Source organism: Streptomyces sp. RG80, assembly GCF_040446465.1.
GTDB lineage: Bacteria > Actinomycetota > Actinomycetes > Streptomycetales > Streptomycetaceae > Streptomyces.
Genome location: NZ_JBEAAJ010000005.1, coordinates 558,535 through 616,205 on the forward strand (window position 1 = coordinate 558,535; position 57,671 = coordinate 616,205).

Sequence of the window (57,671 nt, forward strand, 5' to 3'; positions counted from 1 at the left end):
TTCTCCGCTCGGAAGGCCGAGTCACCCTTCAAGCACCTCAACTACACGACCGTACCCAGCCGTTGACCCATCCCCTCGGCGACAGCAGAATGGGCGCGCGCTGTTGAGAGCGCTCTCAGATTTCTGTGTCGGACTTCGAGGAGACCCATGACCGGCAGCCAGGGCGGCCCCGCGTTCAATCGCCGTGCACTCATCGGGACCGGGCTCGGTGCCGCGGTTCTCATCGCGGCGGGTTCGGGGACCGCCCGGGCGGCGGAGCGGGCGCCGGCCTCCGCGCGGAGCAGGGCGCAGGGCTTTCTCGCCGCGGCCATGGACGCCTATCCGGACCAGGGCCCGACGCGACTCGCGCAGAGCTACACCGACCAGGCCGGACTGTTCAGCACCGCGTTCACCTACGACAACGCCCTCGCGATCCTGGCGAGTCTGGCGTGTGGCGGCGGGGACGGCAGAGCGCGTGCGGTGGCGCTCGGTGACGCGCTGCTGTTCGCGCAGGCCAACGACCCCGGCTACGACGACGGCAGGCTCCGGCAGGCGTACAACGTGGGGCCGTACACCTTCTACGACGGCACCCCTCAGCCGGACGGTCTCGTGCGGGCGGACGGGAAGGCCAACATCGGCCGGCAGTTCGGGTTCACGGGGACCGCCGTGGGTGACATGGCCTGGGCCGGTATCGCGCTGGCCGCGCTCGCCCGGCGGACCGGGGAGCGCCGGTTCCTCTCCGGTGCCGTGCGGATCGGTGAGTGGATCGACCGTACCGGCCGCACCGACGAGCCGCTCGGCGGCTTCAAGTTCGGGGTGAACGGGGCGAACGAGAAGCTGCCGTTCACCTCGACCGAGCACAACACCGACCTGATCGGGCTGTTCGGGCAGCTGGCCCGGCTCACCGGGGACCGGGTGTGGCTGGAACGCCGGTCCGTCGCCGCGGAGTTCGTCAAGAAGATGTGGGAGCCGAGCGCGGGCTTCTTCTACACCGGGACCAACGACGGCGTGACCATCAACAAGGCACCCGTCCCCGAGGACACCCAGACCTGGACGCATCTCGCCCTCAACTCCCGTGCGTACGGCCGCTCGTTGGACTGGGCCGCCACCGAACTGGCCGTCCTGGACACCCCGGACCGCCCCAACAGCACCGTCCCAGAAGGCCAGTCGTACGAGGGCGTCACCTTCAGCTCGGCCAGCCTCCTGGCCAACGAGGGCGCCCCGATCGCCGACGGCCAGCCCAGGCCGGACCGCAACGGGGTGTGGTTCGAGGGCACGGCCCATCTCGCGCTCGCCCTGCGCCACCGGCAGGCCGCGGGGGACGAGAAGCGCGCCCGGCGCCTGATCGCCTCGATCGAGCGGGCCCAGGACCTGCTCGGCGCGAACCAGACCTTCGGCGGCAAGGCCGTGGCCGCCCGGTCCGGGGTCGTCTCGGCGAGCAGCCCGCTGGACACCGGTTTCGGGTTCGGCTACTACCCCTACCGGCACACCGGCGCCACCGCCTGGTACCTGCTCTCGGCGGCGAGGTCCAACCCCCTCAAGGCCTAGGGTCGCGCCGTCACCAGCCCCGCGATGTGGGCGGTGACGGTGTCGAGGATGTCTGTCCAGGCCTCCTCGTCGCCGAGGACCAGGTAGTTGAGGGTCAGTCCGTCGGTCATGGCGGCGAGGTAGCGGGCCAACGCGGGGACGGGGACCCGGAGTTCGAGGTCGATGTCCTGGCGCAGCCGGTCGATGAGCTCGGCGTAGAGCTCGCCGTACAGCTCGTACTGGCGGCGGGCCAGATGCTCGAACCCGGGTTCCCGCAGGGCGTACTGGGTGAGTTCGTAGGTGAGCATGTGCTCGTCGGGGTGTGCGCACACGTGGTCCCAGTACGCCTGGAACCCGGCCCGGACGGTCTCCTCCAGGGTGTCCCGGGGTTTGAGCGCCTCCTGTACGACGGTGACGTAGTGGTCGGTGATGGTGGTGATGACGGACTCGACCAGTTCCTGCTTGGAGTCGAAGCAGTAGTGGAAGACGCTCAGGGAGACGCCCGCCTCGGCGGCGATGGACCGGGTCGTGGTCTTCGCCACGCCGTCCCGGGCCATCGCCCTGATCGCCGCTTCCGTCAGTTGCCGACGCCGTTCGGCCGACGGCATCCGTGCCATAGGTGAGTCCCTCGTGCTTGTCAGGCGCTGTTCACGCCGACCTCGTGGAGCGAGTATCCCCAGTCGGTGCCGCGGTCGAGGCCGTGGACACGGACGTAACGGGCCGGTGTGCCGGTGAACTTTGCGGTGTCGAGGCCGCCGTCACCGGCCGTGGTGGACCAGGCGGTCTGCCAGTTGCTGCCGTCCGTGGAGAGTTCGACGCGATACGACTTGCCGTACGCGCGCTCCCAGTCGAGCGTCACCCGCGACACCAGGTGGGTGGAGCCCAGGTCGACCTGCCACCACTGGTCGTCGCTCCAGTCGCTGGCCCAGCGGGTGCCGTCGTCGCCGTCCACGGCCCGCCCCGGCTGGTAGCTGGTGAAGGGGTTGGACTCGGACGAACTGGCCGTGGCCGTGCGGTTCTTGGCCAGGTTGACACCGGCCTGGTGCTGCTCGGAGGCGCCCCAGGTGTCGAGGTAGGACTCGGCGCCGCGGAGGAGGTCGTCCACCACGCCCTGGCCGCCGACGAGCCGGATGTCCTCGATCCAGTCGGGGATCATGCCCACGTGCGCGGCGCCGTCGGTGTTGAAGTCGAAGGTGCGCTGACCGCTGGTCTGCCTGTCGATGACCGAGCCGCCGTCGGCGCTCTTGAACGGGTATTTCACCGGGTTGGAGGTGTTCGCGCCGCGCGGGGCGGGGTGGTCGCCGATGCCGTTGAAGTCGGTGCCGTAGCCGTAGCCCACGTCGTACTTGGCGCGCAGGGCATCGGTCCGCTTCGCCTCGGCGCTGAAGCCCTCGGAGCCGTGCATGTACTGGGCGACGAAACCGCCGAGGGAGTAGACCCGCTCGGTCCAGTTCAGGTCCATCCAGCTGTGCGAGGAGAGCACGCCCGGGTAGTCGGCGGCCTCGAACATGTCGAGGACCTGGCCGGTGGCCTTGACGCTCATGTGGTCGATCTCGAGCATCATCTTGCGTTTCATCATGCCCTGGACGGCGTACTCGCCGAGGTCGGTGAGCCCGCGGACGTTGCACTGGGCGTTCTCGTCGTACTCCGGGACCTCGGTGCCCGCCGGCAGGTCCGACTCCGCCTCGGACGCGGCCGTGCCGATGGGGTTGTCGTGCTGCGGGCCGGTGCACTTCTCGGTCTTCCAGAAGGTGCCGGTGGACAGGAACTGCCCGACGTTGATGGCCGTTCCGAGCCCGCCCTCGTCGAAGCGGACGCCGCACAGGGCGTTGTCGAACTTGTGGCACAGGAACATGCTGCGCACGCCGAGGTCGTACAGCTCGTCGAGGCCCTTGTCGATGTCCGCCTTGCTGCACTGCGCGATGTCGAGGATCTGCTTGCAGCCGAAGGGCTCGGAGGTCTCGACGCCGAGGATGACCGCGAGCTTGCCCTGCTTGATGACCTCGCGGGCCTGGGCGCTGTCGGTGACGATCCGGAACCAGCCCTTGCCGGCGCCGCCGTACTGGGCGTCGATGAAGTCCTGGAGCTGGTACGTCAGTTTGGCCTGGAGGCGGATCGAGGTCATCTCGTCACAGCTGCGGTCCTTGAACGGGTAGACCGAGCAGATCATGCCGTTGGTGACGAGGTCGTTGACGAGCACCCGCTGGCCGCCGCGCCAGGCGCGCTCGATCCAGGCGTAGTAATTGGCCTGATGGGTCATCGAGTCGTACGCCGGCCAGTCCTTGAAGGTCGGCCAGCCCACCGGGTCGTGCTTGCCGTCGCCGCCGTGGGTGATGTAGTCGAAGATCGCGAGGGTGCCGTCGGGGTAGTGCTCGGGGCAGTCCTTGAGCGCGTCGGCGACGCCCGCGGTCGAGAACACCTTGCCGCAGATCAGTCGGCCGCCGAAGGCCTCGTTGGAGAACAGGTGGTTGTGCGCGTCGACGAACCCGCGTACCTCGCCTGCGGAGTTGGTGCCGGTGAAGGGCTCTCCGGTGACGTTGATCTGGGCGTCCGGCGTCGGGCGCGCGGTGGGGTTCCACCAGTCGCTCGCGGCCGCCGAGCTCGGGGTCGGGCCGAGCGCGATGGCCAGGACGAAGAGGAGCAGCGATACCACGGTGATGTCTTTGCGTCTGCGATGCGTACATCGAGTCATGGTCGGTACCACGCCCCTCGGTCGGTGGCCATGGGGTTTGTCATGACCGGCGCAATCTGTGCGACGAGAATGGCTACTGGCGGGTTATGAGTCAAGGGTCCGGGACGCTTGACCTGATAGGGATCCACGATGCGCGCTGTCTTGACGTGTTCATTTACGTCGATGAGCATGCCTTGAGCCTGATCGCTTCTGGTTGATTCTGTGACTCTCCTACTCCGCAAGGGAGTTCCGTGTCCCACCGACGTCGCCTAGTCCGGGCCCTCACGCCCACCGTCCCCCTCGTGCTCGCCGCAGGACTCGTCACCGCAGCCCCCGCCACCCCCGCCGCCGCGGAGACGGCGGCCCCCGGTTCGGTCACGGTGCGCGTCGACCCCTCCTACCAGCAGCAGGAGTTCGAGGGATGGGGTACCAGCCTCGTCTGGTTCGCCAACGCCACCGGCGGCTATCCGGAGCCGATCCGAAGACAGCTCGTCGACATGCTGTTCGGCGAGGACGGTCTGGCCCTGAACATCGCGCGCTACAACATCGGCGGCGGCAACGCCCCGGACGTCCGCAAGAACTACATGAAGACCGGCGCGACGATGGAGGGCTTCTGGAAGGCGCCCGAGGGCACCACCCAGAAGGACATGGACTGGTGGGACCCGGACAACCCCGAGCACTGGGACTGGGACGCCGACGCGGGCCAGCGGTGGTGGGTGGACCAGGTCAAGGACAAGGTCAGCAAGTGGGAGGCGTTCAGCAACTCGCCGCCCTGGTTCCAGACCGTGAGCGGCTATGTGTCGGGCGGGTTCGACGCCAGTGCGGACCAGATCCGCGCCGACCGTGTCGACGACTTCGCGACCTACCTGGTGCGGGTGTCCGAGCGGATGGAGCAGGAGCACGGCATCACCTTCGACACCATCGACCCGCTCAACGAGCCCAACACCCCGTATTGGGGCACCCAGTTGGGCGCCGACGGGCAGCCCACCGGCGGCCGTCAGGAGGGCGCCCACGCCGGACCCGCCCTCCAGCAGAAAGTGATCCTCGCCCTCGACAAGGCACTCCAGGGCGCGACGACCAAGGCGCGGGTCTCCGCGATGGACGAGACCAACCCCGGCATCTTCACCACGAACTGGAACGCCTACGCCGACGACGCCCGGTCGGCCGTCGACCAGCTCAACGTGCACACCTACGGCACCAGCCAGCGCACCAGCGCCCGCGACATCGCCAAGGGCGCCGACAAGCCGCTGTGGATGAGCGAGGTCGAGGGCACCTGGGGCACCGGCACCGACTTCACCAGCATGGAGCCGGGCCTCGGCATGGCCACCCGCATGGTCGACGACATGCGTGAACTGGAGCCCTCCGCCTGGGTGTTCTGGCAGCCGATCGAGGACGCCGCTCCGCAGGCCGCCGCCGGCAAGAACTGGGGCAGCATCCACGTACCGTTCGACTGCACGGCCGAGGACACCCTGGAGACCTGCCCGATCCGGGCCAACTCCAAGTTCCACACCATTCGCAACTTCACGCACTACATCCGCCCCGGCGACCACTTCGTGAAGGTCGACGACACCTCCAGCGTCGCCGCCGTCGCCAGGTCGGGCCGCTCCGCGACCGTGGTGCACGTCAACGGCGGCACGTCCGCCCGCTCGGTCACCCTCGACCTCTCCCGCTTCGGCAAGGTCACCCGCGGCGCCACCGTCACCCCCGTGGTGACCAGCGCGGACGGCGCCCTCGTCGAGGGCGACCCGGTCCGGGTCACCGACCGGTCGGCCACCCTGACCGTCCCCGCGAAGTCGGTCACCAGCTTCCTCGTCAAGGGCGTCAGCGGTGTCGCGAAGGACGCCGCCCTCGTACAGCGCGGCCATGTCTACCGCCTCCAGGGCACCCAGAGCGGCAAGTCGCTCGCCCCGACGGACGACGGCACCGGGGTCGTGATCCGCACGACCGACACCGGCAGCGCCCGACAGCTGTGGTCCGTACGGCAGTTGACGCCGGGCACCGACCACCGCGAGCGGTACGCCCTCACCAACGCCGCCACCGGCAAGCGGCTCGCCGTACGCGACAACCAGGCCGTCCTCGAGGACCCCTCGGACAGCGCCGCCGCGCAGTGGATCATGTCGACCACCGGCGACGGCACCTGGACCTTCGTCAACGCCGACACCGGTCGGCTGCTCGACGTCGCCGGACAGTCCTCGGCGGACGGCGCCAAGGTCTCCACGTACACGCCGACCTCGGCGGCGAACCAGCGCTGGACGGTGCGCGACGAGACCGTGCTGCGCACCGAGAAGGCCGAGGTGTTCACGGTGCCCGGGCTGGCGCCGGAGCTCCCCGACGCGGTGGCGCCGGTCTACCGGGACGGCGCCCGGGGCGCGCTGCCGGTGGTGTGGGACGTGCCCTCGGACGACGCGTGGGCCGACCACGGAACCGTACGGGTCAAGGGCCGGGCGACCGATCCGCTGGGCCGGGAGATCCGCGCGAAGGCGGTCGTCACCGTCGACACGATCGCCTCGACCCTGCCCGGTCGCGCCAAGACCTATGTGGGCGGACGTCCCGAACTGCCGGACACGGTCGTCGGCGTCGGCGCGCACGGCGGCCGGACCGACCTCCCGGTGACCTGGGACGCGGCCCCCGACGGGGCGTACGACGAGACCGGTGTGGTGACCCTGCGCGGTACCGCGCGGATCGTGGGCGGCGACACCGCCGACGCGACCGTTCGCGTGCAGGTCACCGAGCCGACACGGACCAACATCGCGGCCGACGCCGAGGTCTCGGCCACCTACACCGAGAGCGGCTACTCCGCCGAGCGGCTGCGCAACGGCGACACCGCCGACAAGGCCTGGTCCAACTGGCGGTCGGGCACCAAGAACCCGTCCGACACGATCACCTTCAGCCTGCCGAAGGCCCGCGACCTCGACCGGGTCGTGGCGCACTTCTACCGGGACGGAAGCAACCTCTCCTTCCCGACCGGCCTCAAGGCACAGGTGCGCGGCGCCGACGGCGCCTGGGCCGACGCGAGCGACGAGATCACGGTCGGCACCGAGGGCACACCGGTGGTCGACGTACCGCTGCGCACGGCGGGCCCGGCGACCGGGGTGCGGATCGTGATGACCGCCCGGCCCGGCGGGTACATCACGATGAGCGAGGTCGAGGTGTACGCCGACGCCCCCGGTGTCTCCTCGGACGCGTCCGCCGCGTCGATCGAGGTGGCCGGCGTGCCGGTCGCGGGCTTCGCTCCGGACACGACCGACTACCGGGTCCGCACCGGCGATCCGGCCCGGGCCGTGGTCACCGCGACGGCCCGCGACCCGTACGCGTCCGTCGCCGTCGAGCGCACCCACGGCCGCGCCGTCGTCACCGTGACCAGCGAGGACGGGTCACGGACGACGACGTACCGGCTGACGCTGCTACGGCGCTGACCCCGACCGGACGCCGCTACGGCGTCGGCTCCACGGTCGGCAGCCACACGCGCATCGTCGAGGGTCCCCGGTTCGCCCAGGAGTGGTAGGGGACCAGGACGATGTCCGTGCGGTCGCCGGCCGTCGGCGGGGCGGCGGACGGCCGGTAGGGCCAGGGGTCGTCGCCCTCGGCGCCGATCTCCCCCGCGACGACCACGGACCCGTCCGCCCTCCCCTCCGGTGGGGCGGACGGGTCCACGCGTATCGCGTCGACATCGCGGTCGTCCGGCAGGTCCACGGACTCGGCGCAGTACACCAGCGGTCCTCGCTGGACGGCCGCCGTGCCGCGGATCGCGTCGATGCGCGGATCGGGTCGCAACCAGCGTGGTTCCACGGGCAGTTCGAGCCGTATCTCGTCGCCGGGCCGGAAGACCCGGGTGAGTTCGGCCGCGCCCGGGGCGACGGGTCGGCGGCGCCCTTCCGGGTCCACCAGCCACGCGGGAGTGCCCTCCGCCCAGGCGGGGACGCGCAGCGACAGGGTCCACGGGCGGTCGGGGGCCCGGTCGACCGTCACGGTCACGCGTCCGTCCGAGGGGTAGTCGGTACGGATCCGCAGGGCGATCCCTCCTGTGGTGATCTCCGCGTCGGCGTACTGGTGGATCTGGACGCCGCCCGCGTCCGTCGTCGCCAGGTAACCGGGCAGCAGGGCCAGGGTGCGGGCCACGTTGGGCGGGCAGCAGGACACCGCGAACCAGGGGGCGCGCAGGCTCGACTCGGCGCGCGGGACCTGGACGTCCGCCTCGGGCACGGTGCCGCGGCGGCGCCGGTGCAGGGTGTTGGAGTAGAAGAAGGAACGGCCGTCCTCGGCCGGGGAGGTGGCGATCACGTTGAACAGGGTGCGTTCGGCGAGGTCGGCGAAGCGTGGCTCGCCGGTGGCGAGGAGCAGCCGCCAGCTGAGCATGACCGAGGCGACTCCGGCGCAGGTCTCGGAGTAGGCCCGGTCGGGCGGGAGGACGAAGTCGTCGCCGAAGGCCTCGTCGCGGTGGTGGGAGCCCATGCCGCCGGTCAGATAGGTGCGCCGGGCGACCGCGCCCTCCCACTGGCGTACGACCGCCGCGAGCAGTTCCTCGTCGCCGGTCTCCACCGCCACGTCGACGGCGCCGGACGCGAGGTAGAGGGCACGGACGGCGTGGCCGCGCAGAACGGTCGCCTGTCGTACCGGCATGTCGTCCTGGTGGTAGGCGCGGCCGAACTCGCCGTCGGCGAGCGTGCCGTGGCCTCGGCGCTCCACGAACAGGGTGGCCTGGTCCAGGTAGCGCTGTTCGCCGGTCGCGCGGGCGAGTTCGGCCAGGGCGGTCTCGATCTCCGCGTGCCCGCAGACGCCTGCCACCCCATCGGGGCCGAAGGTGGCGCACACGTGGTCGGCGGCCCGCAGTGCGATCTTGGCGAGCTCTCCCCCGCCCCGGGTGCGGAGCTCGGCGACGCCCGCCTGGATCAAGTGCCCGTAGCAGTACAGCTCGTGGCCCCATTCGAGGTCGCTGTAGCGGGGCTGCTGGCCGGGGCGGCCGAAGTTGGTGTTGAGGTAGCCGTCGGGTTCCTGGGCGGAGGCGATCGCCTCGGTGATCGTGTCGGTCTCGACGCCCGCCCAGGTCATCGCCTCGAGCAGCTTGTAGACGTCGGAGTCGGCGAACTCCCGTCCGCGCCGCTCCGCCACCGGGGCCCGGAAGTTGCCGATCCAGCCGACGCGTTCCATCCACTCACGGCAGTGGTCGAGGATGGCGTTGGTGTTGACCTCCCGGCGCCGGGCCCAGAAACCGCCGGTGATCCGGACCTCGTCGAGGCCGAGAGGCCGTAGCCGACCACGGCTCGGGGCCACGGGTACGACCAGGCTGTTCCCCTGCGACTTCAGCTTGGACTTCAACGCATCATCCCTTCAGGGCGCCTGACATGAATCCGCGCACGTAATGCCGTTGCAGGAGCAGGAAGACGAGAAGACAGGGCACGGCGAGCACCACCACGCCCGCCTCGGTGGCGCCGTAGTCGACCGCGCCCATGCTCTGCTGGCGCAGGTTGGCGACGGCCAGCGGCAGCGGCGCCTTCGCACTGTCGGAGATGAGGATCAGGGGGGCAATGAAGTCGTTCCAGGCGGCGAGGAAGGCGAACAGCCCCACGGTGATCAGCCCCGGCCGCACCGCCGGGAGCAGGACCCGGCGCAGGGCGCCCGCGGTCCCGCAGCCGTCGACGAGCGCCGACTCCTCCAGTTCGCGCGGCACGGCCTCGAAGGAGATCCGCATCATGAAGGTGGCGAACGGCAGTTGGAACATGGCGAGGACCAGGCTCAGCCCGACCAGCGAGTTCTGCAGCTCCAGCCTGCCGAGCAGCACGTAGAGCGGGATGAGGAGGGTGGCGTACGGGACCATGAGGATGGCCAGGGTCAGCAGGAACAGCAGGTTCTTGCCGGGGAACTCGAAGCGGGCGAAGGCGTAGCCGCCCAGCAGGGACACCCCGAGGGTCAGGGCGACGGTGAGCGCCGAGACGAGCGTGCTGTTGAGGAGGTACTGCCACAGTCCGGCGTCGTAGTCCAGCAGGGTGCGGTAGTTGCCGAAGCCGTAGCCCGACTCCTGGGCGGTGCCGGGCTGTTCGCTGACCGAGGCCCAGGCGTTCCACACCAGGGGGAACAGGAAGATGACGGCCAGTCCTCCGGCGACGACGTAGTGCGGTGTCCGGCCGAGGGCTCGGTTGAGCACGGTGAGGTCTCCCCTCATGACTCGTCGGCGCGGCGCAGGCCGCGGAACTGAACGGCGTTGAGCAGCAGCAGGGCTCCGAGCACGAGGATCGACAGGGCCGCCGCGGTGCCGAGGTTGAGCCGCTGGAAGGCCTCCCGGTAGATCAACTGCACGATGGTGACGGTGCTGTTGTCCGGGCCGCCCTTGGTGAGGACGAAGAACTGGTCGAAGGCGAGCAGCGATCCGGTCACGCAGAGCAGAAGGGAGAGGGCGAGTGAGGGGCGCAGCAGCGGCAGGGTGATGCGTCGGAAGATCTGGCCGCGGCTCGCGCCGTCCATCCGGGCCGCCTCGTACAGCTCGTGCGGGATGCGTTGCAGGCCCACGAGCAGGATCAGCATGTAGAAGCCGGCGAACTTCCAGACGACCAGGAACACCGTCGAGAGCAGGGCGTTGGTCGAGGTGCCGAGGAACGACACCGGTTCGTCGACGAGTCCGAGGTGTTCCAGGGTGCGGCTGATGGGTCCGGTGGTGGGGCTGTACAGGCCCCAGAACAGCAGGGAGGCGGACGCCAGTCCGAGGGCGCCGGGCAGGAAGTAGACCGTGCGGAAGAAGCCCGCGCCGGGTCGGGACTCCTGGACCAGCAGGGCGAGGAGGAGCGCGAGGGCGAGGAGGACGACCGTGACGATCACGGTGTAGAGGAGCGTGAAGCGGACGGCGGGCCAGAACAGCGGGCTGTCGGTGAGGTCGGTGTAGTTCTCGGGGGCGTTGCGGCCCCGGTCGCCGGCGAGCAGCGGCCAGTCGTTGAGGGACATCTGCCCCACCAGCAGCAGGGGCCACACGAAGAAGACGGCGACGAACACGGCGGTGGGCGCCGCGTATCCGAGTCCCTGGACCTTGCGGGAGCGCCACAGGGACTTGGTCGTACGGGGTCGGCGGGGCAGGTGCGGCGGCCGTACCCGGTGTTCGGCCGCCGCCCGGTCGAGCGCCTTCACCTGCATGACTCTCCTAGGGCCTGTCGTTTGGATCAGCTCGGCGTCGCGGGGTCTGGCACGCCCATCTGCCGCGTTGTCGTCACTCGCCGACGCTCCGCGTCGACTCCCTCCTCCGCCTTGCAGCTGCACGCTCCCCCACGCTCGGCTTCGCTCGGGCGGGAGGGGCCCCCATCGCCCCCGCTCGGGTCGGCCCGGAAGCACTGTTTCTCAAGGCCGACCTGATCCAAACGACAGGCCCTAGTCGGCCAGTGAGGCGCTGACCGCGTCGTTGTCCTTGTCGACCGAACTCCCGTCGCCGAACACGGCGTTGCGCATCATGGTCAGCCAGGGACCGTTGGGGTCGTTGAAGGTCTGGCCGAACTTCAGGGCGTACGGCGTGTGTCCGTCGGCCACGAGCTCGTTGATGGCGACCAGGCGCGGGTCCGCGTCCGAGAACTTGTTGGAGGCGAGGTCCGTGCGCGCCACCACGTCCTTGTGAGCGGCGACCACGTCGACCTGTGCCTTGTCGCCCACGGACCAGGCGAGGAAGTTCCAGGCCTGGTCGGCCGACTTGCTGGTGGCGGAGATACCGATGGAGTCGCCGCCGACGAAGGTGGCCTTGCCACCGTCGGGGCCGGGGATGGGCGCGACGCCGAGGTCGAGGTTCTTGGGCATCAGACCGAGGGTGGTCGACGGCATCGGCATCACACCGATCTGCCCCTTCGGGAACAGGCCGGTCCAGGTGGCGCCGGTCTCGTCGCGGGCGCCGGGGGCCACGATGTCGTCGTCGACCCAGCCGCGGTAGGTGTCGTAGACCTTCTTAGCGGTGACGGAGTCGAGGGTGGCCGCGGTGCCGTCCTTGTTCAGCACCTCGTCCCCGGCGGCCCAGATGGACGGCCACCAGGTGAAGACTCCGCAGCCGCCGCAGTTGCCGCCGAAGAACGTGCCGTTGACACCGCCGCCGAGCTTGTCCACGGCGCGGGCCTGCTCGTCCCATTCCGCCAGCGTGGTGGGCGGCTTCTCGGGGTCGAGCTTCGCCTTGCGGTAGAGGTCCTTGTTGTAGAAGAGCACCGAGAGGTCGAGCGTGTGCGGGACGACGTACTTCTTGTCCTCGTACGTACCGGCCTTGATGTGCGACTGGGCCAGGTCGTCGGCGAAGGGCAGGGCGTCGATACGGTCGGTGAGGTCGGCGAAGAGGCCACTGCTGGTGTAGTTGGGCACGAACACGACGTCCGAGGCGAACAGGTCGGGCAGGTCGCGGGAGCCGGCGGCGGCCCCGACCTTGGCCTGGTAATCGTCGGTGGGGATGACGGTGAGTTCGACCTGGTTCTTGTGGCTGGCGTTGTACGCCTTGACGAGGGCCTCGCTCTGCGGCCGGGTGGCCGCGCGGGTCCACATCGTCAGTTTGGCGCCGTCGTCGACGCCGGTGGCGTTCGCCGCCGAGCCGCCCCCTCCTCCTTTGTCGTCCTTGCCGTCGTCCCCCGATCCGCACGCCGTGCCCAGTCCCACGGTGGCCAGCAGCACCACTGCGGTGACGAGGCGGCGGCCGGGTCCATACGATCCGGTGGGGCTCCCCATGACGATCTCCCTCCGCGACGAGCACCGGGAAGAAACGGGCCGAAAAGGCTTTCGCAAAGCTAGAACGCAGCTGAAAGCCCGTCAATCCCCCGTGCATGAACAGAGTTTCAGGTGCATACCGAAAGTTCTCGCGTACGGTTTACGCACGTGCTGCGAGACCCACATGCCGTGAGACCCACGTGTTGCGAGACCCTCGTGTTGCGAGACCCCCACGTGTTGCGAGACAGGAGACACGCATGACACCAGCCACCGGCCCCGCTCGTTCGCACACCGCGACCCTCAGCGACGTCGCCCGACTGGCCGGGGTGTCCGTCGCCACCGCGTCCAAGGCGCTCAACGGCCGCAGCCAGGTGCGCGCCGAGACCCGGCAGCGGGTGATCGAGGCGGCCGAGCGGCTGTCGTTCCGGCCCAACCAGCTGGCCCGGGGCCTGCTCGCCGGACGGACCGGCACGGTGGGGCTGCTGACCAGCGACCTGGAGGGCCGGTTCAGCATCCCGATACTGATGGGCGCCGAGGACGCGTTCGGGGCGGGCGAGGTGGCGGTGTTCCTGTGCGACGCGCGGGGGGACTCGATCCGCGAGCAGCACCACGTCCGCGCGCTGCTCGGACGCCGGGTGGACGGTCTGATCGTGGTGGGCAGCCGCACCGATCCGAGGCCCTCGCTCGGCCGTCAGCCGGCCGTCCCCGTGGTCTACGCGTACGCGCCCTCGGACGATCCGGACGACCTGTCCATCGTCCCCGACAATGTCGACGCCGGCCGGATCGCGGTGCAGCATCTGCTGGCCTGCGGCCGTACCAGGATCGCCCACATCACCGGCGACCCCGGATACGCCGCCGCGCACGACCGGGTCGCGGGGTCGCTGGCCGCGCTCGCCGACGCTGGCGTCGCCCCGATCGGCGAACCGCGGTTCGGGGCCTGGTCGGAGGGGTGGGGACGGGCGGCCACGGCGCTGCTGCTCGACCGGCACCCGGACGTGGACGCGGTGCTGTGCGGGAGCGACCAGATCGCCCGGGGCGTCATGGACGTGCTGCGCGAGCGCGGTCATCGGGTCCCCGAGGACGTGGCGGTCATGGGCTTCGACAACTGGCAGGTCATGACGTCCGGTTCACGCCCGTTGCTGACCAGCGTCGACATGAACCTGGAACAGGTCGGCCGGGCGGCGGCGCAGGCACTGTTCGGCGCGATAGGCGGTGCGACCCGCTCGGGGATCGAGGCGCTGCCCTGCCGGGTGGTGATCCGGGGATCCACCGCTCCCCTGTCCTGATCCGAGCGGTCGGCGAACTCAGGCCCCTACGGCCTCTCTTGACACTGCATCAGCTCGCTCCTACGTTGCGAAAACCTTTTAGGTCGTTTCGGCAAAGGGGAGATCCGATGCGAAGACGAACCGAGCCCCTCATCCAGCGCCTCCTGATCGTCCTGGCGCTCCTCGCCTGTTCCGTGGCCACCGCCACCCCCGCGCGCGCCGCGCAGACCATCGGTTTCCCCACCTTCAGCGGCCCCGCGATCCCGGCCCCGCCGGTCGCCCACACGCCCGGCGACATGATGAAGGCCATCTACGACGCGGAGAGTTCGGGCACCGACTTCTGGATGGACCGGCTGCTGGGCCGCTCCGGCGACGACCCGGCCGGTCCCTGGCTGATGAGCCGCGGACGAGCCCTGTTCATGAAGACCCACAACCCCGCGGTGCTCGGCTTCGGCGGCAACGTCGCCTACTGGGAGAGCGTCAACGACCAGAACGCCTACAGCGTCGCGATCAGCCCGGGCACCTTCACCGAACAGGTCTCCCAGCGGTGGCAGGCGCCCAGCCACTGGAAGAGCGTGCATGTCAGCGGCTCGATCGCGGTCACGCAGACCAAGTTCATCACCGACAACAACGTCGCGGTGACGAACCTGTCGATCAAGAACAACGGCAGCGGCTCCACCACCCTCCAGCTGCGGGCGACCTCGCCGTACGCCACCTCGGGCAGCGGCAGTGAGCTGACCGGCCAGGTCAACGCGTACAACAACCTGACCACGCTGCGCCCCCGGCTCACCGGCGACGGCTTCAGCGTCTCCAGCGGCGGCCTCAACCGCTCGGTGACCATCGCGGCCGGGGCGACGGCGACCGCCAAGGTCGTCATGGGCTTCGTGACCGACGAGATCCCCGCCTCGCTCACCGAGTACAACGCCTACGCCGGCTACTCCAACGCCACCGCCTTCGCGACCCACGTCCGGGCCTACAACCAGTGGTGGGCGCAGAAGGTGCCGTACATCGACGTGCCCGAGCCGGCGATCAAGAAGAACATCTACTACCGCTGGTGGCTGATGCGCTTCAACAACCTCGACGCCGACATCCCCGGGCAGACCTTCCAGTTCCCGACCTCCACCGAGGGCGTCCTCGGCTACAACAACGCGATCGCGCTGACCCAGCCGATGCACATCGACGATCTCAAGTACCTCCGTGATCCGTCCTACGCCTACGGGGACTGGCTGAGCGTCGGCCAGGTCTCCAAGAACGGCCGGTTCCTCGACAACCCGGGCGACCCGGAGAACTGGTCCAACAGCTACACCCAGTACATCGCCGAAGCGGCCTGGAAGAGCTACCAGATCCACGGCGGCCAGCCCGGCATCGCCGCCAACCTGGCCCGCTACGCCGAGGGCGACGTCAAGGGACAGCTCGCGTTCTACGACCACGACAACAACAAGCTCATCGAGTACGACTGGGGCGCCCTGACCGGCAACGACGCCGACGCCGTCTCCTTCCACTGGAAGCCCGGCAACATGGACCGCGCCGAGTCCGCCTACCAGTACAGCGGCGCACTCGCCGCCGCGCAGGCCTACGAGGCGATCGGCAACACGGCGAAGGCCACCGAGATGCGCACGCTCGCGACGCAGATCAAGGACGCGATCGTCAACGTGCTGTGGAACCCGGGCCGGCAGTTGTTCGAGCACCGGCTCAAGTCGACGAACGAGTGGGTGCCCTGGAAGGAGATCAACAACTACTACCCGTTCTCGGTCGGCGCCGTCCCCAACACGGCCACGTACAAGCAGGCGTTGCGCCTGTACGACGACCCGGCCCAGTACCCGATCTTCCCCTTCTACACGGCCAACCAGGTCGACAAGAAGGCGGCGGCCGACGCGGGCAACCCGGGCTCCAACAACTTCTCCACCATCAACTCCACCGTCCAGTTCCGGCTCTACTCCTCGGTGCTGCGCAACTACCCCAACTCCTGGATGAACGCCACCGACTACAAGAAGCTCCTGTACTGGAACACCTGGGCGCAGTACATCGGCGGCAACACCCAGTGGCCGGACGCCAACGAGTTCTGGGCGGACTGGAACGGCAGCTCGATCAACTACCGCTCCTGGATCCACCACAACATCCTCGGCAGCGGCAACTGGACCGTGATCGAGGACGTCGCGGGGCTGCGGCCGCGCAACGACGCCAAGGTCGAGCTCTCCCCCATCGACATCGGCTGGAGCCACTTCACCGTCAACAACCTCCGCTACCGGGGCGCCGACCTGTCGATCGTCTGGGACGACCCGGCCGACGGCGTGGTCCGCTACCCGGGCATCCCGGAGGGCTACTCGATCTACGTCAACGGCAGCCGCGCCGCGACCGTCAGCACCCTGGTGCCCTTCACCTGGGACCCGGCGACCGGTGACGTGACGACGAACGGCACGGTCACCCACCACACGGCGATCTCCGGGCTCAAGGCACCCACCCAGGTCGTGCAGGACAGCCCCCGCATGGTCGACATGCTCGCCAAGGCCGGCGTGGACCTCACCGCCGACCTGACCAACCTTGCCTCCGGAGCGACGGTGTCCGCCTCCCACACCGGCTCCGGCAGCACCACCGCCGGCGCGGTCGACGGCTACCCCGTCAACGAGCCCTTCTGGGGCGCCGGCGGCTCGCCCAACAGCCAGGACTGGTACGAACTCAACTTCGGCACCGCGCGCACGCTCAACGAGGTACGGCTGTACTTCAAGGACAGCCGCCCGGCCAGCGGCACCTACCGGGCCCCGTCCGCGTACAACATCCAGTACTACAACGGCAGTTCATGGGTGAATGTGCCGAGCCAGACCAAGAGTCCGGCGGCACCGCGCGCCAACTACAACCTGGTCACCTTCCCGGCGGTCAGCGCCCAGCGCGTCCGCGTCCTGGCCACCAACGCCTCCGGCGCCAAGACGGGCCTCACCGAGGTCAAGGTGTTCAACCGGGGCGGGGCCCAGCCACCGGCGAACCAGGCCGGGTCGGCCACCGCGTCCGCGTCGTACACCTCCCCGTGGGAGGCCGTCACGGCGGTCAACGACGGCATCGACCCGCCCTCGTCCAACGACACCGTCAACCCCCGCTGGGGAACCTGGCCGGAGACCGGCCAGCAGTGGGCCGAGCTGACCTGGCCGTCGGCCAGGAACCTCAACAAGGCGGAGATCTACTTCTTCGACGACGACCAGGGCATCGACATGCCGTCCGCCTGGAAACTCCAGTACTGGAACGGCAGTTCCTACGTCGATGTGCCCGGCGCGAGCGCCTACACGCTGACCAAGAACGCGTACAACAGCGTCACGTTCACCGCCACGAGCACCACACGGCTCCGGGTGCTGCTCACGAGCAACGGCACCAACTCCGTCGGCCTCCTCGAAGCAAAGGTGTACGGCCCGTGACCAGACCCAGACTCCTCCTGGCCCTGCTCGCCCTGCTCACCCTGGCAGCCGCCTTCCTCGTCGCACCGCCCGCCTCCGCCGCCGTCACCTTCACCTCGACGGCCGTGAACCAGACCGGCGGCAACTGCATCGACCTGCCGGGGAGTTCGACGACGGCGGGAACCCAACTGCGCGCGTTCACCTGCTCCTCCGGCGCCAACCAGAACCTCGTCTACACACCCGTCTCCGGGACCAGCGACACATACACCATCACCACCCAGTCCGGTCAGTGCGTGGACGTCTACGGCGCCTCGACCGCGGACAACGCCGCGATCATCCAGTGGCCCTGCCACAACGGCACCAACCAGCGGTGGCGGCTCGTCCCGGTGACGGTCTCGGGCACCGACAAGACGTTCAACCTGGTCTCCGTCAGTTCCGGCAAGTGCGTTGCCCCGAGCGGTGGTTCGTCGGCGTCCAACACCAACCTCGTGCAGCTGCCGTGCTCCGCCGCGAACGGCAGGGTCTGGCGGGTGCCCGGCTTCACCGGCGGCGGCACCACGCCCGGCACCTTCACCAACCCGCTCTCCCAGCACGGGCCCGACCCCTGGCTGACGTACTACGACGGGTACTACTACCTCGCCACGACCACCTGGAACTCGACGATCACCATGCGCAAGGCCGACACGCTCGCCGGTCTCGCCACCGCCACCGACCAGGTGATCTTCAACCTGACCCGGCCCAACGGGGCGGGCACCATGTGGGCGCCGGAGTTCCATCTGCTGGACGGGCCCAACGGCAAGCGCTGGTACTTCTACTACACGGCCGGACGGGAGCCGTACGACCTGGGCACGCAGCGCATCCACGTCCTGGAGAGCGCGGGCCTGGACCCGATGGGGCCGTACAGCTTCAAGGCCGATCTGCTCGACCCGACCCAGGACAACACCTGGGAGCTTGACCCGGGCATCCTCCAACTCAACGGTCAGCTCTATCTGTTGGGCACCTTCTACAACGGCTCGCAGCCCATGTTCATCCGCCCGCTGTCGAACCCGTGGACCGCGAGCGGTACGCGCCGCGTGCTCTCCACGCCGACCTACAGCTGGGAGACGGTGGGCGGGGCGGTCAACGAGGGCGCGGAGGTCCTCCAGCGGGGCGGCAAGACCTTCATCGTCTACTCCGCCAGCCACTGCTCCACACCCGACTACAAGCTCGGCATGCTCACCTACAACGGCGGTGACCCGCTGAACTCCTCCTCCTGGGTCAAGTCCCCCAACCCGGTCTTCCAGCGGTCCAACGCCAACGGCGTGTACGGGCCCGGCCACAACGGCTTCTTCAAGTCGCCCGACGGCACCGAGGACTGGATCGTCTACCACGCCAACAACTCCACGGGCGGCGGCTGCGACATGAACCGCACCACCCGGGCGCAGAAGTTCACCTGGAACGCGGACGGCACACCCAATTTCGGCACCCCGGTCGCCCTGGGTGTCCCGCTGACCGCACCCTCCGGGGAGTAGATTGTCGGATTCTGACCATCGGGAGTCGTCATCCGGCTCCATCCCGTGCGCTTCCTCCTCCTACGTTGGGATTCAGCCAAGAACACCCAGCCGGAGGAGGAGGCCATGGAGACGGGGACGGAGGCGACGGACACCGTCCGTACCTGGCTCGACGAGGCCGACCGGGTGCTCGTCGCGGCCGGCGCCGGTCTGAGCGCGGCGGCCGGTTACGACTACGGCGACACCGAGCGGTTCGAGCAGCTGTTCCCGGCGCTGTACCGGCTCGGGCTGCGTTCCCGCTATCTGCTGGGCGCGCCGCTGCCGGCCGACATGATGTGGGGCTACTGGGCCGTCCACATCGACGACATCCGCTTCGGCACCGACCCCAACCCCCTCTACCGGGGCCTGCGTTCACTGGTCGGGGACCGCGACCACCGGGTGCTGACGTCCAACGTCGACGGGCTCTTCGCCCGCAACGGCTTCGAGCCGGACCGGATCTTCACCCCCCAGGGCGACTACGGCCGGCTCCAGTGCACGGTGCCGTGCTCGCAAGAGACCTGGCCGAGCAAGCCCTTCCTGGACCGGATCCTCGCCGCGTACGACCGTGACACGGGACGCGTGACCGACCCGGCCGCCCTGCCCGTCTGCCCCCGCTGCGGCGCCGAGGTCTTCCCCAACGTGCGGGTGGGCCCCGAGTTCGTCGACGGCCCCTATCTGGCCGCCGGCGACCGGCTGACGCGCTGGCTGGCCGACGCGCCCGACGACGCCCGCCTGCTCGTCCTGGAGTTCGGGGCCGGATTCAACACCCCGGGTGTGATCCGGTGGCCGATGGAGAACATCGTGCGCCACACTCCCGGGGCACGTCTGGTGCGGGTGAATCCCGGCCACCCGGACGTCCCCGCCGACCTCGGAGCCCGCGCGCTGTCCCTGCCCTTCGGGGCGGACCGGCTCCTGCACTCGCTCACCGTGTAAGGAAGTGATCTGGACCATGACCGAGCCGACACTGGTGGTCACCGGAGCCACGGGCCGCCTCGGCGGCCTCGTCGCCCGACGCCTGGCCGAGCGGGACGTGCCCCAGCGGCTGCTGGTCCGCAGCCCCGAGCGAGCGCCGCGGCTGCCCGGGGCGACAGCCGTCCGTGGCAGTTACGGCGACCACGACGCCGCAGTACAGGGGCTGACCGGCGCGGAGACGCTGTTCATGGTGTCCGCCTCCGAGAGCGCCGACCGGCTCGCCCAGCACAAGGCCTTCGTGGACGCCGCCGTCGAGGCGGGGGTACGGCACCTCGTGTACATCTCCTTCTTCGGCGCGGCTCCCGACGCCACGTTCACCCTGGCCCGTGACCACTTCCACACCGAGGAGCACATCCGGTCCACCGGCCTCGCGTACACGTTCCTGCGGGACAACCTCTACGCCGAGTTCGTGCCCGATCTGGCCGGTGCCGACGGCGTCATCCGCGGCCCCGCCGACAAGGGGCGGGCGGCGTTCGTCGCTCACGACGACATCGCCGACGCCGCCGTCGCGGTGCTGACCCGGCCGGCCGAGCACGCCGGTGCCGTCTACGACCTCACCGGCCCGGAGGCCGTGTCGCTGGAGGAGGCCGCGGCCGTCCTGTCCGAGGTGCGGGGCCACAGCGTCACCTACCACCCGGAGACGGTCGAGGAGGCGTACGCCTCCCGCGCCTCCTACGGCGCCCCGCAGTGGCAGCTCGACGCCTGGGTGTCCACGTACACGGCCATCGCGGCAGGCCAGCTCGAGGGCGTCAGCGATGCCCTGCCCCGGCTCACCGGCCGCCCCGCCACGCCCCTCGCCGACGTCATCCGCGCGCTGCCGCCGCGCTGACAGGGAACCCTCATGCTGCCTCTGGCCGCCTACCGTGCCGCGATCTCCCTGGACGAGCCCTTCCGACCCTCGGTGCCCGCGCCGCCCGTCGACCGGCTGGACGAGCGGGTGCGCTCGGCGCTCGCCCTGCTCGGCACCGAACCGGGCGCCGCGCGGCTCGGGCTACGTGACCTCGGAGACCTGGACGCGGCGACGGCCCGCAGGGCGCTGCGCGCGTTGCTGACCGTCCGCCCGCCCGGCCCGCTGCCCGACGGCGCGCCGGAGGCCGTGGACGCGGTCCTCGGCGTGCAGCGCGCCCTGCGATCGACCGTATCCGTCGATCAACTCCCCACGCTCGGGCGGGAGTTCCCACACGGCGGCCGCTCGGTGTCACTGTGGCGGGGCGACATCACCGCCCTCGCGGTGGACGCGATCGTCAACGCCGCGAACAGCGCTCTGCTCGGCTGCTTCCAGCCGCTGCACGCGTGCATCGACAACGCCATCCACCACGCCGCCGGACCCCGCCTCCGCGACGACTGCCACACCGTGATGACGTTGCAGGGCACACCTGAACCGACCGGCACCGCGAAGATCACCCGCGGCTACCACCTGCCGGCCGGCTATGTCCTGCACACCGTCGGCCCGGTGATCGAGGGCCGGCCCGACGCACAGGACGCGGCGGCGCTGGCCGCCTCCTACCAGGCCTGTCTCGACCTCGCCGCCGAGGTGACGGCGATCCGGACCCTCGCCCTCTGCGGGGTGAGCAGCGGCGTCTTCGGCTACCCCAAGGACGAGGCCGCCGCGGTCGCCCTGCACACCGTCGCCGACTGGCTGGACGCCCACCCTGGCCGGTTCGACCACGTCGTGTTCTGCGTCTTCGGCGCCGACGACGAGAGCGCCTACCGACGCGCCCTGGGCGCCGGCTGACCGGCCCGGCCCCGGACCGCCTCGCGGAAGTCGATCGGTGACTCGCCGACCCGCTGGGTGAAGTACTTGCCGAACTGCGAGCCGTGGGCGAAGCCCAACTGCTCGGAGATCTGCGCCGCGGTCCGGTCGCTGTGCGCCAGCAGCCGCTTGGCCTCCAGGACGACCCGCCGGTCGACGAACTCCTTCGCGCTCACCCCGGCGCCGGCCAGCGCGGCCCGGGCGAGGGTGCGGGAGGAGTAGCCGAGCATGTCGGCGTAGTCCTCCACCCGCCGGGTGCGGGTGAAGTGCCGTTCGACCGCGTCCCGGAAGCGCAGGTACGTCTCGTCCGGAACCGGCGCCGGGCCGTCGGCCGGGACCGTGAGGTGGGCCAGCCGCAGCACGAGGACCGCCAGCAGATGCCGTAGCGCCGCCATGTGCACCTCCAGGGGCAGCCGGCCGAGCGCGTGGAACTCCCGGCGCAGATGCTCCGCGGCGAGGTCCAGGGCCTCGGTGTCCTCGGCGACGGGGGTGCTGAGGACGGGGGCGTGCGGGTCGTCCAGGCGGGCGGCCGTCGCGGTGGCCGCGTCCAGGGCGTCCTGCCGGAACAGGATCAGGGTGCCCTCGGCGGACGCCGGGGCGCCCCACTGCTGCACCTGCCCCGGGCGCACCCACAGCCAGGAGCCCGGCCGGAGGGTGTACCCGGTGAAGTCGACGGTGTGCCGGAGCTCCCCCGCGCGGAGGGTGAGCAGGTGGTGGAAGTCGGGGCGCTGCGGCCGGGCGAGCACGTCCTGCGGTGCCCGCCGACGCAGCTCGGTCAGGGACATGACCTCGACCCCGGCGGGCGTGCCCGCGGGCGCGGCGAAGGGCACGTCGGGAATGCCCTGTCGGTTTTTGACCACCATCGTCTTCCGAGTGTACGAGGTGCGGCGGCGCGGGGTCCGGTCAGCAGAACTCGGCCGAGACCACGTTCTTGCCGCCGCCCACCCAGTCGCCGTTGAAGTTCAGGGTGATCATGTGCCGGCCGTCCTTGGTGCCGAAGGACTGGGTGGAGGAGCCGTGGATGCCGCCGGAGTGGCCCCAGACCTTGACCCCGCAGGTCGTCTCGTACTCGATGAGTCCCAGGCCGTAGCGCTGGCGGGCCAGGTTGCCCTCGGTCGAGACCGTGGCCGTCATCTGCGCGAGCTGGGCGGGACGCAGCAACCGGCCGCCGAGGAGGGCGGCGTAGAGGCGGTTGAGGTCGGACGCGTTGGTGATCATCTCGCCGGCCGCCCAGGCCCAGGACGGGTTGAGCTCGGTCACGTCGTAGATCTTCCCGGGGTCCTCCGTGAACGTGGAGTAGTGCCGGGTGGGTGCGGGGACGTGCGGGTCGGTGCCGGGGAAGTACGTGGCGCGCATGCCGAGCGGTCCGGTGACGCGGCGCGCGATCTCCTGGGCGTAGGGCCTGCCGGTCAGCTTCTCGATGATCAGGCCGATCAGGAGGTAGTTGGTGTTGGAGTACTTCCAGGAGGTGCCGGGCTCGAACTGGGGCGGGTTCTGCAGGGCGAGGGCGATGACCTGGCGCGGGGTCCAGTCGTCGTAGCGGGTCTGGAGGAAGTCGATGCCGAGGACCTTCTTCGCGAAGGTGGCGTCCTCGGTGAAGTTGAAGATGCCGCTGGTGTGGTTCATCAGCTGCCGGACCGTGATCTTCGTCCCGTCGTGGCCGTTCCCCTGGACCAGACCGGGCAGGTAGTGGTCGACCGTGGCGTCGAGGTCGACCCTGCCCTCCGCCTGGAGCTGGAGCATGACGATCGCCACCAGCGTCTTGGTGACGCTGCCCGCGCGGAACCGGTCGCCGTTGCCACGGGGCTCCTGAGTGGTGCGGTCGGCGACTCCCGAGGTGCCCTTCCAGCCCCCGTGGGTGTCACGCACCTCGGCCACGACACCCGGGACGCCCGCCTCGACGGCCGCGTCCATGGCGGCCTGGGTGGCGGTGTGCGCGGGCCGGGGCGTCCCGGTGACCGCGGCCGCCGGTGTCGCCGGTGCCGTCAGCAGGGCCGAGCTCGCCGCCGCGATCGCTGTCACGCCCACCAGCGTCGTCCGTATCAGGCGTGTCGACATGTGCACCAACCCTCTCTCGGCATGCGGGGCACGCATCGTGCCCCGCACCCCTAACAGGCCGCCAACACACCGCCAACAGCGATGATGTGATGGCCGTGCAGTTGCTGACATGGGCGCGGCGATGGTGGCCGTTGGTGTCCGTGACAGTGATTCCGGTGAGTCCGGGACAGGGGTGTCGGTGAGGTTCTTGACGGGGGTGTCGGTGAGATTCGCGGTGCTCGGACCGGTGACGACGGTCGACGACGACGGCGTGGCCACCGCCCCCGGCGGGCCGAAACCCCGCGCGCTGCTGGCCGCCCTGCTCCTCGAACCGAACCGCACGGTACCCCTGGACACGGTGATGACGGCCCTGTGGGGCGAGGAACCACCACCCACCGCCACCGCCTCCCTGCACAACCACGTGGCCCGGCTGCGGCGCCGCCTCCACGACACCGGCGGCACGCGACTGCGCACCATGCCCCACGGCCTCCAACTGCGGGTCGACGAGGGCGAGTTGGATCGCGACGTCTTCGAAGCGCTGATACGCCGGGCCCAGGAGGCCCGCGGCCGGGAGGAGTGGGAGGCGGTGGAGCGGGACGCCGCTGCCGCGCTGGCACTGTGGCGCGGCACGCCGTTCGCCGACGTACCCGCCCTCGCCGACCACCCCGTCGTGGCCTTCCTCGACGAGCAGCGGCTACGGGCGCTCGAATGCCGCTACGAGGCTCTCCTGCACCTGGACCGGCTGGACGGGCTCGCCGCCGAACTCGGCGTCCTGGTCAGGGAGCACCCGTTCCGGGAGGCGCCGCACCGCCAGTTGATGCTCGTCCTCGCCCGCACGGACCGCCGCGCCGAGGCACTGGAGCTCTTCCGCTCGCTGCGCCGGACCCTGGTCGAGGAACTCGGCGTGGAGCCGGGCCCTGCGGTCCAGGAGGCACATCGGGAGGTACTGGCCTCTCCGTCGACCCGGACGAGACCAGCACGACTGTCTCAACTCCCGGCGTCTCCAGCAGAGTTCGTGGGCCGATCGGATCAGATCACCGAGATCCGTACGGCGCTGGAGTCCTCTCGCCGACGCACCTCGCTCGCCGTGATCAGCGGTATGCCCGGCGTGGGCAAGACGGGCCTCGCCCTGCACATCGCGGAGCAGCTGCGGGACGCGTTCCCCGACGGACAGCTCTATCTCAACCTGCACGGCGGCACGCCCGGCGTGGATCCCGTCGAACCCGTCGACGCGCTCGCCGTCCTCCTGCGCGGCCTCGGCGTGGACGCGCGGCGGGTCCCGGACGACCCCGCGGCCGCCTCCGCCCTGTTGCGTTCCCTTCTCGCGCCGACCCGGACGCTGCTCGTCCTCGACGACGTGGCGTCGGTGACCCAGGTACGTCTCCTGCTGCCGGCCGGCGCCGGCTGTGGCGTACTGCTGACCAGCCGACGTCCCCTGGCCACCCTGGAAGCCGCCGCGCACGTCCGGCTCGAACCGCTCTCCCCACGGGACGGCGCCCTCCTGCTGGAACGGGCCTCGGGCCGCTCCTGGACCACGTCCGACGCGGAACCGGTCGCCCGGCTGGTGGCACTGTGCGGCCGTCTGCCCCTGGCCCTGCGGATCTCGGCGGCCCGCCTGAAAAGCCGGCGGGCCCTTCCGGTGAAGAAGCTCGCTGACCGCCTCGCCCGCCAGGAGGACCGTCTGGACCACCTCGAACTGGAGGATCTCAGCGTGCGCCGGTCCCTCGGAGCCGCCCACGAGGCACTCCTGGGTTCGGGCGACCCGCGCGACACCGACGCCGCCGCGGCCCTGGTCCTCGTCGGCGCGCTGGACCTGCCCGAGTACAGCGCACCGCTGCTGGCCGTCGCCATGGACCGAGCGGAAGCCACCGCCGAACAGGCTCTGGACCGACTGGCGGAGGTGGCCCTGCTCCAGGAGCCGGCCTGGGGCCGCTACACACCGCACGACCTGGTCCGCGACTTCGCCCGCGAACTCGCGGGCGGACGGGACAGGTTGGACGGACCGGGCGGGCCAGGCGGGCCAGGCGGGCAGAAGACACTGGAGAGGCCGGAGGGACAAGCCCGGAACGCCGAGGCGGTCGAGCGCGCCCTGCGCTGGTACGAGGAGCGGCTCGCCCACTGCGCGGCGGCCCTACGGCCGGAACCCGGGCCTGTCGAGGGCCGCGGCATCGTGAGCCAGGGGCACCTCGACCACTGGGCTGAGCCGGGCGCCGGATGTATCGACGGCCGGCCGGACACACCCGCACCCAGCCAAGCCAGCCAGCACCCCCACCCCCACACTCGCCCCCACCCCCACGCTCACCGTCATCACCGCGTCGCGCGCCGCCCCGCCACCGACTTCCCCAACGCCGCGGAGGCCCTCGCCTGGGCCGACACGGAGGTGGCGAACCTCCTGCACCTCGCCGGTTCCGGTGCGCACGGCCGGTTGGGTCCGGCCCGCACCCTCGACCTGATCAACTCCCTGTTCCCCTACCTCCACGACCGCGGCCGGGCAAGGGAACTGGAACGGCTCACCCGGCACGCCATCGCCCTCGCCAGATCCAGCGGCAACACCGCGGCCGAGGGACGTGCGCTGGGCCACCTCGCCTCCGCGCACTACTCGGCCGGACGCCTCCGCCAGGCACTGCTGCTCCTGGACGAAGCCGTGGACTTCAGCGAGCACCTCGCCGACGACCTGGCCCGCATGCGCCACCTCGGCAACCGAGCCGCGTTGCTTCGCGAACTCGGCGAGGCCGCCGAGGCCCGGTCGACGCTGGCCCGTTGCCTCGCGCTGCGCCCCGAGCGCCTCGCCCCCGGTGAGGAGGCGAAGCTCCTCGGGCACCAGGGTCACGTGGCCGAACTCACCGACCCGCGCTCGGCCCTGACGTACCACCGCCGCAGCGGTGAACTCGCCCGGCGGGCCGGCAACGCCGTGATCGAGCAGATCGCCCTGTGCAACGCGGGCCGTACCCACCTCGACCTCGGCGAGCCCGCCCGGGCCCTGCGGAGCTTCGAGGAGGCTCTCCGGGTGATGGCGTCCGGCGGACCGCACTGGAACGCCGAGCGCGAGACCCGCCTGGGTCTGGCCGAGGCCCTGCGGACGCTGGGCCGCCTGGACCAGGCGGAGGAAACCTGCATGGCGCTGCTCCGGGAGACACTCGCCCGCGGCGACTCCTACGGCCGCGGCCTCACCGAGTACGAACTCGGCCACGTCCTGAGGGCACGCGGCGACGAGCGGGCGGCCCGCCGCCGCTGGCAGCACGCGCTGTCCGCCCTCGCCGGGACGGACGCGCAGATACTCCCCGACCTGCGCGCCCTGACATCCGGCCCGCTGCTCACCGCCGACCTCTGAGGGACCGACGGGCGGAGTACACGGTGGTCAGGACAGACGGCGGTCAGGACAGTCTGACGAGCAGCACTCCAGGCGTACGCGGGAGCGACACCCGCAGGGCGTTTCCGTCCCAGAGCGCGGCACCGGCTTCCGGGCCGGACGGGTGGAGCACCTCCGCGCGCACCGCGCGGCCCGCCAAGTGCCCGAGCGGCAGCCGCAGTTCGGTCGAACCGCCGCGGCGCCAGACCGTCACGTAAGACGGGCCGTCGGGCACGCGCATGCCCAGCGCCAGCCACTCGTCCGTCCACCCCGGCAGGCCGAGCGGCCAGAACGGCACCGCGCCCGCGAGGTCCCCGCGGATCGCCTTGTACGTGTCCATCGCGTCCCGGACGAGGCCGAGTTGGTGCTCCGACATCCGGTCCAGGTGGCCCGACAGATGCACCCGGCCCAGCAGCGCGCCACCCAGTGTGAAGGAGATCAGCGCGTCGTCGAACTCCGGTTGCGGGTAGGCCCAGACGGCGCCCTGCTCGGGCGGGACGGCGGTCGGTGCCGAGGCGGCGATGGGCGGGTAGCGCAGGGGGTCCTGCTGGTCGCTGGTGGACTGGAGCTGGGCGACGGCGAGGGTGGCGCCGTCCGTCCGCATGCCGCCCGAGGCGCAGTTCTCCACGACCAGGCCGGGGTGGCGGTCCAGGACCCCGGACAGCCAGTCCAGGTAGGCCTGGGCGTGGCCGAGGAGACCGGCGCCGGGTGCGAGGTCCCCGGGGGCGACGGTGCCGGGGGCGATCACGATGTTGTAGTCCAGCTTGAGGTAGCCCACGCCCCAGTCGCCGACGATCCGGTCCACCGTCTTGTCGAGGTGTGCGCGGGCCGCCGGGTGGCGCAAGTCGAGCTGGTGGCGGCCCTGTTCGGCGAGGCGGACGCCGTCGCGCTGGAAGAAGGCGTCCGGTGGCAGCGCGGCCGCGACGGGGCTGCGCACGCCGACGACCTCCGGCTCCAGCCACAGTCCGGGCACCATGCCGCGTTCCCGGATCCGGTCCAGGACCTTGTGGATGCCGCCGTCGGGGAAGCGGCGCGGTGAGGGCAGCCACTCGCCGACGCTGTCCCACCAGCCGTGGGCATCGTCGTCGTACCACCCGGAGTCGACGCAGAAGTACTCCGCCCCGGCCTCGGCGGCAGCGTCGATCAGGGGCAGCAGCTTCTCGGTGGTCGGGTCCCCCATCAGCGTGTTCATGTAGTCGTTGAAGACGACCGGGAGTTCGACGTGGTCGGGGTGCGGCCGGCGGACGGCACGGCGGTACGAGGTCAGCGCGCCCATCGCCGCGTCGAAGTCGGCTCCCAGGGCCAGGACGCCCGGGACGGTGGTGAACTCCGCCTCCGGCTCCAGCCGGTCGCGCCACTGGTGTTCCGCGTCCGTGGGCCCGTTCAGTGCCAGGTACGTGCCGCGGGCCCGCTCCCCCAGGTCCCAGCGCCAGCCGGCCGGGGATTCGACCTGCCACAGCCAGGTCCGGCCGTCGCCGCGGTCCGTCAGTGCGCCCATCGACAGATGGCCGTCGGTGGGCCAGCTGCCGCGCCCGGTGAGGGCGAGGGCGGCCCGGCTGTCGTGCTGATGGACGTCGCCGCCGATGTCGGCGACGGTGGCGCGCAGCGGCTCGGTGTACCAACGGCACTCCGCGAGCCAGTCGTTGCGGGCCCGGTGCACGTCGAGGGCGTCCGGTGAGGGCAGCCCGGCGAGCAGCAGACTGCTGACGGACTGGATCACCAGGGGCTCGGCACCGTCGTTGCGCAGCCGGACCCGGGACCGCAGCACCGGCAGGCCGACGGGCGAGGTGAGTTCGACGTGGGCGGTCAACCCGGTGTCCTGGTCGTGGAGTTCGACGGTCAGCCACTCCCAGTCGTCGCGACGGCCGGCGCGGTGGGCCCGGTAGCGCAGGTGTGAGCCGAAGGCCGTGCCGGTGAAGCGCGGGCCGGACCAGCCGCTGCCGTGGCCGAGGGCGGTCAACTCCACCAGCGGCAGGGCGGATTCGGGGGCCACGCGGTCGCCGGGGGCGCCGAGCCGGACCAGCCGCAGCGTCCCGTCGGATGCGGTGGCGAACTCGGCCTCCAGTGCCGGATGCCCCCAACTGAAGCCCTGCGCTGGTGCGTTGGATGCCTCGCCCGCCTCGTCCGCCGTACTGGTCAAGGTGCCTCCCCTTCCGACCAGGCTCCGCCCCCACGTCAAGGCGGCCCGCGTGAATCCGTCGTTACGGTCTCTTGACGACGGTGATGTGACCGGTCACAATCCTCGCATGAATGTGACCGGTCACACAAGGCGCTCCCCGAGCATCCGGGACGTCGCGACGGCCGCCGGGGTCTCGTACCAGACCGTCTCCCGGGTGATCAACGGCCACCCCAGCGTCAGGCCCGCCACCCGGGAGCGGGTGCTGGCCGCCATCGGCGACCTGGGCTTCCGCCGCAGCGCGACCGCGTTGGCCCTGGCCAGCGGCCGCACCCGGGCCGTGACCGTGCTCACCGCCAACACCACCCACTACGGCTACGCCTCCATCCTCCAGGGCATCGAGGAGGCCGCCCGGGCCGCCTCCTACTCGGTCGGCATCAGCGTCCTCGAATCGGCCGACGAGGCCGCCGTCGCCACCGAGGTGCAGCGCGCGGCGGACACGGGCGGCGGCCTGATCGTGATCGCCTACGATCCGGCCGGTGTCCGGGCGCTGGGCGCCGTTCCCGCCGAACTGCCGGTCGTCGGCGTGGTCGAGACCCCCGCGACCCCACCCGGCGGCGACCGCCCCTGGGTGTGGACCGACGACCGTGAGGCCGCCTACGAGGCGACCCGCCATCTGCTCTCCCTCGGGCACGAGACCGTGCACTATGTCGCCATCCCGTCCAGCACCCGCCGCACCAGCGCGCGGACCAGCGGCTGGCGGCAGGCCCTCAAGGAGGCCGGGGCGCCGGAAACCCGTCCCGTACAAGGGAGTTGGGGGCCGGCGGGAGGTCACGCCGCCGGACTGAAGCTGGCGCGGGACCCGGCCGTCACGGCGATCCTGTGCGGCAACGACGACCTCGCGCTCGGTGTGCTGCGCGCGCTGCACGAGGCCGGCCGGTCCGTCCCCGGCGAGGTCAGCGTGGCGGGCTTCGACGACGCCCCGCACTCCGCGTATCTCACCCCGGCCCTGACCACCGTACGCCTGGACTTCACCGGGCTCGGGCGGTCGGCCTTCGCCCTGCTGCACGGGGTTCTGGAGGAGTCCGCGCAGATCGCCCCGCACCCCGTCTCCGTACCGGAGCTGGTGGTGCGGGAGAGCTCGGGGCCACCGCCGACCGGCCACTGAACTCCGCTCAAGAGCACCGCTGTTCTGCGTCCTGCTTCCTGAACCGCCCGTTCGCGAAAGGCACGTGATGAAGACGAGAGCTCTCCCCGCCCTGGCGCTGATATGCGCCCTCGGCCTGGCCGCCACCGCGTGCAGCGATCCGAGTGCCGGCGACTCCGGTACGGACGCGAAGCAGACGGCGGTCGACCCGACCGCCCGGCTGGACGGCGTGAAGCTGACCATGTGGACCGCGCAGAACACGGTCAACGCCCCCAAGCAGGTCATCGACGCCTTCGAGAAGGCCACCGGCGCCGAGGTGGAGACCCAGGCGATCCCGGACCTCTACGAGCAGAACGTGCCGACGAAACTCGCCTCCGGTGACCGCCCGGACCTGATGTTCTGGCAACCGTCCATCTCCACACTGCCGTTCATCCAGCCCAAGCAGAACCTCCTCACGCTCGACGGGGAGGACTGGGTCTCCCGGCTCGGCGACACCGAGCGCTCCCTCGGTGTCATCGACGGCAAGCGGTACGCGGCGATCGTCACCAGCCCCGCCATGCTCGGCGTCTACTACAACAAGGACGTCTTCCGGCAGGCCGGCCTGAGCGAGAAGGACTTCCCGAAGTCCTACGACGAGCTCCTGGCGCTCGGTCACAAGGTCGTCGACAAGACGGACGCCGCCGGCTTCTACGAGGCCGGCGGCGACAAGTGGCCCTTGCAGTGGCAGATGCAGCTCCAGCTCACCGACCTCGACCAGCAGTGGTGGACGGGCCTGAACCGGAACAAGGAGAAGTGGACCGACCCGGTCGTCGTCGGCGCGATCAAGAAGTACAAGGACAAGCTCCTGGGCGCCGGACTGGCCCAGAAGAACTACCGCACCGGTACCTTCACCGGCCAGGCCGACGCGCTGTGGAAGGGCGAGGCCGGGATGGTCCTCAACGTCACCTCCTTCCAGAGCCAGTTGCAGGCCAAGTACTCCACCGCCGAGATCGACAAGAAGATCGGCTGGTTCCCGGTCGCCAACTCCTCCGCCACCGGGCTCTATTCGCCCGACCAGACCAACGGCGTCGTCGCCTTCAGGACCGGTGACGACAAGCGGCAGAACGCGGCCCGGCAGTTCATGGCCTTCTGGCTCGGGCCCGACTACGCCGACTACATCAAGGCGATGAAGATCCCGTCCGTGCAGCCCTCGGTGCCCACCCCCGACGGACTCCCCGAGACCTCCAAGGCCCAGGTCGCGGCCCTGCCCAAGGCCATCGGCGTCTTCCAGGCCAAGGCGATCGTCGCCCCGGACACCCACCTCTACCTCGCCGACATGATCTACGGCAAGAAGAGCCCGCAGCAGGTCGCCCAGGCGATCCAGGACCAGTTCGCGCAGGTGGCCAAGGCACAGGCCGCGCCCGGCTTCTAGACCACACGGGGCTTCTCGATGGCCGACACCGCCATACGCACGCACCAGCAGAAATCCCCGCGGAAGGGACCCGAGCGGGTGGGCCGGCTGCCGCGCGCCGCCGTGCACCACCCCTGGTGGTTCGCGCTTCCGGCGATCGTCGTCTTCGCGGGCTTCTTCCTGCTGCCCAACCTGCTCAACTTCTACTACCCGTTCACCAACTGGTCCTCGTACCACCCGGACATCGCCTTCACCGGCCTCGACAACTTCAGGACCATCGCCGACGACGGCTCCCTGCTGCGGGCGATCCGTACGACCCTGCTGTACGCCCTGCTGGCCGCGCTGTTCCAGAACGGCTTCGGGCTCGTGCTGGCCCTGCTGCTGGAGGCGGACACCCGGTTCAACCGGTTCTTCCGCGCCGTCTTCTTCCTGCCGGTCCTGATCTCGGCCCTGGCCACCGGCTACATCTTCCAGGCCCTCCTCGACCAGGACGGCGCCGTCAACTCCGTACTGGGCACGGACATTCCATGGCTGGGCTCGACGACCTGGACCCTGGTCCTGGTCACCCTCGTGCACGGCTGGAAGTGGATGGGCCTGGCCATGCTGATCTATCTGGCGGGCCTCAAGGGCATCCCGGGCGACATGCTCGAAGCCGCCCGCATGGACGGCGCCGGACCGTGGCGGACCTTCTGGTCGGTGCGCTGGCCGATGCTGGCGCCGGCCGTCACCTTCAACGTCACCACGGCCCTGATCGGTTCGATGAACACCTTCGACATCGTGCAGGCCACCACCGGCGGCGGGCCCGCGGGCTCCACGGAGGTCTTCAACATCTACATGTTCCGGATCTTCGGACAGGGCCTGTACGCCCAGGCCTCGGCGATGAGCCTCGTCCTCTTCCTGGTCGTGGTCGCCGTGGCGGTCCCGCTGGTCGTGGGCCTGAGGCGAAGGGAGCAGATGCTGTGACGCCGGTCTGGAGATACGGCCGCCCGGCCCTGGTGATCCTGCTCGCCGGCCTCGCCGTCGGCGTCCCCCTGTGGCTGGTCGCCGTCACCTCGGCCAAGCCACAGGCGGAGGCCATCAGGCCCAACCTCGATCTGCCGAGGCACTGGCAGCCCGCCGACAACTACGCGGACGCCGTCAGCCAGGGCGAGATGCTGCGCGGGTTCTTCAACTCCCTGCTGGTCGTGGTGCCTTCGGTGCTCCTCGTGCTGCTGCTCGGCGCGGGCGCCGCCTGGGTCTTCGCGCGCCGCAAGTCGAAGCTGGTCGCGGCGGCGTACGCGCTGTGCATCAGCGGACTGCTGTTGCCGCCCGCCGTCATCACCGTCGTGATGGAACTGCGCCAGCTCGACCTGGCGGGCACCCGCCCCGGGATGATCGCCGTCTACACCGGCATGTACCTGTCGACGTCGATCTTCTTCATGACCGGCTTCATCCGGGCCATCCCCATGGAACTGGAGGAGGCCGCACGCATCGACGGCGCCGCCCCCTGGCGCATCTTCGCCCGGATCGTCCTCCCGCTGCTCCGGCCGGTGATCGCCACCGCGACGATCATGGTGATGCTCTACGCCTGGAGCGACATCTTCTACGCGTTCTTCGTCCTCGGCGGCGGAGACCGGGCGACCCTGCCGCTCAACCTCTACCAGGTCGCCAGCGCCCAGCTCTACCTCAACAACTGGCATCTCGTCTTCGCGTACGTCGTGGTGATGAGCCTGCCGATGGTCGCCGTGTTCCTCGTCGGCCAGCGAAAGATCGTGTCCGGAATCACCAGCGGAGCCGTCAAATGACCGGAGGTCCAACCGCGTGATCACCCCCACCCGCACGAGATCCCGAACCGCCGTGCTCGCGGCCGCACTTGGAGTAGCCGCCATGGCAGCCACCCTCCCCGCCACCGGGTCCGCGGCAGCCGATGCCGTCGAGCCCCAGCGCCTCACCGTCGACCTCGCCGCCTCCGAGGGCCCGGTGATGCGCGGCGCCAACGGCGCGCTGTACGGGCTCAGCGACGACGGGGTGCCCAGCGACGCCGCCCTGGCGCCGCTGAAGATCACCAGCATCTCGCAGAAGCCGGACGGGGGCGCCCAGCACCCCAACGGCGACGCCATCGCCGTCTCGAAGTCGTTCTTCAGGAACGGCGGCGGCGAGATCAACGTGATGATGCAGGACATCTACGCCAAGTGGCCCTACGAGAACCTCGGCATCGACGACTACCTCCCCAAGGTCGACAAGATCACCAAGGAGATCGCGGCCGACCCGAACAGCGAGCGGTTCGTCTACATCCCGTTCAACGAACCGGACGCCATCTGGTACAAGCTCAACGGTCCCCAGGCGGAGTACGAGGTCGAGCGCGACCGCTTCCTGGAGCACTGGAAGACGGTGTACCAGCGCATCCGCGCGATCGACCCGGACGCCCGGATCGCCGGCCCCAACGAGACCGGCTACTACCCGCGCTTCCTGCGGGACTTCCTCGCCTTCGCCAAGCGCGAGAACGTGCTGCCCCAGATCATGACCTGGCACGAGCTGAGCTCCGGCTCGCTGCGCGACTTCCAGGGGCACTACGACAACTACCGCGCGATGGAGCGGGAGTTGGGCATCGGCCCGTTGAAGATCAACATCGACGAGTACGCCAACCGCCGCGACCTCTCCGTCCCGGGCCAACTCGTGCAGTGGGTCTCGATGTTCGAGAGGAACAAGGTGTACGCCAACCAGGCGTACTGGGACGCCGCCGGCAACATGGACGGCAACGTCGTGCGGACCAACATCCCCAACGGCGGCTGGTGGTTCTTCCGTTGGTACGCGGGCCTCACCGGCGACACCGTGAAGGTGACCCCGCCGCAGGCCGACTCCATCGACACCCTCCAGGGCCTCGCCTCCCTCGACACCTCGCGCCGCCAGGCCCAGGTCCTGCTGGGCGGCTCCGCCGGCGACGCGGACGTCACCGTCCGGAACGTCCCGCGTTCCGTCTTCGGCCGCACGGTCACCGCGACCGTCGCCGAGGCCGCCTGGTCCGGCTACGAAGGACAGCACGCGACGCCTCAGGTCCTGACCCGTACGAAGGTCAAGGTGGCCGCCGACGGCACGGTGACCGTTCCGCTGCGCGGCCTGCACAAGATGTCGGCCTACCGCGTCGTCCTCACCCCGGCCGGCACCGGCACCCCGGCCGCCGCGTCCGTCCCCTGGTCGGCGTCGTACGAGGCCGAGGACGCCGCCATCACCGGCGGCCAGGTCTACACACAGGGCACCGTCAGCAACGCCAACGGCTACGCCGCCTCCGGCACCAAGGACGTCGGCTCCCTCAACACCGCCGCGTCCAAGGTCGACTTCACGGTGTCGGTGCCCGAGGACGGCACCTACGACCTGGCGATCCTGTACGGCAACCAGTCCGGCGCCCCCTCCACCCAGAAACTGTCCGTCGACGGCGGCACCCCGGTCACGGTGACGTATCCCTCCACCGAGAACTGGACCTACCGCGCCAAGAAGGACGTCACCGTCGAGCTCACGGCCGGCACCCACGTCCTGACCCTCGCCAAGGGCGACGCCGAGGTCACCCTGGACCGCGTCGACCTGACCACGCGCACCGGAGCACCGGCCGCGCGCTACGAGGCCACGCTGGCGGACATCAGCGGGCAGCCGTCGTACGACTACTCCTCCTCGGCCGGGGTGGGCACCGGCGCGCTCGTCCTGCGCAAGGGCGACAAGGCGGTCTTCGACGTGTACGCCCCGCGCGACGGCTACTACACGGTCGTACCGCGGACGTCGGCGGCCGTGAACCTGGCCCTGCACGGGGAACGGGTCGCGGCGGCTCCGGGCCGTCCGCTCCGGCTGTACCTGGTGGCGGGCAACAACCGTGTCGCGGTGACCGCCGGGCACGCCGCCGTACGGTCCCTCGACGTCTCCGGCACCGGCTCCACCTCGGGCACGCTCTCCTACGAGGCGGCCACCGCGACCCTGACGGGCGGCGCCCGGCTCGTCGACTCGGCCCACGCCTCCGGCGGCTCGTACATCGGCAGCCTCGGCAACAGCCCCGACAGCACCGCCGAGTTCACGGTGACCGCGCCCCGCTCCGGTCGCTACCTGCTGGTCGTCCACTACGCCCACAACGACCGGCGCGACAACGGCCACGCCTACAACACGGACATCATGTCCCGGACCGCCGACATCACGGTGGGCTCCGCGGACCCGCGCAAGGTCACCTTCAAGAACACCTGGAGCACGGACGACTACTGGACGCTGGGCGTCCCGGTCGACCTGAGGAAGGGCTCCAACACCGTGACCTTCGGGAACACGAGCGCCTGGGCGCCGGACATCGACCGTGTCGAGCTGGGCCGGGTGGTCGGCCTGTCGTAGCACGCGGGGCCGAAGCCGTCCCGCCCCACGCTGTACGGGGCGGGACGGCTTCGGCCCGCATTCCGTCATAGGCTGCGTCTCGCGGGTGAGGTGAGGAGCGGGAGGCCAGGAGGCCGGTATGGCGGATACGACGGTGGCCGAGGTGATGGCCGAGCTGGCCGCGCTCGAGGACCCGAAGGCACGCGCGGTGAACGAGCGGCACGGCGACGACCACGGGGTGAACCTCGGCAAGCTGCGCGCGCTCGCGAAGCGGCTCAAGACCCAGCAGGAGCTCGCCCGCGGGCTCTGGGACACGGACGACACCGCGGCACGGCTGCTGGCACTCCTGATCTGCCGTCCGAAGGCGTACGAACGTGACGAGCTGGACGCCATGCTGCGCCAGGCGCGCGCACCCAAGGTGCACGACTGGCTCGTGAACTACGTGGTGAAGAAGAACCCGCACGTCGAGGAACTCCGTCTGGCCTGGTCCGCCGATCCCGACCCCGTGGTCGCGAGCGCCGGCTGGGCGCTGACCGTCGACCGCGTCGCGAAGAAGCCCGAAGGCCTCGACCTCTCAGGACTCCTCGACGTCATCGAGGCGCGGATGAAGGACGCCCCGGACCGTTTGCAATGGGCGATGAACCACTGCCTCGCCCAGATCGGCATCGACCACCCCGAGTACCGCGCGCGTGCCCTGGAGATCGGGGAGCGTCTGGAGGTGCTCAAGGACTACCCGACCTCCCCGGGCTGCACGTCCCCGTACGCGCCCACGTGGATCTCCGAGATGGTGCGACGGAGGGGTGACGGCGGCAAGACGATGGCCTGATCCGCGCCTCAGTGCCCGTTCTCGTCCCGTCGGCAGTGCAGGAACAGGTGCGGTTCGGGCCCGGCGCCCGGGTGGTCCGGGGTGAACGTGAGGGCGTGCCGGGACAGCACCGTCAAACCCGCCGCCTCGACCATGGCGACGACGTCCGCCTCCGCGAAGCTCGTCGCGCGGACCGGAAGGCCCATGAAGACCACCTCGATGTCCTCGACGTCGGCGGGGACGGTGGCCAGCACCAGATGGCCCCCGGGCTTCAGCGCCAGGGCCAGCCTCCGCATCAGGGCGGACTGCTCGGCGCGGGCCATCTGGAGCAGCGAGAAGAACACGCACACGCCGTCGAACGAGGCGGGCTCCAGCGGGAGTTCGCGGATGTCCGCACAGCGGAACTCGGCCTCGGGCACCTGGCGTGCGGCGAGTTCGGCCATGACCGGCGAGACGTCGACGCCCAGCACGGAGTGCCCCGCCTCCACGAGCGCGGCCGCGGTGGGGCGCCCGGTGCCGCTGCCCACGTCCAGGGTTCGCGCGGCCGGGGGCAGGCTCCCGATCAGCCACTCCAGCGCGGCCAGGTGCGCGGGGGCGTGCGCGAACGCCTTCTCGTAGTCGGCGCCCAGCGCGTCGAACAGCACTGCTGCGGGCGGTAGTTGGTCCTCGTGCTGCACGTCGGTGTCCCTTCGCTCGCCGGCCTGCATCGTCGCACCCGGCGTACGCGTGCCACAACGCCCGCCCGGTGCGCGTCCCGGGCGGCCCGGCAGGGGAGAATGAGGGCCACACCCAACGGTCGACCCTTGCGGAGGAGCGGGAAAATGCAGGACGCGCGAGCGGGGCAGGTCGCAGGGCCCGGGGACCTCATCGATGTGGCCCGTCTGGTCACGGCGTACTACGCGCTGCACCCCGACCCGGCCGAGCCGGGGCAGCGGGTGGCGTTCGGGACCTCGGGGCACCGCGGCTCGTCCCTGGCGGCGGCGTTCAACGAGGACCACATCGCGGCCACCAGCCAGGCCATCTGCGAGTACCGCGCCGCCCAGGGCACCGACGGCCCCCTCTTCCTCGGCGCCGACACCCACGCCCTGTCCGAGCCCGCGCGGATCACGGCGCTCGAGGTGTTCGCCGCGAACGACGTGACCGTCCTCATCGACGAGGCGGACGGCTACACCCCCACGCCGGCGGTCTCGCACGCCATCCTCGCCCACAACCGCAACCGCGCGTCGGCCCTCGCGGACGGCGTGGTGGTCACCCCCTCGCACAACCCGCCCGCCGACGGCGGCTTCAAGTACAACCCGCCGAGCGGCGGACCGGCCGGCTCCGAGGCGACCTCCTGGATCCAGGACCGGGCCAACGAGATCATCACCGCCGGCCTCAAGGACGTACGCCGCATCCCCTACGCCCGCGCCCTGGCCGCCCCCGGCACAGGCCGCTACGACTTCCTCGGCACCTACGTCGCCGACCTGCCGAACGTGCTGGACCTGGAAGCGATCCGGACGGCCGGAGTGCGCATCGGCGCCGATCCGCTGGGCGGCGCCTCGGTCGCGTACTGGGGCCGGATCGCCGAAGAGCACAGCCTCGACCTGACGGTGGTCAACCCGCTCACCGACCCCACCTGGCGTTTCATGACGCTGGACTGGGACGGCAAGATCCGCATGGACTGCTCCTCGCCGTACGCCATGGCCTCGCTCATCGAGCAGCGGGACCGGTTCGACATCGCCACCGGCAACGACGCCGACGCCGACCGGCACGGCATCGTCACGCCGGACGGGGGCCTGATGAACCCCAACCACTATCTGGCGGTGGCGATCTCGTACCTCTTCTCCCACCGGGAGCAGTGGCCCGCGGACGCGGGGATCGGCAAGACCCTGGTGTCGTCGAGCATGATCGACCGGGTCGCGGCGGACGTCGGCCGGCAGTTGGTCGAGGTCCCGGTCGGGTTCAAGTGGTTCGTGGACGGCCTGTCCGACGGGAGCCTCGGATTCGGCGGTGAGGAGTCGGCGGGCGCGTCGTTCCTGCGCCGCGACGGCTCGGTGTGGACCACCGACAAGGACGGCATCATCCTGGCCCTGCTCGCCTCCGAGATCACGGCGGTCACGGGGAAGACCCCGTCGCAGCACTACGCCGAGCTCACCGACCGCTTCGGCGCCCCCGCCTACGCGCGCGTGGACGCTCCCGCCTCCCGCGAGGAGAAGGCGCTGCTCGCCAAGTTGTCCCCGCGCCAGGTCACCGCCGACACCCTCGCCGGCGAGCCGGTGACCGGCGTACTCACCGAGGCCCCCGGCAACGGCGCCGCCCTCGGCGGCATCAAGGTCGCCACCGCCAACGCCTGGTTCGCCGCCCGCCCTTCGGGCACGGAGGACGTCTACAAGATCTACGGGGAGTCCTTCCTCGGCGCGGACCATCTGCGGCAGGTCCAGGAGGAGGCCAGGTCCGTGGTGCTGACGGCACTGGGCGGCTGACGGCCCCGCGGAACTGACGGCCGTGGGTGACTGACGTCGCCCCGGCCGGGCGCCCCTCGCCGGATGTGTCGCGTTATGCGGTCACGTGCTGGTCACATCTGCGCAGGGGCGTCACACAGACTCCACACACGCTTTCGAAAGCCTCGCTACCTTTGCTCGCGGCTCGATCATCCGGGCGTACGTGAACACAGGAAGACCGCACATGGACTACTGCTCCACATGCCGTCGGCATCTCAACGGCGCCCTGGTGTGCCCCGGTTGCGGCGCCTACGCCCCGGACATCGCCCCGCTCGCCGTGGGATCGCCCGCACCGGCACCCGAGACGGGCGCGACGACATGGCAGGCCCCGGCAGCCCGCCTGTGGCAGGACAGGGACGCGGCTGCCGAAGAGGCCGGCGAGGAACCGCAGGAACTCCCGCACGACGGCCCGGACGCCCCGTCCCTGTCGCCGACGGGCCGGGCGGCTCGGCGGCGTCAGCGGGAACGCTGGAAGAAGACCCAGCGCAGGGCCCTGGTGGCCACCGCGGTCGCCCTGGTCGGCGGTGGCCTGACCGTCGCCTCGATGGACCGCCAGTCCACGGACAGCACCCAGGCGGCCTCCGCGCCGGACACGGAGACCATGGGCATCGCGGAGAAGCCGGCCACGGACACCGTTCCGTCGGCGTCGACGCCGACCGGCAAGCACCGGGCCAAGGACACCTCGTCCACCGCCCACTCGTCCACGGCGAACGCCCCGCACGAGCAGTACGCCACCACCCCCCAGGCCACGCCGACGACACCGGCGGCCGGGCAGGACGGCGTCGCGGATCCCGTGACCCGGACCATATCCACGGCCGAAAAGCAGGCCTCCACCACGGTCTCGGACACCACGGACACGGTCACGGAGACGACGGCCTCCCCCACCCCCTCCGCGACCGACGGCACCGACACCTCCGGCACGGACACGTCGTCGACGACCCCCTCCTCGTCCGACACGTCCTCCTCGTCCTCGGCGACCTCGCCCTCGGGACTCTGCGTGCTCGGAATCGTCTGCATCAGCTGACCCACGCACCCCCAGCGAGAAACCCGGCGCACGGCCGCATCACCACGCGGCCGTGCGCTCCTTCGTGGCGCCCCGACATAGTGGCAGCACGCACAGACCCCCCGCGAACTATGTATCCCCACCACATGTGCCGCTGACGTGCGCGTTCCTACGGTGTGCGAACAAGTACCCGTCCCCACCGCACACGAGGAAGTGGCGCACATGGCCTCCGCAGTACCCGCTCCCGCACCACCGTCGCCGAACAACCTGAAGCGCATCGTCGCCGCCAGCCTCATCGGCACGACCATCGAGTGGTACGACTTCTTTCTCTACGGATCCGCCGCGGCCCTCGTCTTCAACAAGCTGTTCTTCCCGGATTCCGACCCGCTCGTCGGAACCCTGCTGTCGTTCCTGACGTACGCCGTCGGATTCGCCGCCCGTCCGATCGGTGCCCTCGTGTTCGGGCACTACGGCGACCGGCTGGGCCGTAAGAAGCTGCTGGTGCTGAGCCTGTTGCTGATGGGTGGGGCGACCTTCGCGATCGGGCTGCTGCCCACGCACGCGACGATCGGCTCGGCCGCGCCCGTGCTGCTGACCGTGCTGCGCCTGGTCCAGGGCTTCGCGCTCGGCGGCGAGTGGGGCGGTGCCGTGCTGCTGGTGTCGGAGCACGGTGACGCCCGGCGGCGCGGATTCTGGGCCTCCTGGCCGCAGACCGGTGCCCCCGCGGGGCAGTTGCTGGCCACCGGTGTGCTGTCCCTGCTCACCGCCGTCCTCTCGGACAGCGCCTTCACCAGTTGGGGCTGGCGGATCCCGTTCCTGCTGTCCGGTGTGCTGGTGATGGTCGGTTTGTGGATTCGTCTGTCTGTCGATGAATCGCCGGTCTTCAAGCAGGCGCTGGCCCACGCCGAGGCACGCAAGGCCGAGCAGGGGGCGGCCGCGGAGAAGCTGCCGATCGTGTCCGTGCTGCGCCACCACTGGCGGGACGTCCTGATCGCGATGGGCGCGCGCATGGCCGAGAACATCAGCTACTACGTCATCACCGCGTTCATCCTCGTCTACGCCACCACCACGGCCGACGTCTCCAAGCAGACCGCGCTCAACGCCGTCCTCATCGCCTCGGCCGTGCACTTCGCGGTGATCCCGCTGTGGGGCGCCCTCTCCGACCGGATCGGGCGGCGCCCGGTGTATCTGCTCGGCGCGGCCGGTATCGGGCTGTGGATGTTCCCGTTCTTCTCCCTCGTCGACACCGGCGACTTCGGCAGCCTGATCCTCGCCGTGACGGTGGGTCTGGTGCTGCACGGGGCGATGTACGCGCCCCAGGCCGCCTTCTTCTCCGAGATGTTCGCGACCCGGATGCGCTACTCCGGCGCCTCCATCGGCGCCCAGTTCGCCTCGGTCGCCGCCGGTGCGCCCGCCCCGCTGATCGCCACCGCCCTGCTGAACGACTACGGCAGCTCGACCCCGATCGCGCTGTACGTCATCGCGGCGGCCGTCCTGACGCTCATCGCGGTGGGCGTGGCCAAGGAGACCCGTAACCGGGATCTCGCCGACGTCGAGACCAGCGCCGCCGACCCGGAGCCGACGGCGGCCGCGCCCGCGGACGCCCGCACGGTCTGATCCCCCTGATCTCCCCCGGATGATCTCCCCCGGACCGACCCCCGTACGCCGACGCGTGCGGGGGTCGGTGCCGTGGCGGTGCGGCCGCTCGGTTCAGTGCTGGGCCGGTGCCGACAGCCGGTGCAGCCGGAGGGCGAGCTGGATCTCCAGTGCGCGGGCGGGGCTCTGCCAGTCGTCGCCGAGCAGGCGGCCGACGCGCTCCAGGCGCTGGGCGACCGTGTTCACGTGGACGTGCAGTTCGTCCTTGGTGCGGGCCGGGCTCATACCGCAGGCGAAGTACGCGTCGAGGGTGCGCAGGAGGTCGGTGCCGCGGCGTTCGTCGTAGGTGACGACCTGGCCGATGGTGCGGTCGACGAAGCCGGTGATGTCCCGGTCGCCGGCCAGGAGCAGGCCGAGGAATCCGAAGTCCTCGGCGGCGGCACCGTCGCCGGTGCGGCCGAGGAGCCGCAGCGCGTCGAGGCAGCGGCGGCCTTCCTCATAGGCCGCGGCCACCACGTCCGGGCGGGCCGCCAGGTCCTCGACCGGGCCGGAGGCACCCACGGTGACCGCCTCGTGGACTGCCGTGCCCAGGTGACGCGCGGTGCGGCGGGCCAGAGCGGTCGCGGTGTCGCCGGGCTTCAGGGGCAGTAGCAGGACGGTGCCGCCGTCACGGGCGGCGGCCAGTCCGTGCCGGGTGGCGGCGAGGTGGGAGGCGGCGGACCACAGGCGTCTGCGGGCCTCCGCCTCCTGCTCGGCGTCGGCCGCGGTGGCGTCCAGACGGGCGGCGAGGACCACGTGGACGGCGTCGAGGTCGGCGTGCAGCCGGGTGGCGCGTTCACGCAGCAGGCGTGGGTCGCGGTCGCGGGCGTCCAGCAGGTCGTCCAGCAGCTCGCCGCGGACCCGCTGTTCGGCTTCGGAGGCCGAACGTCTGGCGAGCAGCAGCAGCGAGGTGACCATGGCGGCGCGTTCCAGGGTGCGCTGGTCGACGGGGTCGAGTCCGGGGTGACCGTGGAGCACGAGCGCGCCGAGCAGTTCGCCGCCGGCGGCGACGGCCGCGATCCAGTCGTCCCCGTGCCGCACCGCGTGTCCTTCGGCCCGGGAGGTCTCCAGGGCCTCTGTCGGGGCGGCGGTGGCCTCGGTGAACTCGACCTTGCCGTCGAGGACCTCGGCGACGGCGGCCGCCACGTCGTGCACCCCGCCGCCGCGCAGTACCAGCTCGGCGAGCCGGTCGTGCACGTCGGAGGCGCGTTCGATGACCCCGCTGCGATCGCGGATGATCTCGTTGGCCCGCTCCAGGCCGGCGAGGGCGGAGCGTGTCTCGGTGAGCAGGTTCGCGGTGTCGATGGCGGCGGCGGCCAGCGCGGCGAAGGACCCGAGCAGGGCGATCTGCTCCCGCTCGAAGACCCGGGCCCGCCGGTCCGCGGCGAACAGCACGCCGATGACGTGGTGTCCCAGCATCAGCGGCACGCCCAGGATGGCGACCAGGCCCTCGTCCCGGACGCCCGCGTCGATGGTGCCGGTGTGCTGGAAGCGGTCGTCCTGGAAGTAGTCGTCGGTGACATAGGGGAGGGCAGTCTGGGCGACCAGGCCGCCGAGCCCCTCCCCCATCCCGAGCCGCAGCTGCTGGAAACGGGCGGCGACCGAGCCCTCGGTCACCCGCATGTAGGTGTCGCCGCGGACCGGGTCGTTCAGGCTCAGATAGGCGATGTCCGTGCCGAGGAGGGACCGGGCGCGCTGCACGATCGCCTGGAGGACGGCGTCCAGGTCGCGCAGTCCCGCCAGGTCGTGCGCGGTCTCGAAGAGCGCGGACAGCTCGGCCTCGCGCCGACGCCGTCCCTCCAGCTCCGAGCGCACGCGCAGCGCGACCAGCTTCGCCTGCTCCAGCTCGGCGATCCGCTCGGCCGGCCGTCCCTCGGCCCGGGCGACCAGCACCGGCTGCTCGTAGGCGTCGGCGGACGCACCCCTGGCCAGCAGCTCGAGGAACGGTGCCTCGGCGCTGCCGGCGGGGCGCTCGGCGGACTGCGTGTGATCGCGGGACATGCTCACAGGATTCCTCATCGCACGCTCACCTCGTCAGCCCTGTGGACAACTCCCGGTGCGTCGGGAGTACGCCGGTCAGTGGGCCGTCCAGCCCCCGTCGAGCACGAGCGACGTACCGGTGACGAAGGAGGCCTGCGGGCCGCACAGGTAGGCGACGGCCTCGGCGACCTCCTCGGGTTCGATGAGCCGCTTGACCGCGCTGTCCTGGAGCATCACCTCGGCGAGGACGCGCTCCTCGGGGATCCCGTGCGCCCGTGCCTGGTCGGCGATCTGCTTCTCGACCAGGGGGGTGCGCACATAGGCGGGGTTCACACAGTTGGAGGTGACGCCGTGGGGCGCGCCCTCCAGGGCGGCCGTCTTGGAGAGGCCCTCCAGGCCGTGTTTGGCGGCCACGTACGCCGACTTGAAGGCCGAGGCTCGCAGCCCGTGGACCGAGGAGACGTTGACGATCCGGCCCCAGCCCTGGCCGTACATGTGGGGCAGGGCGCCGCGGATGAGCCGGAACGGCGCCTCCAGCATCACGGTCAGCACCGTGTGGAAGACGTCGGGCGGGAACTCCTCGAGGGGGCGTACCAGCTGGAGTCCGGCGTTGTTGACCAGGACGTCGGTGCCCGCGGCGGAGAGTTCGGCGGCGTCCAGGTCGGTGAGGTCGAGGACGTGCGGCTCGATGGCGCCCTCGAGGCCCCGGGCCCCGTCGACGAGTTCCTCCAGCCCCCGCGTGTCCCGGTCGACCGCTCTGACCTTCGCCCCGGCGGCCGCGAGCCGCAGCGCGCAGGCGCGGCCGATGCCACCGGCGGCGCCGGTGACGAGTGCGGTGCGGCCGCCGAGGTCGAGCGAGGGGGTCTGGAGTGCCGGAAGGGCGCTGGGCGGGGTCATGGCTCGACCCTAGGCAGCGCCGTTCGCTCCCCCCATGTGGTCAGCGCCCATACTTCACTGCGAACTCGTGGGTTCGAACCATGTGGGGCCGTCCGCCAGGGCCTGCTTGATCCGGAACTTCCCGAACTCGTTCAGCTCCGGCAGGGAGTCCACGGCGAACCAGCCCACTTCGAGCGACTCGTCGTCGTTGACCTCGGCCTCGCCCCCGACGGCACGGCAGCGCACGGTGATGTCCATGTACTGGCAGACGTCGCCGTTGGGGTAGGTGATCGGTTCCAGCGCCTGTACGAGAACGACACGCTCGGCGACACAGCGCACCGCTGTCTCCTCGAAGACCTCCCGGACGGCGCACGCCGCGGGCTGTTCTCCCGGCTCCGGAATTCCGCCGATCAACGACCACCGACGGGTGTCGGAACGGCGGTTCAGCAGCACTCTGCCCTCGTCGTCGAAGACGACGGCGGCGACTCCGGGGAGCCACAGGAGCTGATGACCGACGGAGGCACGGAGGTCGCGGATGAAGTCGGGAGTAGCCATGCCCCCGACCCTAACCGGCCGCTCCCGTGCGCCTGTTGCGCAGGCCGGATCCGATCGCCCAGCCCAGTCCGCCCGCGGCGAGCAGCACCAGCGCCATCTCCGGCAGGATGCCGAGCTTGGTCGCGGGGGTCTCGGAGGAGCGCAGCGGCACCTTCTGGACCAGGGAGTCGGCGACGAACATGCCGGTCTTCTGGGTGATCCGCCCGTCCGGCATGATGATCGCGCTGACACCGCTGGTCACCGGCACCGTGACGGTCCGGCTGTGCTCGACGGCCCGGACCCGGGACATGGCGAGCTGCTGGTAGGTCATCTCGCTGCGGTCGAAGGTCGCGTTGTTGCTGGGCACGGAGATCAGCTGGGCGCCGTCGGTGACCTCGGAGCGCACGGCCCAGTCGAAGGCGGCCTCGTAGCAGGTGACGAGCCCGACCTTGGCGCCGGCCATGGTGAACACGCCCGGCTCGGTGCCGCGGCTGAAGTCCTGGCGGACCATGGACGTCCAGTCGCTGTTGATCGCCCCGATGAGCGAGCGCAGCGGCAGGTACTCGCCGAAGGGCTGGATCTGCCGCTTGTCGTAGGTGTCGGTCGGTCCCTTGACCGGGTCCCACAGGATCTGCTCGTTGTAGAGCTTGCCGTCGCGCTCGACGACACCGCCGACCGAGATCGGCACGCCGATCGCCTTGGCTGCGACGTCGATGACGGCACGCGCGTCGGCGTTGGCGAACGGGTCGATGTCGGAGGAGTTCTCGGGCCACAGCACGAAGTCGGGCTTGGCCACCTTGCCGGCCTTGACCCGGTCGGCCAGTCGCTCGGTCTCGCGCGCGTGGTAGTCGAGCACGGCCCGTCGCTGGGCGTTGAAGTCCAGGCCCGCGCGGGGCACGTTGCCCTGGATGACCGCGACGGTCACGGTGCCGTTCTCGGCCTTGTCGCTCACCAGCGGGCGGGCGGCCACGGCACCGACCACCGGGACGGCGAGGCTCAGCAGGGCCACCGCGGCGGCGGACCGTCGTACCTCCTGCTCGCGGCGCTTGCGCACGGCCAGGCGCACGACTTCGTAGAGCCCGAAGCCGCACAGGACGACCGCGAAGCCGAGCACCGGGGTGCCGCCCACCGCGGCGAGCGGGAGGAAGACGCCGTCGGCCTGACCGAACGCGATCTTGCCCCAGGGGAAGCCGTTGAACGGCGCACGCGCGCGTGCGGCCTCGGCGGCGATCCACAGGGCCGCCGACCACAGCGGCGCGCCGGGCAGCTTGGAGACCGTGGCGATGCCCGCGCCGACCAGGGCGACGAAGACCGCCTCGATCGCCACCAGGGCCAGCCAGGGCCCGGGCCCGACCTCCACGCCGGTCCATACCAGCAGGGGGAGCAGGAAGCCCAGGCCGAAGAGGTAGCCGAGGCCCAGGCCCGCCTTCCAGCTGCGGCCGCGCAGCACCCAGCCGAAGCCGGCGAAGGCGGGCACGGCGAGCCACCACAGGGTGCGTGGCGGGAAGCTGACGTAGAGCAGCACTCCGAAGAGCGCGGCGGCGAGAGCCGGGACGAAGCGCACGAGGCGGGCCGCGCGGGCGGCGGGCGCGGGCGGCGGCTTCTGGTCCGACTCGTCCACGGATGTTGCGGTGACGGTCACTCCGGGAGTGTACGGCGGGTGACCTTGGCGCCGACAGCGCGGTCCGGACGGCGGTACGGGAGGCTCGTGCGCACTCCTGACACATCCGTCCTGCACAACTCGTCCACAAACCGCCCATCAGCCGTTACGGTGTGCCGGAGCCTTTGTCGTACCGCCGGTCAGGCGGCCGTGCGAGCGGGGCCCGGCACAGGTCGCGGGGGCGACCGGTTCGGGGGGTCGGGTGGGGTCCACGGGGAGGGCGTCTGCGGCCGGTCCGGTGGCGGACGGCGACAGACGAAACGTTTCTGACGCGGCGGGTGTGGTGGTGCTCGGGGCCTGCGCCACCTGGTCCCTGATCACCGCGGCCGTGCACGGCGGCCGTCCCGAGGGTGTGCTGCTCGCCGTCCTCGCGGTGGCCGCGGGTTATGCGGCGGGGCGGATCTGTGGCGCGATCCTGCCGGTCGCGGTGTTCTGCGCGGCGGCGCTCGCCGGGGTCGGCCTCACCGCCGCCGCACCCCATCTGTCCGCCGGGCCCGAGATCGCCTCCCCACTCGGACACGCGGGCGCCACCGCCGCCGTTCTGGCCCTGTCCACCGGTGCCGCGTGCTGTGCCGCGTGGGCCGTCCGGGCGCCGGTCCCGCGGCTGCTGCTCCGGCTGCTGGCCGCCGGCATCGTGGTGACCGCGGCCGTTCTGGGTTCGGCGAGCGGCTGCGTCGCCTGTGCCGCGGTGCTGCTGTGCTCGCTCGCCGCCGACCGTATGCGCGACCACCGCGGTACCGCCTTCGCCGGACTCGTCCTCGCGGCGGCCGTGGTGACCGGGCTGACCTGGGCGGTCGCCGGCCGTGCGGTGCCGGAGGGGCTCGCGGTGTCGCTGGAGGGCCAGCTGACCCGGCAGCGGATCGAGCTGTGGCGCGACGCGCTGCACATGGCGCACCGGGACGCCGCCCTGGGAGTGGGCCCGGGACGGTTCGGCGAGCTCAGCACGACGGCGGCCCAGACCCTGCTGCCGGACGGCAAACCGCACTCGGCGCCGCTCCAGCAGGCGGCCGAACAGGGCGCCGTCGGGGTGGTCCTGCTCGCCGCGGCCTTCTGCTGGCTGCTCTACACGCTCTGGCGTTCCCCGCGCTCCACGCCGGTGGTGCTCACCGCGGGCGCGGCCCTGACCGCACTCGCCGCGATCGCCGCGGTCGGCAACGCGCTCAGCTTCACCACGGTCTCGGTGGGCGCGGGCCTCCTGGCGGGACTCGCCACGGCCCGCCCGCTGTCCGACGGTCCACCCGGCCACGAGACACCCCAGGAGCCGCGCCCCTGGGGCGAGGAGCCGGTCCCGTGACCCGTTCCCGGTCCGGGAACTAGTGCGCCGTGCCGTGTGCGCGCGAGTGCAGCCGGTCCCTGATGATCCGTACGGCGGCCTCGGCGTCGTCCACCGTGATCGTGAAGGTGTGTCCGTCCCACAGGCTCAGGACGATGCCCTCGCCACGGCGTACGACGACGGCGGTGCCCTTCTCGGGCCGCCAGCGATAACCCCAGCCGCCCCAGTGGCGCGGGGTGACGTTCGGGTCGACCTCGGCGCCCGCCACGTTCGACAGGAGGATGCGGCGGCGCGGCAGCCCCATGTGGCCGCAGCGCACCTCCAGGGACTCCTCGTCGACCTTGAGCGCGACGTGCACGAACGCCAGGGTCCCGAAGAGGACGAGCAGACCGGCCGCGATACAGCCGACGACGGCCATGGCGAGCGGGGCGATGCCGGAGGTCCACGCCGAGTCGACGGCCAGCTCGATGCCGAGCGCCATGCACGCGGCGCCGACGAGCGCCAGCAGCCACTGGACCCGGTTGGTGGCCCGTCCGGTCCAGACGTCGGGATGCGGCGCGTTCTCGCCGTGGGGGTGGTCCCTCATGCCTATGAGGTTACTCAGGTTTCGCCGCGCGGGTAGCGCGTAACGGAGGGTGAATGGGCCGCTGGGCCGAGCGCGCCCCCTTTTCGCCCCGCTCAGCGGGCGGGACTGACCTCCTGGAGGCTCCGGCCCTCGTCGTACGCCAGGGCGGCCGCGGGCAGTGTGCCCCGGCGGCCGCTCAGCAAGACCGTGAGGGTGCCCTCGGCGGCGGCCTGCGGGGCGGGCTGCTCGCCGATCCGGCGCAGGGCCTGCGCGGCGACCGCGCCGGCCGAACCGTGCAGGACGAGCGGCGGCGAGCCGGGGCGCTGGACGGCGGCGCGGATGCGTTCGGCGACGAGTTCGTAGTGGGTGCACCCCAGGACGACGGTGGTGACGTCGTCGGGGGTCAGTGCGGCGGCCGCTGCGACGGCGGCGTCGATGGCCGCCTGGTCGGCGTGCTCCACGGCCTCGGCCAGCCCGTGGCAGGGCACCTCGGTGGCGCGGACGCCGCCCGCGAAGTCCTTGATGAGACCGCACTGGTAGGGGCTGCCGGTGGTGGCGGGGGTGGCCCAGATCGCGAAGGGTCCGCCGCCGGCGGCGGCCGGCTTGATCGCCGGGACGGTGCCGATGACCGGCAGGGCGGGCTCCAGGAGGGTGCGCAGGGCGGGCAGCGCGTGCACGGTGGCGGTGTTGCAGCCGACGATCAGCGCCTCGGGCCGGTGCGCTGCGGCCGCCTCGGCGACGGCCAGGGCGCGCCGGGTGAGATCCTCGGGCGTCCTCGGTCCCCAGGGCATGCCGTCGGGGTCGAGGGAGAGGACGAGATCGGCGTCGGGGCGCAGACGCCGTACCGCGGCGGTGGCCGCCAGAAGGCCGATTCCGGAGTCCATGAGCGCGATCTTCACCCGGTCACGATAGACGATGAGCCCTTCGGGGCCCCTCGGGTGGGGCAGACTGCGCGGGTGAGCGCCTTCGCGTGGACCGCCGCCGCTTCCCTCGCCGCCTGGCTGTGGCTGTTGCTCTGCCAGGGCTTCTTCTGGCGCACGGACGTCAGACTGCCCGAGCGGCGGGAGCCGCAGGCGTGGCCGTCGGTCTGTGTGGTCGTCCCCGCGCGCGACGAGGCCGCGGTCCTGCCCGCGAGCCTCCCCTCGCTGCTGGCCCAGGACTATCCCGGGCGGGCCGAGGTCTTCCTCGTCGACGACGGCAGCTCGGACGGCACCGGGGAGCTCGCCCGGGAGCTGTCACGGCGGCTGGGCGGGCTGCCCCTCACCGTCGGCTCGCCCGGTGAACCGCCCGCCGGCTGGACCGGCAAGCTGTGGGCGGTGCGCCACGGCATCGACCTGGCACGCGCGCGTGATCCCGAGTACCTGCTGCTCACGGACGCGGACATCGCGCACGAACCCGGCAGTCTGCGCGCGCTGGTCGCGGCGGCGCGGACCGGTGGCTTCGACGTCGTGTCCCAGATGGCCCGGCTACGGGTGAAGAGCCTGTGGGAACGGCTGGTCGTGCCGGCGTTCGTCTACTTCTTCGCCCAGCTGTACCCCTTCCGCCGGATCGGCAGGAAGGGCTCCCGGACGGCGGCCGCCGCGGGCGGCTGTGTGCTGCTGCGGGCCGAGACCGCCGAGCGGGCGCGGATCCCGGACGCGATCCGGCACGCCGTCATCGACGACGTCGCGCTCGCGCGCGCGGTCAAGGGCGGCGGCGGGCACATCTGGCTGGGACTGGCCGAGCAGGTGGACAGCGTGCGTCCCTATCCGCGGCTGCACGACCTGTGGCGCATGGTGTCGCGCAGTGCCTACGCGCAACTGCGGCACAGCCCGCTGCTGCTGGCCGGGACGGTGGCCGGGCTCGCGCTGGTCTACCTGGTGCCGCCCGTGGCCCTGGTCGTGGGGCTCGCCACGGGGGCCGCGCCGACCGCGGTCCTCGGCGCTCTCGCGTGGCTTGTGATGACAGGGACGTACGTCCCGATGCTCCGCTACTACCGGCAGCCGCTGTGGCTCGCTCCGCTGCTGCCGTTCACGGCGTTCCTCTACCTGCTGATGACGGTCGACTCCGCCGTACAGCACTACCGCGGGCGCGGTGCGGCCTGGAAGGGCCGCACCTACGCGCGTCCGGACACGGTGTCCGAGGAGGGCTGAGCCTATTTGCGGCCGGGCGTCCAGTTCATGCCCCAGCCGTAGGCGTAGTCGACGGTCCGCTGCGGGCTCACCCCGCGCTCGGGCACCAGGTAGCGGGCCTCGCGCTGGACGACGAGGTCGGAGCCGGTGTTGGTGATCAGAGCGAGGGCGCACACCGTCGAGGGGACCGTGCACTCGTCGAGGGAGAAGTCGATCGCGGCGCCGTACTGCGGCTGAAGGGTCACCGTGGCGTGCAGGTCGGCGAAGGAGCGCGCGCCCTCGTAGATCGTGACGAAGACGAGGATGCGCCGGAAGGCCTGCTTGTGGTCGAGGTTGACGGTGAGGTTCTCGCCGCTCGCGACGGCGCCGGTGCGGTCGTCGCCGTCGAGGTGGATGAACGGCGGCTGGTGCAGGGCGCCGAAGGCGTTGCCGAGGGCCTGGACGACGCCCTTGCTGCCGTCGGTGAGTTCGTACAGGGCACACAGGTCCAGATCGAGGTCGTTGTGCATCGCGACCGGACGGCCCAGCTTGCCGGCCCAGCCCGAGAACTGCTTGCGCACCTCCCAGTTGAGGTTGACGCGCATCGCGCCCGAGGTGCCGCCCTGTTTCGTCAGCGAGACCGAGGGGGCCGCCTTGGTGAGCGTGACCTTGGTCAGCCGGACCGGCTGCGCGGGAGGCGTCGGCGGGGCGGCCGGCGGAGGCGGCATGGTCACCGGCGGGGCGGTCACCGGGGGCGCCACCGGCGCGGGCGGGGCGGCCTGCTGCGGTTCGTCCACGCTGATCCCGAAGTCCGTGGCCAGTCCCTCCAGACCGCTGCTGTAGCCCTGACCGACGGCGCGGAACTTCCAGTTGCCCTGGCGGCGGTAGAACTCACCGAGCACGAAAGCGGTTTCGACGCTCGCGCCCGTGCTGTCGAAACGGGCGACCACGGTGCCCTGAGCCGCGTCCTTGACCTCGATGTACAGGCCCGGCACCTGCCCGAATGACCCTCCGTCGCTGGAGGCGGCCAGGACCACCGTCTCGATGGCGGGCTCCACGCGCGCGAGGTCCACGAGGAGGGCGTCCACCACCCGGCCGCCGGTGTTCTGCTTGCCTTCGTGGCGGACCGCGCCGGAGGAGTGCGCGGGCTGGTTGTAGAAGACGAAGTCACCGTCGGAACGGACCTTCCCGCCGACCAGGAGCAGCGCCGAGGCATCGGCGTCGGGCACGCCCGGCCCGGAACTCCAGCCCAATTCGACCCGCAGTGCCGTCGTCGGCACCGGAGCATTGGACCCTTTCGACATTGACATGTCCGCCCCCATCACGTGTCACCGCGCCAGGCATGTCCCGGCAGCCCATTGGTTGTCTACGGGGTCAACCTATTCCCCGCGACAGCGAACTCCCATGAGGTGCACAGGAAGATCGCCGGCCAACCCCGGGTAACCCGCCCGGAACTCGGCCTTTACAACACCCACCCCCTGCAAGGCGTCCCATTTTCCCAACTTCGCTCGCATTGGGGATCCGAGGTCACTGCCGACACGGAAAACAACCCTCTTATCGGTCTCCCCAACCAGCACATCGTGGGCTTAACTTATGTGCCATGACCTCCCCCCGCTCCACTTATGGCGGCGGCTACTACTCCGCCTCCTTCCCGGACACTCCGATCTACGACTCCCTCGTGGCCGAGCGGGGCACCCCGCAGATCGCCCCGATCCGGGTCCCCGCCGAGTACGCCATGCCGAGCAGCAGCAACCTGCCCGCGCTGCCCTCGGCACTCCCCGCCCTGCCGGCGGGGCCGTCCCAGCCCGCCTACGGCTATCCGCAGGCGCAGCAGCCCGCCCCGCTCCAGCAGGCGCCCGCGGCGTACATTCCGCAGCAGGCGGGCGCCCCGCGCGGCTATCCCGGCCCGCAGGCGCAGCAGCCGCGTCCGATGGCGCAGGGCATGGGCTACGAGGCCATGCGCCCCGCGGCTCCCCGGCCCGCTCCGGCGCCGTACCAGGACCCGTACAACAACCAGCAGTACCGAGGCTACTGAGCCGATCCCCGGACCGACCGTGCAGGCTGGCACGATGGGTCCATGGGTACCGCACGGCTCGAGTCGATTCATGTCCATCCGGTCAAGGCGTTCCGGGGCCTCGCGCCCGGGGAGGCCGACGTGGAGCCCTGGGGGCTGGCCGGGGACAGGCGCTGGGCGCTGATCGACGACGGGGGAAAGGTCGTCACACAACGTCGGCACCCGCGCATCGCGCTCGCCGCCGCCGGGCTTCTGCCCGGCGGCGGTGTTCGCCTGTCCGCGCCCGGCGCGGCACCGCTGGAGGTCCCGGTGCCGCGGCCGGTCGGCACCGTGCCGGTGGAGATCTTCCGCGACAAGGTGGAGGCGGTACCCGCCGAGGGCGCGGCCGCGCACGCCTGGTGCAGCGAGCTGCTCGGCGAGGACGTCCGTCTGGTGCACATGGACGACCCCGCCACCCGCCGGCCCGTCGACCCGGAGTTCGCGTTCGCGGGTGAGACCGTCTCCTTCGCCGACGGCTATCCCCTGCTGCTCACCACGACCGCCTCGCTCGACGCGCTCAACTCCCTGATCGCGGGCGGCGATCACGCCGCGGAGGGCCCGCTGCCCATGAACCGGTTCCGGCCCAACGTGGTCGTGTCGGGCACCGAGGCCTGGGCCGAGGACGACTGGACGGGCGTCGTGATCGGCGAGGTCGCCTTCCGTGTCGCCAAGAACTGTGGGCGCTGTGTCGTGACGACCACCGACCAGAGCAGCGCCGAGCGGGGCCGGGAACCCCTCCACACGCTGGGACGCCACCGGCGCTTGAGCGGAAAACTGGTCTTCGGGCAGAACCTGGTGCCGCAGTCCCGCGGAACGATCCGCGTCGGCGATCCGGTCGAGATCATCGGCCGGTAGTGATCCACGAAAGCGCCGGGCACGGGAACCGACCGCGGGGGCCTGCGCGTTGGGCATCGTGAGAAGTTCATGAGAGGCCCCGGTCCGGTGATTTCGCTCTCTCTTCGACCGGGACCGTGGGTGAACGGCTCCGCGGGGGGTTATCACGGAGCGGAAAGGGGGTGCGGACCGTGCGATCGATCAGTGGACTGTGGCGCTGGCGGCACAATCCGCTGCGCCGTGCCACCGATATGGCCGAGGCGTGGACGGCGCTGGCGGCCCTGCTGCTCATCCTGGTCGTCACACCGGTGGTAGGCGCCTTTGTCGGAAGCGTCGCCCAGGACGCGCTCCAGGAATCGGTCCGCAACCAGCGCGCGTCCCGTCACCTGGTGACGGCGACCGTGACCCGCAAGCTGGACCGGTCCCCGCTGGACGTCGACCCCGAGACCTCCACCGGGCGGGAGACGCGCACCCGCGTCATCGCCGACTGGACCGCTCCCGACGGCACCGCGCAGCACGGCCCGGTGCTGGCGAACCTCAAGGACCCGCACAGCGGTGACCACTTCACGCTCTGGACGGACGACCAGGGCCACATAGTGGCCCGCCCGCTGGACTCCGCCACGGCCACCACCCATGCCGTCCTCGCCGGCGTCGGTGCGGCCCTGCTCGGTATCGGACTCGTCGAGAGCGCCCGCCGGTTGATCGTCTGGCGCATGGTCCGTCGCCGGTACGCCCGTTGGGACCAGGCCTGGGCTCGGGTGGGCCCGGACTGGGGCAGGACCGGCACCGGCAGCTGACAGCCTTCCGGCTCTGGTCAACCCACCGCCCGCACGCACGCTACGGTGGACCGGCCGAACTTCTTCGGCAGCACGAACCCGCGCGCGAGCGAGCTGCAGGAACGCGCCGGTGCCGGACGCGCAGACACGCTCCGCATCGGCGGCGACGCCCCGCAGACGAGCGAGCCATGAATTACCGCAAGGTGGGGGCACGGCAACGCCATGGCACAGGGCACGGTCCAGGTGACGCACACCGGCACCTCGCGGTGGCGGCGCCGCACAGGTGAGTACGCATCGCTCGCCGCCGCCCTGGAGGCCGCGGCCGACGGCGACGTCCTCACCGTCGCCCCCGGCACCTACCGGGAGAACCTCGTCGTCCAGCGGGCGGTGACCCTGCGCGGGCCCGAGGGCTCGCCCGGTTCGGTGCGGATCGCACCGGTGGACGGGGTGCCGCTGACCGTGCGTGCCTCGGCGGTGGTCCAGGACCTGCACGTGGAGGGCCAGGACGCGGCCGCGCCCGCGCTGCTGGTCGAGGAGGGCACCCCTGAGCTGACGGACATCCGGATCGTCACCCGGTCCGCGGCCGGCATAGAGGTGCGCGGCGGCGCCCGGCCGACCGTGCGGCGCTGCACCGTCGACAACCCGGCCGGGATCGGCATCGCCGTGGTCGACGGCGGGGGCGGCGTGTTCGAGGAGTGCGAGGTCGTGGCGGCCGGCCAGTCCGGTGTCTCGGTCCGCGGCGGCGCCCACCCCCGCCTGGAACGCAGCCGGGTGCACCACGCCTCGGGCGTGGGCCTTTCGGTGACCGGGGAGAACTCCGCGCTGGAAGCGGTGGGTTGCGAGGTCTACGAGGTCCGGGGCAGCGGCGTCCAGATCACCAACAAGGCCACCGCGCATCTCAGCGACTGCCAGGTGCACCGCACGACCGCCGACGGTGTCACGCTCGACACCGACGCGGTACTGACCCTCGCCGACTGCCGTATCCACGACATCCCCGAGAACGCGGTGGACCTGCGGTCCCGTTCGGTGCTGACGCTGACGCGCTCGACGGTGCGTCAGTTCGGGCGCAACGGCCTGTCGGTGTGGGATCCGGGCACGCGCGTGGACGCCAACCAGTGCGAGATCTTCGACAGCACCGGCGACTATCCCGCGGTGTGGGTCAGTGACGGCGCGACCGCGGTGCTGGACTCCTGCCGGGTGCACGACGTGCCGGACGCACTGTTCGTCCTCGACCGCGGCTCCCGCGCGGACGTCGTCGACAGCGACATCTCCCAGGTGCGCAACACGGCCGTGTCGGTGAGCGACGGCGCCACCGCGCAGCTCGACGACTGCCGCATCCGGGACGCGGCGACCGGCGCCTGGTTCCGCGACCACGGCAGCGGCGGCACCCTCAACAACTGCACGGTCGACGCCACCCAGACCGGCGTGATCGTCACCAAGGGCGCCGACCCCACCATCGAGCGGTGCACGGTCGACTCCCCCGCCGAGGCCGGCTTCTACGTCTCGGCGGGTGGCCGGGGCAGCTTCCTGAACTGCCGGGTCACGGGCAGCGGCGGCTACGGCTTCCATGTGATCGACGGCTGCCGTGCGACACTGCGCAAGTGCCGCACCGAGCGGTGCGCGCGCGGCGGGTACGAGTTCGCGGACGCGGGCCCGGACACGGGGGCCGGCATCGGTCCGGTCGTCGAGGACTGCACGAGCGACGAGAGCGCCGGCGCGAGGCCCTCCGCCGCCCGGGAGACCGCCGTGCAGACGTCGAGCCCGTCCCCCGGTCTGCTCGGCTCGATCCCGGGTCAGCGCGTCACCGAGCCGGAGCCGCCCGCCGCTCCCGCCGAGCCGGAGCAGCCCGCGCGCACCTCCAAGGCCGTCATGGGTGAACTCGACGCGCTGGTGGGCCTGGACAGCGTCAAGCGCGAGGTGCGGGCCCTCACCGACATGATCGAGGTCGGCCGGCGCCGTCAGCAGGCGGGCCTCAAGGCGGCCTCGGTCAAGCGCCATCTGGTCTTCACCGGCTCCCCCGGCACCGGCAAGACCACGGTCGCCCGTCTCTACGGCGAGATCCTCGCCTCGCTCGGTGTCCTGGAGAAGGGCCATCTCGTCGAGGTGTCCCGGGTCGACCTGGTCGGCGAGCACATCGGCTCGACCGCGATCCGCACCCAGGAGGCCTTCGACAAGGCGCGCGGCGGTGTGCTGTTCATCGACGAGGCGTACGCGCTCTCCCCGGAGGACTCCGGCCGTGACTTCGGCAAGGAGGCCATCGACACGCTGGTGAAGCTCATGGAGGACCACCGGGACGCGGTCGTCGTGATCGTCGCGGGCTACACGGCCGAGATGGAGCGCTTCCTCTCGGTCAACCCCGGTGTGGCGTCCCGTTTCTCACGGACCATCACCTTCGGCGACTACGCCCCCGACGAACTGCTGCGGATCGTGGAGCAGCAGGCCGACGAGCACGAGTACCGGCTGGCGGCGGGCGCCCCGGAGGCCCTTCTGAAGTACTTCACGGCGATCCCGAAGGGCCCCGCCTTCGGCAACGGCCGCACCGCCCGCCAGACCTTCGAGGCCATGGTCGAGCGGCACGCGAGCCGGGTCGCCCAGGTCGAGGAACCCAGCAAGGACGACCTGACCCTGCTGTTCGCGGAGGACCTGCCGGAGCTGCCGTGAGCGGCTTCGGCGCCTTGCCGCCGGGCCGGATCTAGCGTTGGGCGGGGACGTCCGGCCGCAGTCGGGACAGGAGCTTCGCGCGTTCTTCCGCGAAGGCCGGATCGGCCTGGTAGTCGGAGTGGCCCAGGATCGGGGTGGGCAGCGGGTGCCGTTCGGTGCGGCCGTAGGCCAGTGGGTCGCTGAGGGGCTCGTGGTCGACCTCGGGGCCGCAGTCGCCGGAGAGCCGGACCGGGCCGCCGATGGGGTCGGTGGGCCGGTACAGGTTGCGCCAGCAGGCGACGTCGTGGTGCAGGGCGCTGAGCGCGGCGGGGCCGAAGTGGGCCGGGAACCAGCGGCCGTAGAGCCGCTCGATCGGTGAG

The 57,671-nt window shown here is 71.2% G+C and carries 42 protein-coding genes (1 of these 42 running past the window's edge); 24 read left to right on the forward strand and 18 right to left on the reverse strand.

What is annotated here, in order from left to right; genetic code table 11:
• The first annotated feature begins 147 nt into the window (after positions 1-147).
• Entirely contained in the window at positions 148-1,527 is a 1,380-nt protein-coding gene (locus ABKA17_RS20285; protein WP_353693512.1) for a Tat pathway signal sequence domain protein, read from the forward strand.
• Here ABKA17_RS20285 and ABKA17_RS20290 read toward each other — a convergent pair.
• Together ABKA17_RS20290 and ABKA17_RS20295 are read right to left on the reverse strand one after the other, a co-directional pair.
• The gene (locus ABKA17_RS20290) at positions 1,524-2,123 is read right to left on the reverse strand and encodes a TetR/AcrR family transcriptional regulator (RefSeq protein WP_353693513.1); all 600 of its coding nucleotides are present in this window, start codon (positions 2,121-2,123) and stop codon (positions 1,524-1,526) included. The genes ABKA17_RS20285 and ABKA17_RS20290 overlap by 4 nt on opposite strands.
• A gap of 20 nt (positions 2,124-2,143) precedes the next feature.
• Positions 2,144-4,198: a galactose-binding domain-containing protein gene (locus ABKA17_RS20295; RefSeq protein ID WP_353693514.1), complete on the reverse strand. Its 2,055-nt coding sequence runs from the start codon at positions 4,196-4,198 to the stop codon at positions 2,144-2,146.
• A gap of 230 nt (positions 4,199-4,428) precedes the next feature.
• Between ABKA17_RS20295 and ABKA17_RS20300 the strand changes: the two genes are divergently transcribed.
• Entirely contained in the window at positions 4,429-7,593 is a 3,165-nt protein-coding gene (locus ABKA17_RS20300; protein WP_353693515.1) for an RICIN domain-containing protein, read from the forward strand.
• Between the two features lie 16 nt (positions 7,594-7,609).
• Here ABKA17_RS20300 and ABKA17_RS20305 read toward each other — a convergent pair whose 3' ends face one another.
• The 4 genes from ABKA17_RS20305 to ABKA17_RS20320 all read right to left on the reverse strand — a co-directional run bounded on the left by ABKA17_RS20305 (position 7,610) and on the right by ABKA17_RS20320 (position 12,847).
• On the reverse strand, positions 7,610-9,493 hold the full coding sequence (locus ABKA17_RS20305) for a glycoside hydrolase family 127 protein (RefSeq protein WP_353693516.1): 1,884 nt from the start codon (positions 9,491-9,493) through the stop codon (positions 7,610-7,612).
• A 4-nt stretch (positions 9,494-9,497) separates the two neighbouring features.
• Positions 9,498-10,319, reverse strand: coding sequence for a carbohydrate ABC transporter permease (locus ABKA17_RS20310; RefSeq protein ID WP_353693517.1), 822 nt, complete (start codon positions 10,317-10,319; stop codon positions 9,498-9,500).
• Between the two features lie 14 nt (positions 10,320-10,333).
• Entirely contained in the window at positions 10,334-11,296 is a 963-nt protein-coding gene (locus ABKA17_RS20315; RefSeq protein ID WP_353693518.1) for a carbohydrate ABC transporter permease, read from the reverse strand.
• 231 nt (positions 11,297-11,527) lie between these two features.
• Positions 11,528-12,847: an ABC transporter substrate-binding protein gene (locus ABKA17_RS20320; protein ID WP_353693519.1), complete on the reverse strand. Its 1,320-nt coding sequence runs from the start codon at positions 12,845-12,847 to the stop codon at positions 11,528-11,530.
• A 236-nt stretch (positions 12,848-13,083) separates the two neighbouring features.
• On the opposite strand from ABKA17_RS20320, the gene ABKA17_RS20325 reads away from it, so the two are divergent.
• The 6 genes from ABKA17_RS20325 to ABKA17_RS20350 all read left to right on the forward strand — a co-directional run bounded on the left by ABKA17_RS20325 (position 13,084) and on the right by ABKA17_RS20350 (position 21,710).
• Positions 13,084-14,112, forward strand: coding sequence for a LacI family DNA-binding transcriptional regulator (locus ABKA17_RS20325; RefSeq protein WP_353693520.1), 1,029 nt, complete (start codon positions 13,084-13,086; stop codon positions 14,110-14,112).
• A 107-nt stretch (positions 14,113-14,219) separates the two neighbouring features.
• Positions 14,220-17,495 (forward strand): galactose-binding domain-containing protein, encoded by a 3,276-nt coding sequence (locus ABKA17_RS20330; RefSeq protein WP_353693521.1) that lies wholly within the window; start codon positions 14,220-14,222, stop codon positions 17,493-17,495.
• The gene (locus tag ABKA17_RS20335; RefSeq protein ID WP_353693522.1) at positions 17,492-18,985 is read left to right on the forward strand and encodes a family 43 glycosylhydrolase; all 1,494 of its coding nucleotides are present in this window, start codon (positions 17,492-17,494) and stop codon (positions 18,983-18,985) included. The genes ABKA17_RS20330 and ABKA17_RS20335 overlap by 4 nt, the downstream gene beginning before the upstream one ends.
• Positions 18,986-19,090: 105 nt before the next feature.
• Positions 19,091-19,936: an SIR2 family NAD-dependent protein deacylase gene (locus ABKA17_RS20340; protein ID WP_353693523.1), complete on the forward strand. Its 846-nt coding sequence runs from the start codon at positions 19,091-19,093 to the stop codon at positions 19,934-19,936.
• Positions 19,937-19,952: 16 nt separating this feature from the next.
• Positions 19,953-20,804, forward strand: coding sequence for an SDR family oxidoreductase (locus ABKA17_RS20345; RefSeq protein WP_353693524.1), 852 nt, complete (start codon positions 19,953-19,955; stop codon positions 20,802-20,804).
• Between the two features lie 12 nt (positions 20,805-20,816).
• Entirely contained in the window at positions 20,817-21,710 is an 894-nt protein-coding gene (locus ABKA17_RS20350) for a protein-ADP-ribose hydrolase (protein WP_353693525.1), read from the forward strand.
• On the opposite strand, the gene ABKA17_RS20355 is transcribed toward ABKA17_RS20350, so the two are convergent.
• Both ABKA17_RS20355 and ABKA17_RS20360 read right to left on the reverse strand, forming a co-directional pair.
• The gene (locus ABKA17_RS20355; protein ID WP_353693526.1) at positions 21,683-22,591 is read right to left on the reverse strand and encodes a helix-turn-helix domain-containing protein; all 909 of its coding nucleotides are present in this window, start codon (positions 22,589-22,591) and stop codon (positions 21,683-21,685) included. The two genes, ABKA17_RS20350 and ABKA17_RS20355, sit on opposite strands and share 28 nt — an antisense overlap.
• 40 nt (positions 22,592-22,631) lie before the next feature.
• A complete protein-coding gene (locus tag ABKA17_RS20360) occupies positions 22,632-23,786 on the reverse strand; it encodes a serine hydrolase domain-containing protein (RefSeq protein WP_353693527.1) in 1,155 nt (384 codons plus the stop codon).
• Positions 23,787-23,988: 202 nt separating this feature from the next.
• Here ABKA17_RS20360 and ABKA17_RS20365 point away from each other — a divergent pair, with 202 nt between their 5' ends.
• Positions 23,989-27,096, forward strand: coding sequence for an AfsR/SARP family transcriptional regulator (locus ABKA17_RS20365; protein ID WP_353693528.1), 3,108 nt, complete (start codon positions 23,989-23,991; stop codon positions 27,094-27,096).
• Positions 27,097-27,139: 43 nt separating this feature from the next.
• Here ABKA17_RS20365 and ABKA17_RS20370 read toward each other — a convergent pair whose 3' ends face one another.
• Positions 27,140-29,254, reverse strand: coding sequence for an alpha-galactosidase (locus ABKA17_RS20370; RefSeq protein WP_353693529.1), 2,115 nt, complete (start codon positions 29,252-29,254; stop codon positions 27,140-27,142).
• A gap of 106 nt (positions 29,255-29,360) precedes the next feature.
• Between ABKA17_RS20370 and ABKA17_RS20375 the strand changes: the two genes are divergently transcribed.
• The 6 genes from ABKA17_RS20375 to ABKA17_RS20400 all read left to right on the forward strand — a co-directional run bounded on the left by ABKA17_RS20375 (position 29,361) and on the right by ABKA17_RS20400 (position 36,913).
• Complete coding sequence (locus ABKA17_RS20375) at positions 29,361-30,398, forward strand: LacI family DNA-binding transcriptional regulator (protein ID WP_353693530.1); 1,038 nt, start codon at positions 29,361-29,363, stop codon at positions 30,396-30,398.
• Between the two features lie 67 nt (positions 30,399-30,465).
• Positions 30,466-31,788 carry an ABC transporter substrate-binding protein gene (locus ABKA17_RS20380; RefSeq protein ID WP_353693531.1) on the forward strand — a complete coding sequence of 441 codons (1,323 nt, stop codon included), beginning with the start codon at positions 30,466-30,468 and terminating at the stop codon, positions 31,786-31,788.
• 18 nt (positions 31,789-31,806) lie between these two features.
• Positions 31,807-32,730 carry a carbohydrate ABC transporter permease gene (locus tag ABKA17_RS20385; protein ID WP_353693532.1) on the forward strand — a complete coding sequence of 308 codons (924 nt, stop codon included), beginning with the start codon at positions 31,807-31,809 and terminating at the stop codon, positions 32,728-32,730.
• Entirely contained in the window at positions 32,727-33,551 is an 825-nt protein-coding gene (locus ABKA17_RS20390; RefSeq protein WP_353693533.1) for a carbohydrate ABC transporter permease, read from the forward strand. Before ABKA17_RS20385 ends, ABKA17_RS20390 begins: the two co-directional genes overlap by 4 nt.
• Positions 33,552-33,633: 82 nt before the next feature.
• Entirely contained in the window at positions 33,634-36,108 is a 2,475-nt protein-coding gene (locus tag ABKA17_RS20395; RefSeq protein ID WP_353693534.1) for a CBM35 domain-containing protein, read from the forward strand.
• 118 nt (positions 36,109-36,226) lie between these two features.
• A complete protein-coding gene (locus tag ABKA17_RS20400; protein ID WP_353693535.1) occupies positions 36,227-36,913 on the forward strand; it encodes a DNA alkylation repair protein in 687 nt (228 codons plus the stop codon).
• Between the two features lie 8 nt (positions 36,914-36,921).
• On the opposite strand, the gene ABKA17_RS20405 is transcribed toward ABKA17_RS20400, so the two are convergent.
• Positions 36,922-37,599 (reverse strand): class I SAM-dependent methyltransferase, encoded by a 678-nt coding sequence (locus tag ABKA17_RS20405; RefSeq protein ID WP_353693536.1) that lies wholly within the window; start codon positions 37,597-37,599, stop codon positions 36,922-36,924.
• A gap of 114 nt (positions 37,600-37,713) precedes the next feature.
• Between ABKA17_RS20405 and pgm the strand changes: the two genes are divergently transcribed.
• The 3 genes from pgm (at position 37,714) to ABKA17_RS20420 (ending at position 41,992) form a co-directional block, all read left to right on the forward strand.
• Entirely contained in the window at positions 37,714-39,354 is a 1,641-nt protein-coding gene (pgm, locus tag ABKA17_RS20410) for a phosphoglucomutase (alpha-D-glucose-1,6-bisphosphate-dependent) (protein WP_353693537.1), read from the forward strand.
• A 181-nt stretch (positions 39,355-39,535) separates the two neighbouring features.
• Positions 39,536-40,396: an SCO2400 family protein gene (locus ABKA17_RS20415; protein WP_353693538.1), complete on the forward strand. Its 861-nt coding sequence runs from the start codon at positions 39,536-39,538 to the stop codon at positions 40,394-40,396.
• A gap of 201 nt (positions 40,397-40,597) precedes the next feature.
• Positions 40,598-41,992 carry an MFS transporter gene (locus ABKA17_RS20420; RefSeq protein WP_353693539.1) on the forward strand — a complete coding sequence of 465 codons (1,395 nt, stop codon included), beginning with the start codon at positions 40,598-40,600 and terminating at the stop codon, positions 41,990-41,992.
• A gap of 93 nt (positions 41,993-42,085) precedes the next feature.
• Here ABKA17_RS20420 and ABKA17_RS20425 read toward each other — a convergent pair whose 3' ends face one another.
• The 4 genes from ABKA17_RS20425 to lnt all read right to left on the reverse strand — a co-directional run bounded on the left by ABKA17_RS20425 (position 42,086) and on the right by lnt (position 47,042).
• Entirely contained in the window at positions 42,086-44,011 is a 1,926-nt protein-coding gene (locus ABKA17_RS20425) for a helix-turn-helix domain-containing protein (RefSeq protein WP_353693540.1), read from the reverse strand.
• Between the two features lie 75 nt (positions 44,012-44,086).
• Positions 44,087-44,887, reverse strand: coding sequence for a 3-hydroxybutyrate dehydrogenase (locus ABKA17_RS20430; RefSeq protein WP_353693541.1), 801 nt, complete (start codon positions 44,885-44,887; stop codon positions 44,087-44,089).
• Between the two features lie 54 nt (positions 44,888-44,941).
• The gene (locus tag ABKA17_RS20435; RefSeq protein ID WP_353693542.1) at positions 44,942-45,421 is read right to left on the reverse strand and encodes an NUDIX hydrolase; all 480 of its coding nucleotides are present in this window, start codon (positions 45,419-45,421) and stop codon (positions 44,942-44,944) included.
• A gap of 10 nt (positions 45,422-45,431) precedes the next feature.
• Positions 45,432-47,042 carry an apolipoprotein N-acyltransferase gene (gene lnt, locus ABKA17_RS20440; protein ID WP_353693543.1) on the reverse strand — a complete coding sequence of 537 codons (1,611 nt, stop codon included), beginning with the start codon at positions 47,040-47,042 and terminating at the stop codon, positions 45,432-45,434.
• Positions 47,043-47,343: 301 nt separating this feature from the next.
• Between lnt and ABKA17_RS20445 the strand changes: the two genes are divergently transcribed.
• The gene (locus tag ABKA17_RS20445; protein ID WP_353693638.1) at positions 47,344-48,354 is read left to right on the forward strand and encodes an O-antigen ligase family protein; all 1,011 of its coding nucleotides are present in this window, start codon (positions 47,344-47,346) and stop codon (positions 48,352-48,354) included.
• Between the two features lie 19 nt (positions 48,355-48,373).
• Here the strand turns inward: ABKA17_RS20445 and ABKA17_RS20450 are convergent, their stop codons facing one another.
• Positions 48,374-48,919 carry a hypothetical protein gene (locus ABKA17_RS20450; RefSeq protein WP_353693544.1) on the reverse strand — a complete coding sequence of 182 codons (546 nt, stop codon included), beginning with the start codon at positions 48,917-48,919 and terminating at the stop codon, positions 48,374-48,376.
• A gap of 92 nt (positions 48,920-49,011) precedes the next feature.
• Entirely contained in the window at positions 49,012-49,797 is a 786-nt protein-coding gene (locus ABKA17_RS20455; RefSeq protein ID WP_353693545.1) for a glutamate racemase, read from the reverse strand.
• 39 nt (positions 49,798-49,836) lie between these two features.
• Between ABKA17_RS20455 and ABKA17_RS20460 the strand changes: the two genes are divergently transcribed.
• Positions 49,837-51,030, forward strand: a complete 1,194-nt coding sequence (locus ABKA17_RS20460; RefSeq protein WP_502994302.1) for a glycosyltransferase — start codon at positions 49,837-49,839, stop codon at positions 51,028-51,030.
• A gap of 2 nt (positions 51,031-51,032) precedes the next feature.
• On the opposite strand, the gene ABKA17_RS20465 is transcribed toward ABKA17_RS20460, so the two are convergent.
• The gene (locus tag ABKA17_RS20465) at positions 51,033-52,292 is read right to left on the reverse strand and encodes a TerD family protein (protein ID WP_353693639.1); all 1,260 of its coding nucleotides are present in this window, start codon (positions 52,290-52,292) and stop codon (positions 51,033-51,035) included.
• A 296-nt stretch (positions 52,293-52,588) separates the two neighbouring features.
• Here ABKA17_RS20465 and ABKA17_RS20470 point away from each other — a divergent pair, with 296 nt between their 5' ends.
• From ABKA17_RS20470 to ABKA17_RS20485, 4 genes are all read left to right on the forward strand, one after another.
• The gene (locus ABKA17_RS20470) at positions 52,589-53,023 is read left to right on the forward strand and encodes a DUF6643 family protein (protein WP_353693547.1); all 435 of its coding nucleotides are present in this window, start codon (positions 52,589-52,591) and stop codon (positions 53,021-53,023) included.
• A 42-nt stretch (positions 53,024-53,065) separates the two neighbouring features.
• Positions 53,066-53,896 (forward strand): MOSC domain-containing protein, encoded by an 831-nt coding sequence (locus tag ABKA17_RS20475; RefSeq protein WP_353693548.1) that lies wholly within the window; start codon positions 53,066-53,068, stop codon positions 53,894-53,896.
• Between the two features lie 170 nt (positions 53,897-54,066).
• Positions 54,067-54,672 (forward strand): Rv1733c family protein, encoded by a 606-nt coding sequence (locus ABKA17_RS20480; RefSeq protein ID WP_353693549.1) that lies wholly within the window; start codon positions 54,067-54,069, stop codon positions 54,670-54,672.
• Positions 54,673-54,873: 201 nt separating this feature from the next.
• A complete protein-coding gene (locus ABKA17_RS20485) occupies positions 54,874-57,312 on the forward strand; it encodes a right-handed parallel beta-helix repeat-containing protein (protein ID WP_353693550.1) in 2,439 nt (812 codons plus the stop codon).
• A 31-nt stretch (positions 57,313-57,343) separates the two neighbouring features.
• Here the strand turns inward: ABKA17_RS20485 and ABKA17_RS20490 are convergent, their stop codons facing one another.
• A protein-coding gene (locus ABKA17_RS20490; protein WP_353693551.1) for a hypothetical protein crosses the window boundary here: on the reverse strand, positions 57,344-57,671 show its end. 1,967 nt of this gene lie beyond the right edge of the window; 328 of the gene's 2,295 nt are visible here — the last part of the coding sequence; its start codon lies off the right edge, out of view; its stop codon occupies positions 57,344-57,346.

What these genes read in the sequence shown, in the direction of transcription:
- ABKA17_RS20285 (WP_353693512.1), top strand. Translation starts at nt 148, where the DNA reads ATGACCGGCAGCCAGGGCGGCCCCGCGTTCAATCGCCGTGCACTCATC.
- ABKA17_RS20290 (WP_353693513.1), bottom strand. Translation starts at nt 2,123, where the DNA reads ATGGCACGGATGCCGTCGGCCGAACGGCGTCGGCAACTGACGGAAGCG.
- ABKA17_RS20295 (WP_353693514.1), bottom strand. Translation starts at nt 4,198, where the DNA reads ATGACTCGATGTACGCATCGCAGACGCAAAGACATCACCGTGGTATCG.
- ABKA17_RS20315 (WP_353693518.1), bottom strand. Translation starts at nt 11,296, where the DNA reads ATGCAGGTGAAGGCGCTCGACCGGGCGGCGGCCGAACACCGGGTACGG.
- ABKA17_RS20320 (WP_353693519.1), bottom strand. Translation starts at nt 12,847, where the DNA reads ATGGGGAGCCCCACCGGATCGTATGGACCCGGCCGCCGCCTCGTCACC.
- ABKA17_RS20325 (WP_353693520.1), top strand. Translation starts at nt 13,084, where the DNA reads ATGACACCAGCCACCGGCCCCGCTCGTTCGCACACCGCGACCCTCAGC.
- ABKA17_RS20330 (WP_353693521.1), top strand. Translation starts at nt 14,220, where the DNA reads ATGCGAAGACGAACCGAGCCCCTCATCCAGCGCCTCCTGATCGTCCTG.
- ABKA17_RS20340 (WP_353693523.1), top strand. Translation starts at nt 19,091, where the DNA reads ATGGAGACGGGGACGGAGGCGACGGACACCGTCCGTACCTGGCTCGAC.
- ABKA17_RS20345 (WP_353693524.1), top strand. Translation starts at nt 19,953, where the DNA reads ATGACCGAGCCGACACTGGTGGTCACCGGAGCCACGGGCCGCCTCGGC.
- ABKA17_RS20350 (WP_353693525.1), top strand. Translation starts at nt 20,817, where the DNA reads ATGCTGCCTCTGGCCGCCTACCGTGCCGCGATCTCCCTGGACGAGCCC.
- ABKA17_RS20355 (WP_353693526.1), bottom strand. Translation starts at nt 22,591, where the DNA reads ATGGTGGTCAAAAACCGACAGGGCATTCCCGACGTGCCCTTCGCCGCG.
- ABKA17_RS20360 (WP_353693527.1), bottom strand. Translation starts at nt 23,786, where the DNA reads ATGTCGACACGCCTGATACGGACGACGCTGGTGGGCGTGACAGCGATC.
- ABKA17_RS20375 (WP_353693530.1), top strand. Translation starts at nt 29,361, where the DNA reads ATGAATGTGACCGGTCACACAAGGCGCTCCCCGAGCATCCGGGACGTC.
- ABKA17_RS20380 (WP_353693531.1), top strand. Translation starts at nt 30,466, where the DNA reads ATGAAGACGAGAGCTCTCCCCGCCCTGGCGCTGATATGCGCCCTCGGC.
- ABKA17_RS20385 (WP_353693532.1), top strand. Translation starts at nt 31,807, where the DNA reads ATGGCCGACACCGCCATACGCACGCACCAGCAGAAATCCCCGCGGAAG.
- ABKA17_RS20395 (WP_353693534.1), top strand. Translation starts at nt 33,634, where the DNA reads ATGGCAGCCACCCTCCCCGCCACCGGGTCCGCGGCAGCCGATGCCGTC.
- ABKA17_RS20400 (WP_353693535.1), top strand. Translation starts at nt 36,227, where the DNA reads ATGGCGGATACGACGGTGGCCGAGGTGATGGCCGAGCTGGCCGCGCTC.
- ABKA17_RS20405 (WP_353693536.1), bottom strand. Translation starts at nt 37,599, where the DNA reads ATGCAGGCCGGCGAGCGAAGGGACACCGACGTGCAGCACGAGGACCAA.
- pgm (WP_353693537.1), top strand. Translation starts at nt 37,714, where the DNA reads ATGCAGGACGCGCGAGCGGGGCAGGTCGCAGGGCCCGGGGACCTCATC.
- ABKA17_RS20420 (WP_353693539.1), top strand. Translation starts at nt 40,598, where the DNA reads ATGGCCTCCGCAGTACCCGCTCCCGCACCACCGTCGCCGAACAACCTG.
- ABKA17_RS20425 (WP_353693540.1), bottom strand. Translation starts at nt 44,011, where the DNA reads ATGTCCCGCGATCACACGCAGTCCGCCGAGCGCCCCGCCGGCAGCGCC.
- ABKA17_RS20430 (WP_353693541.1), bottom strand. Translation starts at nt 44,887, where the DNA reads ATGACCCCGCCCAGCGCCCTTCCGGCACTCCAGACCCCCTCGCTCGAC.
- ABKA17_RS20435 (WP_353693542.1), bottom strand. Translation starts at nt 45,421, where the DNA reads ATGGCTACTCCCGACTTCATCCGCGACCTCCGTGCCTCCGTCGGTCAT.
- ABKA17_RS20450 (WP_353693544.1), bottom strand. Translation starts at nt 48,919, where the DNA reads ATGAGGGACCACCCCCACGGCGAGAACGCGCCGCATCCCGACGTCTGG.
- ABKA17_RS20465 (WP_353693639.1), bottom strand. Translation starts at nt 52,292, where the DNA reads ATGTCGAAAGGGTCCAATGCTCCGGTGCCGACGACGGCACTGCGGGTC.
- ABKA17_RS20470 (WP_353693547.1), top strand. Translation starts at nt 52,589, where the DNA reads ATGACCTCCCCCCGCTCCACTTATGGCGGCGGCTACTACTCCGCCTCC.
- ABKA17_RS20475 (WP_353693548.1), top strand. Translation starts at nt 53,066, where the DNA reads ATGGGTACCGCACGGCTCGAGTCGATTCATGTCCATCCGGTCAAGGCG.
- ABKA17_RS20485 (WP_353693550.1), top strand. Translation starts at nt 54,874, where the DNA reads ATGGCACAGGGCACGGTCCAGGTGACGCACACCGGCACCTCGCGGTGG.